Below are 57,671 nucleotides of genomic sequence, written 5' to 3'. Positions count from 1 at the left end.
GGCGTGCACGGGGGCGCCGTAGGTCTTGCCCGCGATGTCCCACAGGGCCTGGTCGATGCCGGCGACGGCGCTGGAGAGGACGGGGCCGCCGCGGTAGAAGCCGCCCTTGGTGAGCACCTGCCAGTGGTCCTCGATGCGCAGCGGGTCCTGTCCGACGAGGTGTTCGGCCAGCACGTCGACGGCGGCGCGGACCACTTCGGCCCGGCCCTCGACGACGGGTTCGCCCCAGCCGACCACGCCGTCGTCGGTCTCGATCCGGCAGAACAGCCAGCGCGGCGGGACCAGGAAGGTTTCTATGCGCGTGATCTTCACTTGCCGCCGGTGCCTTTCGGGTCGTCGGGGCTCGCGTCGTCGGGGCCGTCGATGCGGTCCAGGTCGCGGCCGGCCTGGACGAGCAGGGCTCGCATCGCCGTTTCCGCGGCCTGCGGGTCCCGGTCGCGCACGGCGTCCAGGACGGCCTGGTGGGCCGGTACGGGGTCCTCGCTGTGCGGGTGGCTGTGCACGATGCGGTCGCGGTGGGCCAGGCCCGGCTCGATGACCATCTCCATGCGTTCGAGGAGTTCGTTGTGGGTGGCGGTGAGCAGGGCGCGGTGGAAGGCGAGGTCGGCCTCCACGGCCCGCCCGGGGTCGGAGCCCGGCTCCGCCATCGACTCCAGCGCCGCTTCCAGGGCCGCGAGGTCGGCGTCGGTGCGGCGTTCGGCGGCCAGCCGCACGGCGGCGGGCTCGACGATGGCGCGCACCTCGGAGAGGTTGCGCAGCAGCGTCCGGTCGGCGTCGGTCGGCTGGCCGGCGCCCTCGAACTGCCAGCGCAGCACGTCGGCGTCGAGCAGGTTCCAGTCGGCCCTGGCTCTGACGAACGTGCCGCGTTTCTGCCGGGCGTCGACCATCCCCTTGGCGGCGAGCACCTTCAGGGACTCGCGCAGGGCGGTGAGACTGACGTCCAGCTCGCTCTGGAGCGCCACCAGGTCGAGCGTGGCGCCCTCGGGGATCCGGCCGCCCAGGATGCGGCGGGCGAGGGCCTCCACGGTCTGGCCGTGCACGCCGCGGCGGGCGTAGGGCGTCATGTCGTACAGCCTTTCTGCTGGGGAGGAGGGACGGCGGCGGTCATGCGGAGGCCTTCACGACGCTCCAGCCGCCGTCCACGACGAGGCTCGTGCCGGTGATGTAGGAGGCTTCGCCGGAGCTCAGGAAGGCGATGGCCGCGGCCACCTCCTCGGGGGTGCCGAAGCGGCCGGCCGCCGTCTCGGCGACGCTGCGCTGACGGTCCTCGGGCGGCACCCGGTCCCATGCTGCCGTCAGGATCGGGCCCGGCAGGACGGCGTTCACCCGCACCTCGGGCCCGTACTCGACGGCGAGCTGGCCGCACAGGGAGAGCAGGGCGCCCTTGGAGGCGGCGTAGGCGGGGTGCCCGGGGATGCCCATGCGCGCGTGCACGGACGAGGTCAGCACGACGGCTCCCCGGCGGGACCGCAGATCGGGCAGCGCCGCCCGGAAGCCGAGGAAGCTCGCGGTGACGTTGACCGAGAGCTGGCGCTGCCACGACTCCGGGGTCAGCTCGTGCGCGGGGGCCACGTCGACGGTGTAGGCGTTGCTGACGAGGACGTCCACGGGACCGAAGTCATGGGCGGCGGCCACGATCCGGTCCCAGTCGTCCTGCCCCGCCACGTCGGCGCGCACGAACCGGGCCCGGCCGCCGTCCTTCGCGATCCGTTCGGCCACCGCGGCGCCGCGTTCGTCGGCCACGTCGGCGAGCACGACGGCGGCTCCCTCCGCCGCCAGGCGTACGGCGGTGGCGGCGCCGATGCCGGAGGCCGCGCCGGTGACCACGGCCGTGCGTCCGGTGAAGCGGTCCATCGTGGGGTCGACTCCTTCGCGTTCTCCGGGTGCCGGGACAGGCTGTGCGGGAAACATATGCGGCTCACTCACGGGTCAGCACCACGAGGTCGGCATCATGATCGCCACTCCAGGCGAACGGCAGCCCGTAGTGCAGCAGATGCGCGCCGCTGTACGTCGTCCCGCTCGCCGTGTCCCGATAGTGCGCCGCCGGGTCCAACGCCCGCAGCCGGAGCCGGTCGGGCCGTCCCGGCACGAGCGGGGCCCCGTCGAGGCGTCCGGTGCTCAGCGCGGCGACGACCGTGCGGTCGCCGGCGTCGTACTGCACCCCGCAGGTGGAGTCCGCCGGCGAGCCGAGGAGCCGGGCCTCCCCGTGGTGGACGACCTCCCGCACCTCCTTGTAGCGGGCGATCCACCGGGCGGCCTCGGCCCGCTGCTCCGGCGTCCAGGCCCGCAGGTCGGCCCCGATGCCCAGCACGCCGCACATGGCGTTCACGAAGCGGAACGCGAGGCTGCGCGGGCGCGGGTCGAAGACACCCGGCGCGTCGGTGACCCAGGAGCTCATGACGTGCGGCGCGTGGGCGTGCAGGAAGCCGTACTGGACGGACAGCCGGTCCAGCGGGGCCGTGTTGTCGCTGGGCCAGACGACGTCGGTGCGGGCCAGCGTGGCGTGGTCGACGCGGCCGCCGCCGCCCGCGCAGCCCTCGACGGTGACGCCGGGGTGGGCGCTGCGCAGATGGTCCAGCACGCGCAGGTATCCGGCGACGTGCTCGGCGTCCAGGTCGACGGGCCCGGCGCCGGGGCGGCCGCGCTCGGTGGGCGGGCGGTTCATGTCCCACTTCAGATAGCCGATGTCGTAGGTGCCCAGGAGCCGGTCCAGCGTCCCGGTCACGAAGTCCTGGACGTCGGTGCGGCCGAGGTCGAGCAGGAGCTGGTTGCGGACCAGCCGGGTGGGCCGGCCGTCGACGCGGTAGACCCAGTCGGCGTGCTCGGCGTACAGGCGGCTGCCGGGGCTGACCGCCTCCGGTTCGACCCACAGCCCGAAGTCCAGGCCGAGGCCGCGCACGTCCTCGACGAACCGGTCGAAGCCCTGGGGGAAGGCGGCCGGGTCCGGGTACCAGTCGCCGAGTCCGCCGGTGTCGTCGCCGCGGCCGGTGAACCAGCCGTCGTCCACCACGAACAGTTCGGCGCCGATGTCCGCAGCCGCCTTCGCCAGCTCCAGCTGTCCGGCCGCCTCGACGTCGAAGCCGGTGGCCTCCCAGGAGTTGTAGAGGACCTTGCGGGTGCGCCCCAGCCGGTCGCCGGCGAGGTGGCGGTCGTAGCGGTGCCAGACCCGGGACAGTCCGTCGAGCCCGTCCGGGCTCATCGCGCAGGCCAGGCGGGGCGTTGTCAGGGTGGTGCCGGGGGCCAGGACCACCGCGCCCTCGTGCGGGACCCGCCCCGCACGCACCCGGACCGCGCCGCCGGGCTCGGCCTCGGCGGTGATGTGCCAGTTGCCGGGCCACTCCAGGGCGACCCCGTAGGCGGGGGCGTCAGGCGTCGTGGGGTCCTGTACCGCGAGCCAGGGCGCGTAGGCGTGACCGGGGGCGCCTTGGGTGCTGCCGATGGTGAACGTGCCTCTGGTGAGGTCGAGTTGGGTGCGCTGGAACTCCTGCGACCACTGGCCCGCGAGACAGGTCAGGCGGGCTCCGGCACCGACGGGGATGTTCACGGCTGCCGAGTCGAGCCGTTCCAGGCGCAGTTCTCCGGCCGAGGTGTGCTCGGTCCAGCGCAGGATGACGTCCGTGCCCGGCACGGTCTCGTAGCACAGGACCGTACGCAGTCCGAGGACGCCGTCCGTGAACGCGAGCCGGAGCGTCCCCTCGCCCTGCTCCGCGCCCTCGAAGTCCCACCAGACGCCCCGTTGGCCGTCCGCGCGCGAGGCCACGAGTTCGGCGCCGGTGAACGGCCTGAGTCCGTACGGCAGGTACTCGGCGGGTGCGGCGTCCGCCGGCGTGATGAAGTGCGTGCGGTGGGACCAGTCCAGGGCGGACGGCCCGGTCTCGACGCCGTGCGGCCCCCAGGCGTCGAGTTCCGCCCACGGGCCGTCCGGGGAGAGCCGGACGGTGTAGCTGGTGTGGTCGGTGCGCAGGGTCCAGCGCCGGTACGTCGTCACTTGACCGCTCCGAGGTTCAGTCCGGCCACGAAGTGGCGCTGGAAGCGCAGGAACACGGCGACCGTGGGGGCGGCGGCGATGACCGACCCGGCGGCGATCACGTTCCACATGGACACGTACTGCCCCTGGAGGCCGATGAGGGCCGCGGTGATCGGCATCTTGGTGTCGCTGCGCAGGACGGTGATCGCCCACAGCAGGTCGTTGAAGATCCAGGTGAAGGACAGGGCGCTGAGCGCGGCGAGGGCGGGCCGGGTCAGCGGGAGGATGATCCGCCGGAAGATCTGCCAGGGCCCGGCTCCGTCGACGACCGCCGCCTGCTGGATCTCGGCGGGGATGGACCGCATGAACCCGTGCAGGACGAAGACGTAGAAGCCGACGCCGAAGCCGATCTGCACGCCGATCAGGGCGGGCAGGGTGTCGTAGAGGCCCATCAGTTCGGTGAGCTTGGAGACGGGGATGAGCAGGATCTGCGGCGGGAGCAGGTTGCCGCCGAGCATGAGCAGCAACAGGAAGCGGCGCAGGGGAAGTTCGTAGCGGCTGAGGGCGAACGCGGCCATGGCGGCGAGGGCCAGCGTCACCAGGACGCACGGCACGGTGACGAGGAGGCTGTTGATCAGGGCGCGCTGCTGGCCGCCGTCCACCCAGGCCAGCCGGAAGTTGTCCAGGGTGAACGAGTGGGGCCAACTGCCCAGCCCGTTCGCGGCGATGTCGTCGAAGGAGCGCAGGCTGGTCACCAGGACCAGGGCGATGGGCAGCAGCCACAGCACGGCGAGGGCGCCGGCACTCAGGTGGAATCCGGCGGTCGCGGCGCGCTTGCGCCGAAGGGCGGTCGCCATCAGTCGGCCTCCCGGAAGGCGCGGACGAGGTAGGAGGCGATGACGCCGAACGCCAGCAGGAAGATGACGACGGCCAGGGCGGAGCCGTATCCGAGCCTGAGGGACTGGAAGGCGGTCGAGTACATGTAGGTGCTCAGCAGTTCGGACGAGTGGTAGGGGCCGCCGCGGGTGAGCGACCACACGACGTCGAAGGAGCGCAGCGAGTCGATGATGATGACGGACAGGACGACCGCGTTGACACCGCGCAGTTGGGGCAGGGTGACATGGCGGAACCGCTGCCAGGCGCTCGCGCCGTCGACCTTGGCGGCCTCGTACAGGGCCGGGTCGATGCCCTTGAGGCCGGCCAGGTAGAGGACCATGACGTAGCCGATCTGCCGCCACAGGGCGGGGACGATGACCGCGTACAGGGCGGTGTCCTGGTCGGCGAGCCAGGCGTGCCGGAGGCTGCCGAGGCCGACGGATTCGAGGAGTTGGTTGAGGACGCCGTCGGGCTGGTAGATGGCCTGCCAGACCAAGGCGGTGGCGACCAGGGAGAAGACGACGGGCAGGAAGAGGGCCGCGCGGTAGAAGCCGACGCCGCGCCGCTCCTGCTGGAGCAGCAGGGCGGCGGCGAGGCCGAGCAGGGCGGACAGGCCGCCGAACAGCACGAGCCACAGCACGGTGTGGCCGACGGCGCCGCGGAAGATCTCGTCGCCCGCCATCTCCCGGAAGTTGTCCAGGCCGACGAACCTCGGCGCCGACACCCCGTCCCAGCTGGTCAGGGCCAGGTAGAAGCCCTGGAGCGCGGGCCAGAACACCCACACCGCCTCGGCGAGCAGCGGGACGAGGACGAAGGCGAGCACCAGCGGTGGGGTGCGCCTCGGGCCCCGGGCCCGGCCGCCACGGGACGGTGCCGGGACCGGGAGCTTGCGGTGGGGGGCGGTCAGGACGGCCATGTCAGGCCTGCCAGATCTTCTCGGCGTCGCGCTGCCAGTCGGTGAGGATGGACCCGATCTCCTTGGGCTTGGCGAGGAACTTGGTCAGCGCGGTGTCGGCGGTGGGCTGGAGGGCGTCGCTGGAGTCGCGGTTGAAGAACTGGGTGATCTCGGCGGCCTCCTCGATGTGCCGGCGGCCCTTCTTGACCAGCGGCGTCCCGGAGTCCTTGGCGTCGGGGTGGCAGGGCAGGACGGTGCCGGACGACCCCTTGATGTAGGTCTCCTGGGCCTCGGCGGTGGCGAGGTAGCCCAGCAGGTCGAGCACGCCGTCGCGGCGTCCGGTGCGGGCGCTGGCGAAGTAGCCGTCGGTGGGGGCCTCCTCGGCGAGTGGCACCTTCGGGTCGATGACCGGGAAGCGGAAGAAGTCGATGTCGTCGAGGGCGTCCCTGGGTGCCGCGTCGGCGAAGAACGTGCCGATCAGCATCATGCCGCTGCGGCCGTTGAGCAGGGCGGTCGTGGCGTCCTGGAAGGCTCCCGCGGTGCCGTTCGGGTCGAAGTACGGCAGGACTTCCTGCCAGCGGTCGAAGACCTTGCGGACCTCGGGGTCGTCGAAGCGGTGCTTCCCGGCGAGTAGTTCACGGTGGTACTCGGCGCCGTTGACGCGGATGTCGAGGTAGTCGAACCAGGCGGAGGCCACCCAGGCGGTGTTGCCGCCGGCGCCCAGGCCGATCGGGGCGACGCCCTTGCTCTTGAGCTTGTCGCACAGGTCGAGGAAGTCGTCCCAGGTCTTCGGCTCGCTCACGCCCCACTTGGCGAAGTTGGACTTCCGGTAGAACATGCCCCACCAGTAATAGGTGGCGGGGACGAAGACCTTCTTGCCGGAGCTCGCGGTGCACAGCGTGTTCAGCGCCTTCGAGTAGCGCTTGAGGTCGGGCCCGCTCCAGAGCTCGTCGAGGTCGAGCAGCAGGTCCTTGCGGGCGTAGGCGTCCGCGACCGAGCCCGGGTACCAGGTGTACACGTCCGGCGGGTTGCCGGAGGTCAGGTAGGTGGGCAGCTGGGTGCGGAAGGTCTCGGCGGCGACGGTGTTGAGGCTGACGCCGCCCTTCTTGCCGTATGCGGCGACGACGTCCTCCATCGCCGCCTTGGCCTGCGGCGCGGACAGGTTGGACTGGAGGGTGACCGCGCCCTCGGAGGAGGCCTTCGCGGACGAGGTCGAGGTGACGCAGCCGCTGAGCAGCGCGGCCGTCCCGGCGGCGCCGAGTCCGGCGAGGAAGCGCCGGCGGCTGGGGTGTGGGTCTGTCATGGAGGGCTCCCTGTGGGTCCGCGCGGCGGATCCAGGTTCGCGTGGCGCTCACACCACGTCAAGATTAATTACTAATTTATTTGAACTGGGTCCGGTGGATCTCACCGTCGACCCCGCGGAACACGGCGTCGACCTCCCCGCCCTCCCCCGCGACCGCCCCGAGCGCACCCTCGAACGCGGCGCTGGGGAACTCCTGCCGCTTGGTCCAGCCCTGCCAGGCACCGCCCTCGTACCGCTGCTGCCAGAGCGTGTAGTCACCGGCCCGCGCGTACAGCACCACGGCCTCGCCCACGGCGACGAGCGTCGGACTGCCGCTCACGGTCCCGCCGAGCGAGGCCCACCCGGACCACTCCCCCGCCGCGTCCCGCGACCGCGTCCACACGTCGTCCGCCGACGTGCGCACGGCGACATGGACGCGCCCCTGCGCGTCGACGACGGCGGACGGCCTGCCGTACGTCGCCCGGTCACCCGGCGCGCCGAGCGACGACCACGCGGACGCCGGTCCGCGCTGCGCGATCCGCCCGTCCGCCCCGCGCGCGACGAGGGTCCAGTGCGCGGGGTCGGTGAACGCCACCGACGGCGCGTCGGTCACCCGCCCGCCCAGGTTCTGCCAGTCGCCCCAGCGCCCGCCGGTGAACACCCGCCGGTACACACGGGAGTCGGCGCCACGCACGAAGACGTCGACCCGCCCGCCGGAGGAGGCGTAGGCGGCCGGCTGCCCGAGGATCCCGCCCCGGACCGGGCCCCCGAGGTCCCTCGTACGGGCCTCGCCCACGATGTGCTGCACGAGGTTCCCGCCCGGTCCGCGGAAGAACGTGGTCAGCGTGTCGCCGGAACGCACCACGGCCGGGCTGGCACTGGCCCGCGCACCGAGGCTCACACCCGGCAGGGCGTCCTCGCCGGTGAGTCCGAGGAAGGCGGTGCCATGGGCGGGCACCTCGACGGTGTACGACCCCGTGTACGTGCCGCGGTCGGCGCGGGCGCGCAGGTCGCGCACCTTGACCGGCCCGCCGAGCGCGGCGTCGGCGAAGGTCACCGTGCGCTCGACCGGCTTCTCGGAGCGGTTGAGCAGGACGACCGCGCGCCGGCCGTGCCCCGAGAGGACCTTGCTGTAGACGTCTCCGGTGGAGTCGGTGGCCACCCGGACGCCCTGGACGGCGAGCGGGTCCTGGTTCACGGCGATGATCTCCGGGTTGCGCAGCGTCCTGATCATCGACGCGGACAGGGTGCGCGGGTCGGAGCCGAGGACGAGCGGCGAGGCCATCTCGGCCCACATCACGAACTGGGTGGTGGACTCCTCCTCGGTCAGCTCCAGCGAGCCGTCGGCCATGCGGCGCATGGGGATGAGGTAGTCGGGGTCGTTGTAGTGGCCGGGCCCCTGTGCCTCGGGGTGCCAGGCGTTGGCGTCCATGTTGCGCAGCACGTTGGGCCATTGGCCCGGACTCGGGGTGCCCCAGGCGATGTCGGTGCCGGTGCGCCAGGAGTCGGCGATCGTCGGGGCGTAGGCGTAGGTGTTGTGCGCGTCCTGCTCGGGCGTGTGCGGCAGGCCCCAGTCGTCGGTGAGCGGGTTGCACAGGTTGAGCAGCATCTTGCGCCCGGACTTGGCCACGGCGTCGCTGAACTCCTTGAACGCGGGTCCCGGATCGAGCTTCGCGCCGATGCCGCACAGGAAGTCGACCTTGATGGCGTCGACCTTCCAGTCGGCGAACTGCCGCGCGTCCTCGTCGTAGTGGCCGCGGCTGCCCAGCCCGCAGGTCTTGCCGCCGTCGTAGGCGCCGGCGTCGGTGTAGATGCCCGCCTTCAGTCCGCGTCGGTGCAGGTAGGACACGAGGGCCGGGATGCCGGAGGGGAAGCGGTCGGGATGGGCCGTCAACCGCCCCTGTGCGTCACGGGGGTTGTCGGCCTGCCAGCCGCCGTCGAGCCACACGATGTCGTAGCCGCTGTCGCGCAGCCCGCTGCTGACGAGCTTGTCGGCGACGGCCCGCACCTCCTTCTCGGTGGGCGCGCCGAGCCCGTAGTAGGTGTTCCAGCCCATGTAGGGCGTGGGCGCGAGACCGCTGTCGTAGTAGGCGGGCGCACCCTGGTCCATGGTGGTGCCCGCGGCGGCCGCGGGGACGGCGGACGCGGTCAGGACGACGGAGATCGCGGTGGTGAGGGCGAGTGAAGTCACGTGCCTCTCCCGGAGGTTGGGAAGCAGGAGGAGGTGTGACGCGGGCCGCTCGGGAAACGGGGCCGTCGGCGTCACGGCGACGACTGTGGCGCGCGGCCGGAACCCTGTCAATATTAATTACTAATTTAAAGAAAGACCGCTCGGCGTCCGTCGAGAGTCTTGACGGGCTCACGCCGACGGTGCAGGGTTCGGCAACGTTGTCAGAGGGATCAGAGGGGCCGCTTGGCAACGTTGTCAACACATGGTCCCAGGTCTCCTCGTTCACCGGACATCCCTGATCGGAGCCCTTGCCCCATGCCGGATCAGCCTTCCGCACCGTCCCGCCGCACCGTGCTCACCGCCGGGACCACCCTCCTCGCGGGTTTCGGGATCGGCATGAGCCTGCCGCCCGCCGCCGCCACGGCCGGAACCGGCCATCCGAGCCAGGCCCCGCGACAGGCTGCGCAACACGGCGAACTCGCCGCATACCGGCCGGTCTCCGTCTCCTCCACGGACTACGCCCCCACCCCCGCCGAGTTCGCGGTGGACGGCCTCGACAGCGTGGGCGTGCGCGGGACGGGATGGCGGGCCGCCGCCGGCGACCCGCAATGGATCTGCGTCGACCTTCAGGCGCCGTGCGAGGTGGCGTCCCTGCGGCTCACCTTCGAGGCGACCGCGGACGACCCGCCGTACGTCGACGCGCCCGGGGGCAATCCGCGCGACAACACCACGGGGCGGGAGATCCTCTCCAGTTGCGCGGTCGGCTTCGTGATCGAGACCTCTCGCGACCGCACGTCGTGGACGGCCGTGTACCGCACCGACTCCGGCCGGGGCGGGGTGGTGGAGATCGCGCTGCCGCGGCCGGTCACCGCCCGCTGGGTGCGCATGACCGTCCACAAGCGCTCCAACGCCAATCCGCTGGGTCTCAACGGCCTCCAGGTTTACGGGACTTGCGGTGAAGCTCGCCCGGCGGCCACCGGCTGGACCGACTGGGGCGTCCGCCATCGCACTCCCCCGGCACTGAAGGTCGCCGCCGACGGCACCGTGCCGCTGGAGTCCGGCTGGGACCTGACGATGGACGACTGGGCCGGCGGGGAGGGCGCAGAGCTGTCCGAGCCGTCGGTGGACACCAGCCGCTGGCTGCCGGCCACGGTGCCGGGCACCGTGCTGACCTCCCTGGTCGACCAAGGTCACCTGCCCGACCCGGTCGCCGGCTTCAACAACCTGCGCGTGCCGGAGGCCCTCTCCCGCCACTCCTGGTGGTACAGACGTCAGTTCCGCCTGCCGAAGGGGCTGCGCACCGGCGCCGGGCGCCACGTCTGGCTGGAGTTCGACGGCGTCAACCACCAGGCCGAGGTCTGGCTCAACGGCAGCCGCGTCGACACCCTCACCTACCCCTTCGCCCGCGCCGCATTCGACGTGAGCGAGCTGCTGACCGGCGCGGGCGAGCAGGCGCTGGCCGTGCGGATCACGCCGATGCCGTATCCGGGGAGCCCCGGCGACAAGGGCCCCGCGGGCCTGGCGTTCGTGGACGCGGGAGCGAACATGATGAACCGCAACTCGCCGACGTATCTGGCCGCTTCGGGCTGGGACTGGATGCCGGCGGTGCGCGACCGGGCGGCCGGCATCTGGAACCACGTGCGGCTGCGCTCGACGGGCGCGGCCGTCCTCGGCGACCCGCGCGTGGACACCCGGCTGCCCGACCTGCCCGACACCGGCACGGCCGAGCTGACCGTCGTGGTCCCGGTGCGCAACGCCGACCGGGCCGACCGGCGCGTCACCGTCTCCGTCGCCTTCGACGACGTCCGGCTGTCCCGGACCGTCACCGTTCCCGCCGGCGAGACCGCGGACGTCACCTTCTCCCCGGCCGACCATCCGCAACTGCGGCTGCGCGACCCGAAGTTGTGGTGGCCCAACGGCTACGGCGAGCCCGCGCTGCACCGGCTGACGCTCACCGCCTCCGTCGCGGGCGAGATCAGCGACCGGCGCACGACCCGCTTCGGCATACGCCAGTTCGGCTACGAGTACGACGTCCCGCTCACCTTCCAGTCGGGCGGCGACGCCTACGCGCAGACCGTCGGCCTCGCCCCGCAGCGGGCCCGGCACGTGCGGATCCTGTGCCGCACCCGGGCCACCGACTGGGGCGCGTCGATGTGGAGCCTCTCGGTCGTCGACAGCTCCTCCCCCGGCACCGACCTGGCCCTGCACCGGGCGGCCACGTCCTCCTCCGTCGACGACCCCGCCCACGGGCCGGGCAACGTCACCGACGGGGATCCGAAGACGCGCTGGTCGTCGGCGTTCGAGGACGACCAGTGGATCGAGGTGGACCTCGGCGCCGAGGTGTCCTTCGACCGCGTTGTCGTCATCTGGGAGCAGGCGTACGCGAAGACGTACACCGTCCAGGTCTCCGACGACGGCGACGAGTGGCGGGACGCCGCCGCCGTCGACAACACGGCGGCCCCCCTGCCGTTCCGCACCTCGGGCGCGGCGGCCCTGCAGAACGTGGAGTTCGAGGCGCGGACGGCACGCCATGTCCGGGTGCTCTGCCATCGGCGGGCGACGAGCTGGGGCGCGTCGATGTGGAGCCTGTCGGTCGTGGACAGCTCCTCCCCCGGCACCGACCTGGCGCTGCGCAAGGCGGCCACCGCGTCCTCGGAGGAGGGTCCGGACAGCAGGGCGGCCAACGCCGTGGACGGCGATCCGGGCACCCGCTGGTCGTCGGCGTACGAGGACGGGCAGTCGATCCAGGTCGACCTCGGGGAGAGGGTGAGGTTCGACCGGGTCGTCATCCTCTGGGAGCAGGCGTACGCGAGGACGTACACCATCCAGGTCTCCGACGACGGCGAGGACTGGACGGACGTGAAGTCCGTCGACAACTCCACCGTGCCGCTCAAGATCAGCGTCAACGGTGTCCGGGTGTTCTGCCGGGGCGGCAACTGGGGCTGGGACGAGCTGCTGCGGCGGATGGACGCGGAGCGGATGGACGCGGCGGTGCGCATGCACCGCGACATGAACTTCACCATGATCCGGAACTGGCTCGGGAGCAGCAACCGCGAGGAGTTCTACGCCAGTTGCGACGAACACGGCCTGCTGGTCTGGAACGACTTCCCGAACGCCTGGGCCATGGACCCGCCGGATCACGAGGCGTTCCTGAACCTCGCGCGGGACACCGTGCGCCGCTACCGCGTCCACCCCAGCATCGTCGTGTGGTGCGGCGCCAACGAGGGCAACCCGCCCGGCCCGGTCGACGACGGCATGCGGGCCGCGGTCCGGGCGCAGGCCCCCGATCTGCTGTACCAGAACAACTCCGCCGGCGGCATCGTCTCCGGCGGCGGCCCCTACGGCTGGGTCGAACCGCAGCGGTACTCGTCCGCGAACACCTACGGCAGCGGCGGCTTCGGCTTCCACACCGAGATCGGCATGCCGGTGGTGCCGACCGCGCAGACGATGCGCCGGCTCGTCGGCGACGAGCCCGAGTGGCCCGTCAAGGGCGCCTGGTACTACCACGACTGGAGCACGCGCGGGAATCAGGCGCCGCAGAACTACCGGGCGGCGATCGAGTCCCGGCTCGGCGAGGCGAAGGACCTGGACGACTTCTGCCGCAAGGCGCAGTTGGTCAACTACGAGAACTTCCGCGCCATGTTCGAGGCCTGGAACGCCCGGCTGTGGGACGACGCGAGCGGGCTGATGCTGTGGATGTCCCACCCGGCCTGGTACAGCACCGTGTGGCAGACGTACGACTACGACTTCGACGTCAACGGTGCCTACTACGGCGTCCGCAAGGCGAGCGAGGCCGTGCATGTGCAGGCCGATCCGGTGAGCGGGCAGGTGATCGCGGTCAACCACACGCCCCACCGCATCCCGGGTGCCACGCTCACCGCCCGCCGCTACGACCTCTCCGGCCGCCGGCTGGGCTCCGAGCAGCGCGCGCGAGTGGACGTCGCCGCCTCCTCGACCGCGCCGGGCTTCACCACGGGCTGGACGGACGACCTGCCCGACCTGCATCTGCTGCGGCTGCGTCTGATGGACGCGGGGGGCGAGCTGCTCGCCGAGAACACCTACTGGCGCTATCGCGAGGCCGCGGACATGCGTGCCCTGAACGAGGTCGGCCGGACCAGGGTGTCGGTGGAGATCACCGGCAGGGACGGCGCGGGCGACCGCCACGGGCTGACGGCGCGCCTGCGCAACCGTGGCACGACCGTCGCGGCCATGGTGCGCGTCTCGCTCCTCGACGCCGAGTCCGGTCACCGGGTGCTGCCCACGCTGTACGGCGACAACTACCTGTGGCTGCTCCCCGGCGAGTCGCGGACGCTCACCCTCTCCTGGCCCGCCACGTCCCTCACGTCGGGCAGGCCGGCCGTGCGGGTGGAGGGCCACAACGTGCCGACGACCACCGTGGGGCGCGGGTGAGGGCGATCGGCGTACGGCATTCAGAAACGGCATCGCTGAATGCGATGAGAAGGATGCGTTGGACGTCAGAATCAGTCAGGAGCACAGTGAGCACGTCCCTCACCAGGGACCGAACCACCCCGACTGCACCCCCGCGGAGAACACCCGATGAACCACGTCGCTGATCCCGAGCGCTACAACGGCACCATGCGGTACCGGCGCACCGGACGCTCAGGACTCGACCTGCCCGTGCTGTCCCTGGGGTACTGGCACAACTTCGGCGACGACCGGCCGTTCGAGTCCCAGCGCGAGATCGCGCTGCGCGCCTTCGACCTCGGCATCACCCACCACGACCTGGCCAACAACTACGGCCCGCCGTACGGCTCCGCCGAGATCAACTTCGGCCGGCTGATGAAGCAGGACCTCGCGCCCTACCGGGACGAGCTGGTGATCTCCACCAAGGCCGGCTGGGACATGTGGCCCGGCCCGTACGGCCAGGGCGGCGGTTCCCGCAAGTACGTGCTCGCCTCGCTGGACCAGTCGCTGCGGCGCACGGGCCTGGAGTACGTGGACATCTTCTACTCCCACCGGCTGGACGCCAGTACGCCGCTGGAGGAGACGATGGGCGCGCTCGACACGGCCGTCCGCCAGGGCAAGGCCCTGTACGTCGGCATCTCCTCCTACGACGCCGAACGCTCCCGGCAGGCGGCCGCCATCCTGCGGGAGCTCGGGACGCCGCTGCTCATCCACCAGCCGTCGTACAGCATGCTCAACCGCTGGATCGAGACCGAGGGCCTGCTGGACACCGCCGAGCAGGAGGGCTTCGGCGTCATCGGCTTCACGGCGCTCGCCCAGGGCCTGCTCACCGGGCGCTACCTCGACGGCGTGCCCGAGGGCTCGCGCGCCACCCAGGGCAAGTCGTTCGACGAGACCTGGCTGACGGACGACATGGTGGGCAGGCTGCGCGCGCTCAACGACATCGCCGCCCGGCGCGGGCAGACCCTCGCCCAGATGGCGCTCGCCTGGGCCCTGCGCGACCGGCGGGTGACCTCGCTGGTGATCGGCGCGTCCCGCACAGAACAACTCGAGCAGAACGTGGCGGCGCTGGAGAACGCCGACTTCAGCGACGAGGAGCTCGCCGAGATCGACAAGTACGCCACCGACGGCGGCGTCGACCTGTGGCGCGACGCCCGGACCGGCAACCTGGGCTGAGCACGGCCATCGAGCCGCCCTTCGAGCACTCCGGGAGCCGGTACGGCACCCGGAGTGCCGTCGTTTCGCCACTTTGGTATGGACCTGACACGTCACCCTGGCTATGCTCTGCCCGACCCTGATGAGAGCGCTCTCAGATTGCGGTTGTTCCACCCCACCTTGTTGGAACGACGAAGGGCAACTCCCTTGAGACGCAGCAGACTCAAGTACGCCGGGCTGGCGGCACTCCTCGTGTTCGGCGGCTGGACCGCCGGCGGAACCGGCCAGGCCACGGCGGACGACACCCCCACGGCCTCGGACTCCGCACCCGCCTCCGCCGGACTGCTCCAGGCGATGCAGCGCGACCTCGGCCTGTCGAAGGAGCGGGCCGAGACCCGGCTCGCGGCGGAGCGCACCGCCATGACGCTGACCCCGAAGGCGCGCAAGGCGGCGGGCTCGGCCTACGGCGGCGCGTGGTTCGACGCGGCGAGCGAACGGCTCACCGTGGCCGTCACCTCGGACGCCCCGTCCGCGACCGTACGGGAGGTCCGGGCCACCGGAGCCACCGTCCGCACCGTCACGCACAGCGCACGGCGACTCGACGCGGCCAAGGCACGCATCGACCACCTCTCCGCGCCCGCCGGGGTGAGCAGTTGGCACGTCGATCCGGCGGCCAACACGGTCGTCGTCAACGTCGTCCGGGACAAGCAAGCTGACAACGATGTCCGCCGCTTCCTCACTCAGGCCCGCGACGCCGGCCCCGTCACCGTCGCGACGGTCCCCACCGCCCCGCGCACCTTCGCGGCGGGAACGGTCGGCGGTGACCCCTACTACACGGGCAACGTCCGCTGCTCCATAGGCTTCTCGGTGCACGGCGGCTTCGTCACGGCCGGGCACTGCGGTCAGCAGGGGGCCGGCGTCCGCGGCTGGGACGGCTCGTACATCGGATCGTTCCAGGGCTCCTCGTTCCCCGACAACGACTACGCCTGGGTGAGCGTCGGCAGCGGCTGGTGGACCGTGCCGGTCGTCCTCGGCTGGGGCACGATCCCGGACCGCCTGGTCCGCGGCTCGGCGGAGGCACCCGTCGGCACCTCCGTCTGCCGGTCCGGCTCCACGACCCACTGGCACTGCGGCACCGTGCTGGCCAGGAACGAGACGGTCAACTACCAGCAGGGCGCGGTGCACCAGATGACGAAGACCAGCGTGTGCGCCGAACCCGGTGACTCGGGAGGCTCCTTCATCAGCGGCGACCAGGCGCAGGGAGTCACCTCGGGCGGCTGGGGCAACTGCTCCGGCGGCGGGGAGACCTGGTTCCAGCCGGTCAACGAGATCCTCGGCCGCTACGGGCTGACCCTGCACACGGCCTGACCCACGGGTGACAGGGGGCGGTCCGGACGAGCCCCGGCTCCCGGGCCGCTCCTCGCACGTGCCGCCGCGCGGCTGCCGGCGGCCGTGCGGCAGGATGAGCACCATGAGCGTAGTCAAGATCAATGTACTGACCGTGCCGGCCGAGCAGCGCGAGACGCTGGAGAAGCGCTTCGCCTCGCGTGCGCACGCCGTGGAGAGCTCCGACGGGTTCGAGTGGTTCGAGCTGCTGCGGCCGGTCGAGGGCACCGACACCTACCTCGTGTACACGCGGTGGCGTGACGAGGAGTCCTTCCAGGCCTGGATGGAGGGGCCCATGAAGTCGGCCCACCAGGGTGGCGGCGAGAGCGGCGGCGAGCGGCCGAAGCCGGCGGCGAGCGGGTCCACCCTGTGGTCGTTCGAGGTCGTGCAGCAGGCGGGGCCGAAGAGCGCGTAGCGGTGCGCGGCGGGGGCTGGGCCCAGTCGTTCGGATCATCCCGGCGTCCCGGGGGTCCGAACGACAAGGCCCATACCTCCGCCGCTCATCCCGGTCCCGGCGCGGCGCGACCGTGCGACGGCCACCAGCACGACGGTGACGCTGATCAGCAGGGACCAGGCGCCGAACTTCTCCACGCCCACGGGCTGCCAGCCGTCGAGCTGGTAGGGATAGCGCCAGGCGCCCACGTAGGTGGCGAGGTTCTCGGCGACCCAGAGGAAGAAGCCGATCAGGACGAACGACAGCGCGAGGGGCATGCGTCGGCGTACGCCCCGTACGGTGAAGCTCACCGAGGTCCCGGCGGTGACGGCGAGAAGCAGGACGGCCAGGAGCCACCGGGCGTCCGGAAGCCAGTGGTGGCTGAAGAAGTTGACGTAGACGGCGGCGGCGACCACGGCCGTCGAGCGCGGGCGGTAGCGGACCAGCTCCAGGTCGAACAGCCGCCAGGCGCGGCACACGTAGCTGCCCACGGCGGCGTACAGGAATCCGCCGTACAGCGGGACGCCCGCGAACTTCAGGACGGCCGGCTCCGGATAGCTCCATGAGCCGAGGGACACCTTCACCAGCTCGAAGGCTAGCCCGATGACATGGCAGACCGCGATGACGGCGACGTCCCGCCCGTCCTCCCAGCCACGCGCCCAGAACAGCAGCGTCAGCAGCACGCCGTAGACGACGAGCAGGTCGTAGCGCGCGACGGGGAGGCCGGGCACCAGGGTGGACGCCGCCACGCCGGACATCAGGGCGATGGCGAAGGCGCAGGACCTGGTCTGCAGCCACGCGAAGTCCAGCAGCTGACGCAGCGATGCCACCAGGGGGCCGGTGATCCTTGCGGTGAACATGATCCCAAGGACGAGCCGGCGGCCCGCTCGGTTGCCTCCGCGTGGATCGTGGCCCCCGGCGGCGAGTTCCGGCGGTCAGTACCAGTTCGTGTACGTCAGGACGTGACCGTCGCAGGTCAGCAGGGCACGCGAGACCCGGCCGTTGAGGTTGTTGCCGATCATCGAGTAGGCGTAGTTGATGCCCGGGTCGACGGTCTCCGAGACCCAGCCGTCGGCGCGTGCCGCCCCGGAGTTCGAGCGCTCCAGGACGGCGGCGCAGTTGGCGCGGGAGTTCTCGATGCGGGCGAAGGAGCCGCACCGGTCGGATTGAAGTGCTCTCCCGCCTGAAGGCGGGAGATTCCTGCCTACCTTGCGGTGGCGGGCTTGGCGCCTCGTGGGCGCCTGACGACTGCCCTTCCGGCAGCCGGGACGAGCGCGTGGCCCATCCGGTACAAGTGCAAGATGTTCCGGGCAGCGTTGTGGTCGGCGTTGCCCGACCATCCGCAGTCCGGGTTCTTGCATACGAACACGGCCTGGGACTGGCGGCTGCCCGGGGTGGTGAAGCCGCAGGCTGAGCAGCGCCGGGAGGTGCCGGGGGCTGGGACCTTGTGCAGACTGCCGCCGCGCTGGGCGGTCTTGTACGCCAGCATCGTCACGGCCCGACCCCATGCCTCCTGGCTGATGGAGCGGTTGAGTCCGGACTTCTGGGCGACGTTCTTCCCGGGTTCGGCGATGGTTCCCTTGGCGCTCTTGGTCATGTTCGTGATGGCCAGGTCTTCCACCACGATCACGCTGTATTTGGCGGCGATCTCGGTGGTGGTCTGGTGCTGCCAGTCCTGGTGCCTGCGCTTGGCTCTCGCGCGTAGCTGCTGGATCTGGTCATAGTCTGCCCGCAGGCGGTTCGAGGTGCGCTCTCCCCGTTTGCGGAAGCTCTTGCGGTGCGCAGCCCGCTGCTCCAGACGGAGCAGCTTGGCCTGTTCGGTGTCGGTCAGCCAGGCGTTCGGCTTGTCCTTGCCGGACTTCCACTCGTCGTGGTCGTACTTCTCGCTGTCGGAGAGGGCGAGAGGCACGGTGATTCCGGCATCGATACCGACCTGCGGGCCTGGGTGGGGCATGGAAGCCGGTTCGAGGGTCGTCGCACGGAAGGCGATGTGCCAGCCGAGCGCGTCCTTGACCAGGCGTGCCCCGGTGATCCGGTTCTCAGTGTCCGCCCTCTTGCCGACCGGAAGGCTTTTGGTCCAGCGGAAGCGGACGCGGCCGACCTTGGGGATGTTGACCATGCCCCAGCGGCGGTGAACGCGGCTGATGGCCAGGTCCCGGCCCTGGGGGATGTCCACCGACATCACCGTGCGGAAGCGGGCCTTGAAGTTGGGCTCGTCAGCCCGACCATCCCAGCAGTTCTTCCACGCCTGGAAATACGTCTTCAACACCGCCTGAGCGGCCTGAGCAGGCAGAACGGCGAGCCAATCGATCTCCTTGCGGGCCTGCCGGATCGCCGCGTCGGCGGCGGCCAGTGTGCGCTTACCCTTCGGCAGCATCGTCCACCAGTCATGCAGGCAATTCCACATGGTGCGGGCCGCGTGCGCCTGCTCATCGATGAGCCGGACCTGCGCAGGACTCAGCGCCAGTCGGGCGCGATGCCCGAACTGCCGCTTCTCCAGGCCGAGTTCCGAGGTCACGCGATCACAATATCATTTTGGTTCATGTCACCTCGATGGATTCCAAATCCCGATGTACGCACCGGCCGCCACGTCGTCTACAACCTGCATGTCCACTTGGTTTTCGTCACGAAGTACCGGCGCGAGGCCATGACGGACGCCATGCTGGCGCGCTGCGAAGAGATCATGCGGGAGGTCTGCACGGACTTCGAGGCCGAGTTGAAGCAGTTCAACGGCAAGGACGATCACGTACACCTGCTGGTGCACTACCCGCCGAAGGTCCAGCTTTCCAAACTGGTCAACAGCCTCAAGGGCGTCTCCGCCCGGCTGCTGCGCAAGGAATACGACACCCACGTCCGCCGGTACCTGTGGGGCGGCCACTTCTGGTCCGGCTCCTACTTCGCCGGGAGTTGCGGCGGGGCACCGCTGACCGTCGTTCGCCAGTACATCGAGAACCAGCAGCGTCCCATGGGCTGAGGCAAAGGGTGCCGCCCCGTGTTCACCTGCGGGTCAGAGCAGTTCTGCGATGGCCTTCACCCCCGGCGTAAATACGAACCTCTTTCGTGGGCGGTGCTGCCCTGGTGGTGGCGGCGGCGCCTGCCGTCGTCCGGCCGGGCGCCGCTGGTCGTCAGGACCGTACGGGCGGCGCCGGGCGAGCGGTACCTGACACATATCAGGGTCCCTTCGACCGCCCGCTTCCCTAGGGTTCCGGACAGCGGCCAGATGCCGCACGACCGAATTCGAAACAGGGGGATCCGTCATGCCCACTCGTACCCTCGCCCGAGCCGCGCTCGTCGGCGCCGGCGCGCTCGCCCTGCTGGGACCGCTCACGGCCGCCACCGCGGTCGCGGCCGGCGACGCGGACCACGGCGGCGCCCGCATCATGGCCGCACCGTACGCCGTCGTGCCGTACGAGACGGTCAACATCCGCTCCGGCCCGGGCCGTTCGTACGACAAGGTCGGCAGCGCCCCGGCGAACGAGCCGCGCGGCGCGTACTGCTGGGTGCGCGGCGAGCGCATCACCGACCACGGCTACACCAACGACGTGTGGGTCAAGCTCGTCGAGGGCTATGTCAGCGCCGTCTACCTCAAGGGCAACGAGTACGGCGACCTGCCCGCCTCCGCGACCTGCTGACGGCCGTCGCCCGTCGACCCGCAACACCTCTCAGTCACACAGCATCTTTCGAGCACGGGGGAACACCCTTGAAGACAGCCCTGCGCCGCTGCGCCACCGCCCTGGCGGTGGCCACGCTCACCGTCGGCACGCTCGCCGCCACGGCCGAGGCCGCGCCCACGGCCGGCCCCGCCGCCGCGGTGGCCGACAACGGCGACCCGACCCTGACCGACGTCTACATCTGGGCGACCGACGTCAATCTGCGCAGCCGGCCGACGGCCGACTCGCCGCGGCTCACGGTGCGTTCGCAGTACTGGATGGACGCGGTGTGCCAGACCCAGGGGCAGTACGTCCATGACCCGGCCGTCGGCGGGAACAGTTGGTGGACCGCGGTGCAGGAGTTCGCCGGCAGTGACATCGCCTGGGTGAGCAACCTCTACATCCGGGGCGGCGAGAAGATCGCCGGCGTGCGGGACTGCTGACCTGGGGGCCGCGGGGGGGGTGGGGCGGACGAAAATCCGTTGCGGCCGTCGCCCCCTCCCCCGGACCCTGAGCGCATGTCCTACGCCCTTCGTCCGGCCCGGCTCAGCGACGCGCCCGCCATCACAGACCTGCTCAACGACATCGACCGGATCGAGATAGGCCGGCCCGAGACCGACCTGCACACCGTCGAGGCCGATCTGTCGGGGCCCGACATCGCCCTCGACCGCGACTCGTGGCTGGTCTTCGACGGCGACCTGCTCGTGGCGTACGGCCTGCTGTGGGACGAGTCGGGGGGCGAGCGCGTCGACGTCGACCACTATGTGCTCCCCGACCACCAGCGGGCCGGGGAGCTCATTCTTGACGCGCTGGAGGCCCGTGCCCTGGAGAAGGCCCGCGCGAACGGTGCCGCCAGGGCGGTGGTGCATCTGCACCTCAACACCGAGCCCACGCTCGACACGACGCTGATCGAGAAGCGGGGCTGGCACGCCGTACGGCGCTATCACGTGCTGCGGCGCGCGCTGGACGCCGCCGCGGACCGGGTGCCGGAGCTTCCGCCGGGCGTACGGCTGCGCCCGTGCGCCGACGAGGCGGACCGTGCGCGGGTCCACGCGCTGTACCAGTCGAGCTTCGCCGAGCACTTCGACTTCCAGCCGCGCACCTACGACCAGTGGCTGCACGACGTCGACGCGGACGCCCTCGACTGGTCCCTGGTGTGGATCGTCGGCACCGACGATCTGGGGGACACCGGGTTCCTCATCTCACGCGACGACCGCGAGGCCATGGGCTGGATCCGCAGCATCGGCGTCCTGCGCGAGGCTCGGGGCGCAGGCCTCGGCGGGCTGCTGCTGAGCCACGCGTTCGCGGCGTTCGCCGCGCGCGGCCGCGACACGGTGGGGCTGGGCGTGGACACCGCCAACTCCACCGGCGCTCCGGCGCTCTATGCCCGGCACGGGATGGCCGTCCACTACGCCGTGGACACCTGGGAGACGGTCCTCACCTGACGTGTTCCGACCGGCACCTGCCGCCTGTCAGTGAGCGTTGACGCCGCGCTGGGCGCTGTTTCTTCTCGCGTTGTTGTACAGGCGGAGCAGGTGCTTGGCCACCGCGCACGGGACCGTGTCGACATGGCACTGCCGGCAGGTCCGCATGTGGTGTTCGTAGTCGGCGCGTGTCTGCTCCAGGGCGTCGCCTTGGGTCGACATGAAGGTCCTCCGGGTTGGTGGCGAAATAGTGCCGAAGCAGGGAAAGCGGGCACCTAAGTGACTGCTCGGTAACCCTGGAGGAAGTTCACCACGTTACTGGCGGTAGTCAAAAGTCGCGCCTCCCGGCCGGACCCCACTGCCCCAATGCGCCGCCCCCCGGTCGGAAAACACTTGGACTCCTCGGCCGCCGTCACGGGACACTGCGTATCCGGACCGGTACGGAACGTAGTCGCGGCGATGCCCTGGCGGGCCGCCGCACGACATCACAGGGGGGTGAGATGGGAACGCCTGAGCCTCGCAGGGTTCTGCCGGGCAAACGCTCTGTGGTCCTCGCACTTCGTTACTACGGACGGGAGTTGGCCCGGCTCCGGTGGCTGACGGTCCCGGCCATGCTGCTGTCGGCGTTGGGCAACATCGGAATCAACTACGTGGCGCCCCTGATCGTCGCCAAGCTCGTCGGCGACATCGCGGGCGACGAGGACGTCACCGTCGCCTCGACGCTGCCGTACGTCCTGGGCTTCGTCGGTGTCCTGCTGCTCGCGGAGGCGCTGTGGCGTATCGCACTGCACTGTCTCAACCGCCTCGATGCCCTCGGCGTCGAGCACCTGTGGGTGGTCGGGATGGACGAGCTCTTCGCGAAGGACGCGGCGTTCTTCCACGACAACTTCGCCGGATCGCTCACCAAGCGCGTGCTGAGCTTCGCCTCCCGCTACGAGGACTTCGTCGACACGCTGACCTTCCAGATCGTCGGCAGCTTCGTGCCGCTTGCGTTCGGTGCGGTGGTGCTGTGGCGCTACGACCCGCTGCTGGTCGTCGGGCTCCTGGCCATGGTCGCGATCACCGCGCTGTGCGTGGTGCCCCTGATCCGCCGCCGCCAGGCGCTGGTGGACCAGCGTGAGGAGGCGATCGCCCGGATGTCGGGGCATGTCGCCGACAGCCTGATGAACATGGACACGGTGCGGGCGTTCGCCGCCGAGGAGGGCGAGGCCGCCGAGCACCGCTCCCGGGTCGCGGAGTCACGGCGGCTCATGCTGCGGTCGTGGGACTACGGCAATCTGCGCATCGACACCCTGGTCGCGCCGATGTCGGTGCTCACCAGCGCGCTGGGCCTGCTGCTCGCGGTCACGCTCGGTGGCGGCGGGCACGGTGTGGAGGCGATCGTGGTCGCGTTCACCTACTACACCAACGCGACGCGGATCATGTTCGAGTTCAACCAGATCTACCGTCGGCTGGAGAGCTCCATGACGGAGGCGGCGCAGTTCACCGAACTGCTGCTGACGCCGCCGACCGTACTGGACCCGCCGTCGCCTGAGCCGCTGCTGCCCGCACCCGCCGACGTCCGCTTCGAGAAGGTGAACTTCACCCACGCCGGCGGCCGGCCGCTGTTCGAGGGCCTCGAACTGGATGTGCCGGCCGGGACGAAGGTCGGCCTCGTCGGCCGGTCCGGGGGCGGCAAGACGACGCTCACCCGGCTGCTGTTGCGGATGACCGACATCGACGCCGGCCGGATCCTGATCGGCGGTCAGGACATCAGCAGACTGCGCCAGGCCGACCTGCGGGGCCGGATCGCCTACGTGCCGCAGGACCCGGCGATGTTCCACCGGACGCTGCGCGAGAACATCGCCTTCGCCCGGCCGGACGCCGACGAGGCCGAGATCCGCCGTGCGGCCGAGGCGGCGCACGTCACGGAGTTCGCCGAGTCGCTGCCGGACGGCTTCGACACCATGGTGGGCGAACGCGGGGTCAAGCTGTCCGGCGGCCAGCGCCAGCGGGTCGCGCTCGCCCGCGCGATCCTGCGCGACGCGCCGATCCTGCTGCTCGACGAGGCGACCAGCGCCCTGGACTCGGAGAGCGAGATCCTCGTGCAGGAAGCGCTGTGGCGGCTCATGGACGGCAGGACCGCGCTGGTGGTGGCGCACCGGCTGAGCACGGTCGCCACCATGGACCGGCTCGTCGTGCTCGACCGCGGCGAGATCGTCGAGCAGGGCACCCACGACGAACTGCTGGCCGCCGAGGGCGCCTACGCGAAGCTGTGGCAGCACCAGTCGGGCGGTTTCCTCGACGACAGCGCCGTGCGGGCGCAGTTGCCGTGAGACCCGGGCGGCGGGAAGGCTCCGCCGCCCGGGTGCGTCAGCGGGCCGGCGGCGGCCACGGTGACCTGCCCGGCGACCGGAGCGGGCCGGACCGGCCGCAGGCCCGGCGCGGCGCCGGACGGAGGGGAGCTTTCCGGGTCCGTTCTCCCGTCAGTTCTCCTGGAGCACGGAGAGGACGTTCCCGGCCGGGTCGGTGAACCAGGCGATGCCCGTCGGGCCGCCCTCGCCGACCCGGACGATGCCCTTCTCGTCGTGTTCGAACCCGGAATAGCGCTCCAGGGACACACCGCGCCGCTCCAGTTCGTCGACGGCCGCCGTGATGTCGTCCACGGGGAAGTTGAGGATCGTGAAGGAGGCGGGGGTGTGCGTCGCCTTGGGGTAGACGAAGACCTGCGCCCCGCTGCCGAGCTTGAGGATCAGCACCCGCATGTCCCCCTCCCCGGTCTCCTCCACCTCCAGGCCGAGGGTCTCGCCGTAGAAGCGGCGGGCCTCGCCCAGGTCGTCGACCGAGAAGCCGCTGAACGCCTGCGATTGTCCGAACATGCCGTGTGTCTCCTTCGCGGGGGCTGTCCTGACGTACCAGGGCACACCACCCACGCCGAGGCCGGACGCGCGCCACGCGTCCGGCATCCGGATGGTCCTGCGCCCTTCACCCGCAGGGTGCGGCGCCCTCGCCGGCGTCAGGCGCAGCAGCCGTCCCCGGCCGCGGCCCCGGCGGCGGTGTCGAGCCGGCAGAAGCAGGAGGCGTCGATCGGTACGTCCGCCAGAGCGGTGGCGAGTCGCAATTGCTGGGCCACCATCTGTGCCTCGCCGGTCCGGCCCAGCCGGGTCAGGCACTCGTGCAGGCCGTGCAGGGACCACACGTTGCCGGGGTGCTGCAGGGCGCGCGGGAGGGTGCCGTCGAGGCCGAGGTCGGCGCGGTAGACCGCCTCGGCCTCCTCGACGCGGCCCTGTTCGAGGAGGAGGGCGCCGTAGGCGTGCCGGGCGGGCTGCATCCAGCCCCAGGGTTCGTCGTAAGGGAGGTTGTCGTCCAGTTCGATGGAGCGGCGCAGGGCGGCGAAGGCGGCCTCGTGGTCGCCCTTGCGGTACTCGAGCTCGCCGTCGAGCATCTCCGAGGCGATCGCGAGGATGTCGGCGCACGTGTTGTTGAACAGCATGCGGGTCTCGGGGACACGGGGTACCGCCGCGCGGAAGAGCAGGCGTTCGGCTTCCGCCTCCGGGACGCGGCCGGTGGCGGAGAGCGCGACGCCGCGGGCGTAGTGGAGCATCGCGGTCGTCATGCAGTACAGCTCGGGGTCGGTGGGCAGCGGCAGGCCGAGGATGTCGTCCCAGCGGCCGAAGCGGATCAGCACATGGACGCGCATGGCGAGGAAGGCCTCCAGCCAGTCGGCCATGGGCGGGCTCGGCACCCGCAGCAGGTCCTCGGGGATGGACGCCTCCAGCTCGGCCGCCGTCCTGAGGGCGACCTCGGACTGGCCGAGGAACATCGCGCCGTAGATCTTGAAGTGGTAGTTGTGCGAGCGGTACAGGGTGTAGAAGTTCATCGCCCCGGCTCGGGCGTGGTACTTCTCGTCGGCCTCGATCGCCGCCGCGTTGTCGGAGACGACCCGCCGGTAGTCGCCGCAGAGCACCTCCAGGTGGGAGGGCATGTGCAGGAGGTGCCCGGCGTCCGGCACCAGGCTGCGCAGCCGGTCAGCGACGGGCAGGGCCGCCTCGGGGGTCGGGGACATCTCCATCAGGTGGATGTACATGTGGACCAGGCCCGGGTGGTCGCGTCCGGCGTCGGTGGCCAGGGCCCGGTCGAGGACGTCCTTGGCCTCCAGGGTGCGTGCGCCTTCGGCGGGTTCGCCGGTCCTGAGGTCCCACAGCTGCCAGGGCGTGAGGTTCATCAGGGCGTCGGCGTACAGGGTGGCCACGTCCAGGTCGTCGGGGGCGAGATCGTGGACCGCGCGCATGCTGTCGGCGTAGGGAGCGTTCCAGACCGAGCAGTCCGCCACGGCCTTGGCCTGCGGATAGCGGGCGCGCAGGGCGCCGATCAGAGCCTGTTCGACGGGGGTGGCGTTGGCCGCCTTGTCGTGGGCCAGCTCCACGGCGGCGTGGGTCCGGTCCACGGTGCGCGCGAGGTCGGCCTCGTCGAAGAACTCCCAGGGTTTGTTGTAGTTCGGGCCGAGGGCGTAGGCGATGCCCCAGTGGGCCATGGCGCAGTCGGGGTCGGCCTCGGCCGCGGCCTCGAAGCAGGCGACGGCCTCCTCGTGGTGAAAGGCGTACGTCCACGCGAGCCCGCGGTCGAACCACAGCTGGGCCTGGGCGGAGGACGTGGTGACGGGGCGGGTGTGGGTGCCGAGGTCGTAGTACTCCATGCGTCTGCTCTCCTGCCTGAGCCGTGCCCGCCGGATCGGTCCCGAGTGCTTCTGCCAGCATCCGCCCTGCCGACCGCTGTGGTGCCGTTTCGCTGACGGATGTCGGGAACGGTCCGGGTCGGTGGTGTTCTCGTTCCGCGCGTTCCGCACGTTCCGCACGTTCCGCACGTTCCGCACCCACAACGGGGAAGGGGGCCGTGCGGTTGCGGGTTCTCGTGTCCGCGGCCGCGACGACCCGGTGCCCGTACCGCCCGGTCGGCGGCTCTCCGACCCCCGTCGCCGTCCGCCGAGGACATCTGTTTTGCGCCGCCCAGGTGCGGGCGGGGCACGTCGTGGCGCATTCTTGCTGTGTCGCGCGCGTGACGGCATACGGACGAGGTAGGGCCGATGACTGGGAGCGCCGAGGGCGAAGAGCGCACGCCCGGTGGGCTGGCGGCGCTGCTGATCGATGCCTCGGCGGAGGCGATCAGCGCGGCCGGTGGCCACGCGGGAGGGGTCTATCTGCGCTCAGGCACGCCCGGACTGCTCCGGCTGGCGGTGCTGGAGGGGCTGCCGGGGCCGCTGTTCCGGCCGTGGTGGCGGCTGCACGCGGACCGGCCGTTCCCCGTCGCCGACGCCTTCCGGCTCGGCGTCGAGGTGGTGCTGCCGAACGCGACGGAGACGATGCGGCGCTATCCCCAGTTCGCGGCGGGGCTGCCGTTCCAGTTCGGCTCCCTGCACGTCCCCGTCACCGGCGGGTCGACCGTCTTCGGAGTGCTGACCGTGCTGCGGCCCTCGGCGCAGGACGCCACGGAGCTGCTGCCGGTGCGCGAACGCATGGCCCAGTTGGCCAAGGAGCTGGGATCTGCGCTGCGCACGCTGGAGAAAGGGGACCCCGCCGCGGTGTCCTGGGACGGCGGGCCCCTGTGCGTGCGGCCACCGGCCCGGCGCCGGCCCTCCGGGTACCTGGGCCGGTTCGCCTGGGATCCGGTGACGGGTGTGGTGAGCGCGGAGGAGCGCCTGAACGTCGTGCTGGGCTCCGCTCCGGGAGACGCCCATGCCACCGTCGAGGACTTCGCGGCGGCCGTCGCCCCGGGCGACACGGACCGGATCCTCGCGGCGCTGCGGGAGGCGGCCGGCGGCCGGCCACCGGCGTTGCCGCTGTACGTGCGCGCCGCGAACGGCGCGCTGCGGCTGGTCGAGGTCTGGGGGCCGTACGAGGACGCGACGCCGTTCGGGCCGGTGGCGCCCGTGCGCGGTGTCGTCCTCGATCCGGGGGAGAGCGCGGTGGCGGACGTGGCGGCCGACCTGCTGCCGGACGGGGTGTTCTGCCTGGACCGGCTGGGGACGGTCGTCTACGCGAATCCGCACGCGGCACGGCTGCTGCGCCGCTCGCGCACCGAACTGCTCGGCCGGCCCCTGTGGGAGAGCGTGCCCTGGCTGAACCAGCCCGCCGTCGAGGACCATCTGCGGGTGGCCCTGCTGTCTCCGGACCCGGTGCACTTCCACGTCCGCAGACCGTCCGCCCAGGAGCGTGATCCCGACGCCAGCCCGTTCGGCGGCGACTGGCTCGCGCTGTCCGTCTACTCCGGTCCCGACCTGCTGACCTGCACCATCCGCCCGGGGCACGGGGTGGCCGACAGCCCGTCCGACCTCCCGGAGACCCATGCCGCGCCCGAGCCGGTCGGCGCGACCTCGCTCGCCCCGCTGTACCGCCCCATCGTCCTCGCCATCGCCCTCACCGAGGCGGTCACCCCCCGGCAGGTGTCCGCCGTCGTCATGCGGGAGCTGCTGCCCGCGTTCGGCGGCCGACGGCTGGCGATCTACCTGCTCCAGGAGCGGCATCTGTACATGGCCTGGGAGACGGGCTTCCCGCAGGGGTTCCTCGCCCCGTTCGACGGGGTGGCGCTGGACGAGCGCCTGCCCGGCGTGGAGACGCTCACCAACGGGCGCCCGCTGTTCTTCGACTCGATGCAGCAGCTCGCCGACGCCTATCCGGGCATCGCCCTCGACGCGACCGAGGGCGCCCGCGCCTTCCTGCCGCTGATCGCCTCCGGGCGGCCGGTCGGCTCCTGCATCCTCGGCTTCGACCGGCCGCGCAGCTTCAGCTCCGAGGAGCGCGCGGTGCTCACCGCGATGGCCGGGCTCATCGCGCACGCCATGGAGAAGGCGCAGCGCTACGAGAGCGAGGCCGCACTGGCCCGTGGGCTCCAGCAGGCGCTGCTCCCCCGCCGGCTGTCCGAGCACCCCCTGCTGGAGACGGCCGGGCGCTATCTGCCGGGCACCCAGGGCATGGAGGTGGGCGGTGACTGGTACGACGTCGTGCCCTCCGGGGACGGGCTGGCCCTGGTGATCGGTGACGTCCAGGGGCACGGTGTGCAGGCGGCGGCCACCATGGGCCAGCTGCGCAGCGCCGTCCGGGCCTTCGCGCTCGGCGACCGTCGGCCCGACGAGGTCATGAGCGGCACCAACCACCTGCTCATCGACCTCGACACGGGCCTGTTCGCGAGCTGCTGCTACATCCGCCTGGATCCCGCGACCGGTCTCGCCCAGGCGGCGGTGGCCGGGCATCCGCGCCCGCTGCTGCGCCGCCCCGACGGCCGTACGCATCTGGTGGACCTGCCCGGCGGGGTGGTGCTCGGCGTGGACCAGCAGGCCCAGTACCCGGTGTCGGAGCTGCGGATGGAGCCCGGCGCCGTGCTGGCGCTGTACACGGACGGGCTGGTCGAGCGGCCCGGCGTCGACATCGACGAGGGCATCAGCGCGCTGCGGGTGGCGCTGGCCAGGGCCGGGGCGCCCGGGGCCCGGCCGGGTGGCCGTTCGCTGGCGGGCATGGCGGACCGGCTCACCGCGACGGCCCGGCACATTCCGGACCGACCGGACGACATCGCGCTGCTGCTCGCCACCCGGCGGGCCACGCCGCTGCGCCGGAAATGAGCGTGCCCTGCGCGGGCGTACCCCCGTCGCGGGGGCGGGAGTTGCCCGGAGTCCACCGATCACGCCGGTGATCGAAGTGTGAGAGTGGAAACAGCTTCTGTCACGGTGTGTGACGTCTCTCGCCTCCGGAGGCGCGGCAGTGTAGACATGGGCACATGGTCCGACTATCGGGTCGATCCGGGGCCCGGTCGGCCCGTCGTCCCAGCGGTCCGCGCACCGGGCGTGCGCCGGACCGCGGCACCGTCGTGCCCGAGCGGGGCGTGCCGCGCGATCCGCGGCGCCGGGGCCCGCTGGCCCGGCTGCGTTCGACGGTCGGCGGGCGCAGCGTCGCCGGGCAGGTGTTCCTGCTGCAAGTGGTGATCGTGCTGCTGCTGGTGGTCGCGGCGGTGGTGGCGCTGGTGCTTCAGGTGCGCTACGACTCCACGCAGGAGGCGCGCAACCGCTCCGTGGCGGTGGCCGAGTCGTTCGCGAACGCGCCGGGCACCCGGGAGGCGCTGGAGAGCCCCGATCCGACGGCCCTGCTCCAGCCGCGGGCGGAGGCGGCGCGCAAGGCGACCGGCGTCGACTTCATCGTCGTGATGAACACCGAGGGCATCCGCTACACCCACCCCAAGCCGGACCGCATCGGCAAGCACTTCGTCGGGAACCTCCAGCCGGCCCTGGAGGGCCGCGTGGTGACCGAGCAGATCACCGGCACGATCGGCCCGCTCGTCCAGGCCGTGGTCCCCGTCAAGGACGACGACGGCAAGGTCGTCGGCCTGGTGTCGGCCGGGATCACGACCGCCACCGTGGGCGGCACCGCGGACCGTCAGCTGCCCCTCGTCCTGACCGCCGCGGCCGTGGCGCTCGCCCTGTCCACGGCGGGCACCGCGCTGGTCAGCAGGCGGCTGCTGCGGCAGACGCACGGGCTCGGGCCGGACGAGATGACCCGGATGTACGAGCACCACGACGCCGTTCTGCACGCCGTGCGCGAGGGCGTGATCATCGTCGGCGCCGAGGGCCGACTGCTGCTCGCCAACGACGAGGCGCACCGCCTGCTCGACCTGCCCGAGGACGCCGAGGGACGCAAGGTGCTCGAACTCGGCCTCGCCCCCGACACCGCCGAACTGCTGGACTCCGGCCGGATGGCCACGGACGAGGTGCACCTGGTCAAGGACCGGCTGCTGGCGGTCAACCAGCGCCCCACCCACCTCAGGGGCCGCCCCTCCGGCAGTGTCGCCACGCTGCGCGACTCGACGGAGCTGCGCGCCCTGTCCGGCCGCGCCGAGGAGGCCCGCGAGCGGCTGAACATGCTCTACGACGCCGGCGTGGGCATCGGCACCAGCCTGGACGTGACCCGTACGGCCGAGGAACTGGCGGAGCTCGCGGTGCCCAGGTTCGCGGACTACGCCACCGTCGACCTGTTCGACGCGGTACTCGACGGCGGGCAGCCGGAGGCGGTCACCCGGCTGCGGCGCACGGCGTCCGGCGGCATCCGCAAGGACGCTCCGCTGTACCCGGTCGGCGAGCAGATCCGGTTCGTCGACTCCTCGCCACAGGCCCGGGCGCTCAAGGACGGGCACGCCGTCGTCGAGCCGCGGCTGGAGAAGGCGCCCGGCTGGCGGGCCCAGGACCTGGAGCGGTCGGCGCAGGTGGTGGAGTTCGGCATCCACTCGCTGATCGCGGTGCCGCTCAGGGCGGGATCCCTGGTGCTGGGCGTGGTGAGTTTCTGGCGGGCCCGCAAGGCGGGGCCGTTCGACGCCGACGAGCTGGCGCTGGCGGAGGAGCTGGTGGCGCGGGCGGCGGTGTCCATCGACAACGCCCGCCGGTACACGCGTGAGCACAGCATGGCGGTGACGCTCCAGCGCAGCCTGCTGCCGCGCAGCCTGCCCGAGCAGAACGCCCTGGACATCGCCTACCGGTATCTGCCGGCGCAGGCCGGGGTGGGCGGGGACTGGTTCGACGTGCTGCCGTTGTCCGGCGCCCGGGTCGCGCTGGTGGTGGGCGACGTCGTCGGTCACGGGCTGCACGCGGCGGCCACGATGGGGCGGCTGCGTACGGCCGTGCACAACTTCTCCGCGCTGGACCTGCCGCCCGACGAACTGCTCGCGCTGCTGGACGAGCTGGTCGCCCGCATCGACCAGGACGAGGCGCAGGAGAGCGACAGCGCCGCGGTGACCGGCGCGACCTGTCTGTACGCGGTCTACGACCCGGTGTCCCGGATGTGCACGGTCGCCCGCGCCGGCCATCCGCCGCCGGCCGTGGTGCGGCCGGACGGCACCGTGGAGTTCCCCGATGTGCCCGCCGGTCCCCCGCTGGGCCTGGGCGGGCTGCCGTTCGAGACGGCCGAGCTGGAGCTGGCGGAGGACAGCCGGCTGGTGCTCTACACGGACGGTCTGGTGGAGGACCGGGAACGGGACATCGACGAGGGTCTGGAGCTGCTGCGGGACGCGCTGGCCGGGGCCGGCCGGACGCCGGAGGAGACCTGTCAGGCGGTGCTGGAGGCCCGGCTGCCGGCCCGGCCGAGCGACGACATCGCGCTGCTCGTGGCGCGGACCCGGGCGCTCGGGCCCGGCCGGGTCGCCGAGTGGGAGGTGCCCTCCGATCCGGCGGCCGTGGCCCAGGTGCGTTCCGACGTGACGCGGACGCTGGAGAGCTGGGGCCTGGAGGAGCTGTCGTTCGCCACGGAGCTGATGCTGAGCGAGCTGGTGACCAACGCGATCCGGTACGGCGGTGAACCGATCCGCGTGCGCATGCTGCGGGACCGGTCGCTGATCTGCGAGGTCTTCGACAGCAGCAGCACCTCGCCGCATCTGCGGTACGCGGCCATGACGGACGAGGGCGGGCGCGGCCTGTTCCTGGTCGCGCAGCTGGCCGAGCGCTGGGGCACGCGGTATCTGCCGGCCGGCAAGGTGATCTGGGCGGAGCAACCGCTGCCGTAGCCGGCGGCCCCTCGGGGCCCGTGGGCCACCCCTTGTAGATAGGTACGAACCTTTGACGCGACCGGTGCGCATCGCGTCCGGCATCTGATAGGAAACCTTCCTATCAGTGCACGTACGGCCAACTCCCCACCCCCCACCACTCATTGGAGCCGCCGTGAAGCACCACCCCCCGCACACGTCACGCCGCACCCTCCTCGCCCTGATCGGCGCGTCCGCGGCGTCCGTCCCGCTCCTCACCCCCTCCACCGCCTCGGCGCACCGCGCCGCGGCGGGCCTCGACGACCCGGCGAAGAAGGAGATCGCCATGAAGCTGGTGTCGAGCGCGGAGAACTCCTCGCTCGACTGGAAGGCGCAGTACAAGTACATCGAGGACATCGGTGACGGCCGCGGCTACACCGCCGGCATCATCGGCTTCTGCTCCGGCACGGGCGACATGCTGGACCTCGTCGAGCTGTACGCCGACCGCCGCCCCGGCAACGTCCTCGCCCCGTACCTGCCGGCGCTGCGCCGGGTCGACGGCACCGACTCGCACGACGGGCTCGACCCGCACTACCCCCGCGACTGGGGCCGCGCCGCGCAGGACCAGGCGTTCAAGCAGGCGCAGAACGACGAGCGCGACCGGGTGTACTTCAACCCGGCCGTACGGCAGGGCAAGAGCGACGGGCTGCGCGTGCTCGGCCAGTTCGCCTACTACGACGCCATCGTCATGCACGGCGACGGCACCGACCCCACCAGCTTCCGCAGCATCCGCAGGCGCGCCCTGGACCGGGCCCGGCCACCGGCGCAGGGCGGTGACGAGGTCACGTACCTCAACGCCTTCCTGGACGCCCGGGTATGGGCCATGAAGCAGGAGGAGGCCCACAGCGACACCAGCCGGGTCGACACCGCCCAGCGGGTCTTCCTGCGCAAGGGCAACCTCGACCTCGACACACCGCTCGACTGGAAGGTCTACGGGGACAGCTTCCACATCGACTGACGTGGACGGACGCGGGTCGCCGTACTGCCGGGCGGTACGGCGACCCTGCGTTCGGACTCCCCGCCCTCTGCCCATAGAATTGATTTATGAGCTCATAGGCCGGACCCGTGTACCGACTTAGGCTTGCCTTAGTTTAGGCTTCCCGTTCGAGTCGATCTATCGCCTCTCGAAGGGAACCTGATCATGCCCCGCCCCCTGCGGGTAGCCATTGTCGGAGCCGGCCCCGCCGGGATCTACGCCGCCGACGCGTTGCTCAAGTCCGACGTGGCCGCCGAACCCGGTGTGTCCATCGACCTGTTCGAGCGGATGCCCGCGCCGTTCGGACTGATCCGGTACGGCGTCGCCCCCGACCACCCCCGCATCAAGGGCATCATCACGGCCCTCCACCAGGTGCTGGACAAGCCGCAGATCCGTCTCTTCGGCAACGTCGACTACCCGAACGACATCAGCCTGGACGATCTGCGCGCGTTCTACGACGCCGTGATCTTCTCCACCGGCGCGACGGCCGACCGCGAGCTGCGCATACCCGGCATCGAGCTCGACGGCTCCTACGGCGCGGCCGACTTCGTCTCCTGGTACGACGGCCACCCGGACGTGCCGCGCACCTGGCCGCTGGAGGCGGAGAAGGTCGCCGTCCTCGGCGTCGGCAACGTCGCCCTCGACGTGGCCCGCATCCTGGCCAAGACGGCGGACGAGCTCCTGCCGACGGAGATCCCGCCGAACGTGTACGAGGGCCTGAAGGCCAACAAGGCGCTGGAGATCCACGTCTTCGGCCGCCGCGGACCGGCGCAGGCGAAGTTCTCCCCGATGGAGCTGCGGGAGCTGGACCACTCCCCCAACATCGAGGTCATCGTCGACCCCGAGGACATCGACTACGACGCGGGCTCGATCGAGACCCGGCGCGGCAACAAGCAGGCCGACATGGTCGCCAAGACCCTGGAGAACTGGGCGATCCGCGACGTGGGTGACCGCCCGCACAAGCTGTTCCTGCACTTCTTCGAGTCGCCGGCCGAGATCCTCGGCGAGGACGGCAAGGTCGTCGGCCTGCGCACCGAGCGCACCGCCCTCGACGGCACCGGCAACGTCAAGGGCACCGGCGAGTTCAAGGACTGGGACGTCAGCGCGATCTACCGCGCGGTCGGCTACCTCTCCGACAAACTCCCCAAGCTTCCCTGGGACATCGACTCGGGCACCGTTCCGGACGAGGGCGGCCGGGTCGTCCAGGAGTCCGGCGAGCACCTGCAGTCGACGTACGTCACCGGCTGGATCCGGCGCGGTCCAGTGGGCCTCATCGGCCACACCAAGGGCGACGCCAACGAGACGGTGTCGAACCTGCTGGACGACTTCGCGAACGGCCGTCTGCAGACGCCCGGTTCGCCCGAGCCGGAGGCCGTGGAGGCGTTCCTCGCCGAGCGCGAGATCCGGTTCACCACGTGGGAGGGCTGGTACAAGCTCGACGCCGCCGAGAAGGCGCTGGGCGAGCCGCAGGGCCGTGAGCGCGTGAAGCTCGTCGAACGCGAGGACATGCTCCGGGAGAGCGGCGCGTAAGCAGCCGACGCCGACACAGACCGAGAGGGCCGGGGGTCAACCCCCGGCCCTCTCGGTCTGCTCGCGTTCGGGTGAAGTCGGCACAGCGACCGTCATCACTGGATACACTCCTGATCTTCACAGAAGCTCCACACAGGGGGTATTTCTCCATGCGTATACGCATCGTCGCCATCACCACCGTCGCGGCCGGCACCCTCGCCGCACTCTCCGCCGCTCCGGCGCAGGCCACCGAGTACTCGTCGGCGCTGAAGATCCGCGGCATCCAGTACGACGCGCCCGGCCGTGACTCGAACAACTGCCGGACCGGCAACACCGACGAGGAATACCTGACGATCAAGAACTATTCGTCCGGTACGACGGTCAACCTCAAGGGCTACGTCGTGAAGGACAAGGCCGGCAACCGCTTCACGTTCACCGCCAACCACACCCTGCAGCCCGGTGACTACGTGAGGCTCCGGGGCGGCAACGGCACCGACTCCGACCAGAACAACGTCGTCTACCGCGACAACTGCAACTTCATGTGGAACAACGACGCGGACACGATCTACCTCTACAAGCCCTCGGGCGCCGGGGCGGACTCGCACGCCTACACCAAGAGCGGCAACGACCCGGACGGCAACGGCTACATCGGGTACCACAACTGAGCGAGCGCCGGAGGATGAGCAGGACCCGCCCCAATGCGGATGGTGGGCGGGTCCTGCTCACCGGGTCATTCTCCTGACGGGCGAGGGCGCGGACCACGAGTGAGCGGCGCCCGGCCGGTGCGGACGGCGCACACCCCGTGTGCGCACCCCCCGCCCCGTCGGCTTCCGTCCGCGGCGACGATACTGGTACGCGTACGTGCCCCCGCCCACAGATGGACTCATGCCCAGCTCCTCCAGCACCCGCCCCACGACGCCCCCCACGGTGTGGTCGGCCCGCGGCCGCCATGCCGGGCGCGACGCGCAGGACGTACTCCGGCTCAGTCTGCGGCAGCTCAAGGACAGCCGGACCATCGACGACTTCCTGGAGGTGCCCGCGGCCGAGGGCGCCCCGGAGTCGGTCTTCGAGGCCCGATGGCGGGTAGCCGGGTCGGTCACCGTACGCGCCCGGCTAACCGTCCGGCACGACGCCGCCGACGGACAGGAGTGGACGCTCCTCGCGGAGGCCGAGGCCCCGTGGGACCCGCGATGGCCGTCGCCGGCCGCGATGTTCTGGCCGCAGGAGCCGGACGCGGCCTGGGACCACGACGCCGCCACCGGCCTGCGGCTGCGCGACATCAACCCGCTCCCCGCGGACGACAAAGCGGTACGGCGAGTGCTGCGGGACGCCGCGGGTGACGGCTGGAGCATCCATGTCGTCGTCCACGAGGCGATGACCACCGACCAGCGCGGCCGCACGCCCCTCGCCGGGATGCTGCCGCCGAGTCTGCGGCACCGGCTGGTCGAGCACCGCGCGGCACCCAGCCAGCTGCGGGTCGTGAACTGGGCCCTGCGCGAGCATGACCTGGAGGTGCCGCGGGGCGGCGCCGTGGTGTTGCCCGGCACTCCGGCCCCCGCCGGGTACGAGGCCGACGACTTCGCCGTGCGCAGTGTCTTCCTCGACGGCTCGGAGCCGGCCGAACTCATCCACGCCGTGACCCGCTTCGCGGCCCTCTCGCGCCCGCTGCCGGACGGCGGCGAGGAGGCCCTCACCGCCCTGCGCGAGGACTGGCGGCTGCTGACCGTCGAGGAGGAACTCGAGCGCGAGCGCGGGCTCGTGGCGATGTACGCCGAGGCGCTGGAGGCGATGACGAAGTCCCGCGACCTGTACCGCGAGGCCGCCGAGCAGGCGCACGCCGCGCTCGCCGCCTACCGGGAGTCCGCCGAGGCCCTGCCCGAACCCCGACCCGAGGCGCCGGCCACCACCGCTCCGGCGTCCCCCCTCCAGCAGCTGACCCGCACCTTCGAACGCCTCAAGGGCACCGCCCGGACACGCAAGACGGCGGAGGAGCAGCCCGAGACCTCCGACCGCCGCTAGGCAGAAGCGAGCGAAAAGTACGGGAAACGACCGACCCGTGAACCCCGGGGGCGTATCGCGGCTGCGGCGGATTCGTGCGGTGGGGGTACTGCGTCGGGCGGGTGCACATCAGTGCGTGCATCTTTCCCTCTCCATGCCGGTCAGGCAGGTGACCGGGCCGTTTGTGCGTCTTCCGTCCTGACGGGTGACGTGATGCGGCCAGGTGACCGCCGTCATGCAATGCACTCGGCGCATGCGGGCATCCGACTAGCAGCGCGTGTGATGCGCGACACCGGCAGGAGGAGGGTCCGTGGAGTCGACCACCACCGTGATCGTCGTCGCCGTCGCCCTCGCGGCCGTCGTCCTCGCCGTGGCCGTCGGGGTGCTGGTGCGGCTCGTGCGGACCCGACGGCTGCTGCGCCGCTCCGGGCTGCCGACCGGGCCGCGCTGGGTGTTCTGGGGTGCCGTCCTGTACTTCGTACTGCCCGCCGATCTGGTGCCCGATCCGGTGTATCTGGACGACATCGGCGTGCTCTTGCTGGCACTGCGTACCCTGCGCCGCTCTCCCGAAGCGGAACCGCCGGACGCCGTTGATTACGGAAAGTAAGGAAACCAACCACTCGTTCGATTCGTTTAAGTAAGTGGTAACCAAAGGGCGTCGGTGGACCGAGGGCCGCCGCCGGGTGACCGGGCTCGCTCGGAGCAGCACCTTGAGGGAGAGACGATGCAACCGTTCGCGCTCAACTACGCACGGCCGGCAGTGGAGTTGGAGGTCACCGCTCCGTACGTCTACGACTCCGGCATGCAGTTGAACGTGCTCCGTGACGGCCGTATAGCCGCCTGTGATCACGCCTTGTTGAGGGAGTTGGCGACCACGACGTCCACAGCGGGCTCCAAGACTCACTTCGACGACTGAACGCAGGCCGGCGACGATGACCGTCTTGATTCTTACCAACGAAGAGGACGTGACCGCGGACATGGTGGTCGTGCACCTGAACGCCTTCGGTGTTCCGGTGTTCCGGCTCGACCCCGCCGACCTGACCGGCGGGGTCGCCCTGTCCGGTGAGTTCGTGCACGGCGCCTTCCGCGGCCATCTCTCGGCCGCGGGGCGCCTCGTGAGCATCGGAGGGCTGCGTTCGGTGTGGCTGCGCCGGCCGGGGGCGGCTGCGCAGCGCGCGTCCAGCCCGTCGACCTGGCTGACGGAGGAGGCGGGGCAGGCGCTGTACGGGATGCTGCGCGGCAGCGACGCCCGCTGGATGAACCATCCCGACGCGGCTCGCCGGGCCCGTCACAAGCCCTGGCAGCTGCGGCTGGCCCAGCAGTGCGGTCTGCCGGTGCCGGCCACGCTGATCACGACGTTCCCACAGGCCGCCCGGGAGTTCGCCGAGCGCTATCCGGATCTGGTGGTCAAACCGGTCTCCGGCGCCCATCCGCAGGACCCGCCGCGTGCGGTGCCGACCAGCAGGGTGGCGCCGGACACGGACTTCTCCGCCGTCGCGTTCGGGCCCACCCTGCTGCAGCGCCGTGTCGCCAAGGTGGCCGACATCCGGCTCACCGCGGTGGGCGACCGGCTGTTGGCCGCCCGCAAGGCGACCGGCGGCGAGGCCGAGGTGGACGTCCGCTTCGCCTCGTCGAAGGAGCCGTGGCGTCCCGTGGAGGTCGCGCCGCGCATCGCGGAGGCCGTCCTCGCCTATCTGCGGGATGCCGAACTGTCCTACGGCGCCTTCGACTTCGTCGAGGACGCCGACGGGACGTGGTGGTTCCTGGAGTGCAACCAGTCGGGACAGTTCGGCTTCGTCGAGGTGGACACCGGTCAGCCGATAGCCCTCAGCATTGCCGAGTGGCTCGCCCGCCCGGTCGGCGGGCAGCAGTCGCACGTCAACGGGGCGAGCGCGAGGGTTGTTTCGTGACCGGGCTCACCCGGGCTGGCCGGGCGGCAGCGCGCTGCGCTGCCAGGCTGGGGCCGGGGGCGTCGGAAGTACCGGAGCCGGTGCGTGGCCGAGCGGCGGCCCCGGCTGCATGACGAACGCCATTTCCCGGCTGACGCGTTCGGCCTCCCTGCGCACCTGGGTGGGGATGTCGCCGCGCTCCGCGATGAGCCGGTCGTAGATGGGGGAATCCTGGAACACCCGTCAACGCGCCTTTCCTGTCGTGGCCCCTGTGTGCATATGGGCACGGCTGTCGAGTCTAGGCGCCGACGCACACTGAAGTACGAATTCTGCCAGAGCGCTTGACGGCGGACGAATCGGCACTGCGGCGGCCCACGGCCCGGTGCCGTGGGCCGCCCCGGCCGACGGTCAGGCGCCCGTGGTCGAGCCAGGCCGGACGATCATCAAAATGGTCACGGTCGCCCACAGGAGGTTGAAGATCCCGGTGACCATGGCGAGTTGGACCGTGGCCGAGCGTTCGGCGGTCTGCTGGGCGGTCAGTTGCTCCAGGAGTTCCTCCTGGCGGGGCAGGACGAAGGCGATCAGCAGGCCGGCGGCAGCGGCGGTCAGGGCGATGGACGTGATGAGCCATCCGCTGCCCAGGACCCCCATCGCCAGTGCGGTGGCCAGGCCGAGGACGGGCACCGACACCCCGATGGCCGCGTAGACGCGGCAGATGCGGTGCAGCAGCTGGACGGTGCCCACCGCCACGGCCCCGTCCGCGGCCTCCGGGACTCGGCGCGCGGCCGGCGGGAACATGCTGGCGGCGACGGTGACGGGGCCGACGGCGACGATGGCGGCGAGGACGTGCAGGATGAGCAGGATCTTGGTCACGCCGCCGACCCTAGAGATCTTCCGAGTGACCGCACAGGGGCTGAAATGACAGCTTCCAACGGATTCTCGCCACCCGTGTGCCCCGCACCTCGTCAGCGCCCTGATCCATGACCTGGGCTTATGCCGATGGCGGGAAGCTGCCTAGGGTGGCGTCCATGCACACCGTGGCGATCCTGGTTCTCGACAACGTGGTGCCGTTCGACATGGCGACGCCCTTCCAGATGTTCGGCTGGACGCGGCTGCCGGACGGCCGGCGGCCCTACCGGGTCCGGCTGTGCGCCGAGTCGCCGGAGGTGCCCACCGAGGGCTTCGCGCTGCGTGTCGAGCGGGGGCTGGACGGGCTGGCGGACGCGGACACGATCGTCGTGCCGGGCCGCGACACGACCGAGCCGCCCTCCGCCGAGGTCCTGGCGGCGCTGCGGGAGGCGGCGCGGGCCGGCACCCGCATCGCGTCCGTGTGCGTCGGCGCGTTCGTCCTGGCCGAGGCCGGGCTGCTGGACGGGCTGCGTGCCACCACCCACTGGATGGCCACCGGCGAGTTGGCCCGCCGCTTTCCCGGCGTCCATGTGGAGCCGGACGTGCTGTATGTCGACAACGGGCAGATCCTCACCTCGGCCGGAGCCGCCGCGGGACTGGACATGTGCCTGCACATGATCCGGCGGGACCTCGGCTCGGCCGTGGCCGCCCACACGGCCCGCATGTCCGTCGTACCGCTGGAACGGGAGGGCGGGCAGGCTCAGTTCATCGTGCACGAGCACCCTCCGGTGCCGCGCGGCTCGGCGCTCGAACCCCTGCTGGAGTGGATCGAGGACAACCTGGCCGGGGAGATCACCCTGGGGGCGATGGCGGAGCGCTCGGGGATGAGCGAGCGCACCTTCAGCCGGCGGTTCCGCGAGCAGACCGGCACCACTCCCGTGCAGTGGCTGCTGCGGGCGCGGGTGCGGCGGGCCCAGTATCTGCTGGAGAACAGCGACCACCCGATCGAGCGGATCGCACGGCAGGCGGGGTTCGGCTCGCCGACGGCGTTCCGCGAGCGGTTCCGCCGGGTGGTCGGCACCACTCCGCACTCCTATCGCGCCGCGTTCCAGGGAAAGGCAGCGGTCGGCGAGGCAAAGGCGGCGGTCGGCGTCTAGGGCCGGCCCGGCGAATCCGGCCCTAGTCATTCCCGGCGGTACGGGCCTGGTCGGTCACGGTGGGAAAAATCACCCGAATCCGAGAGGGCCGTGAGTAGTTGGACAGAGGGAATCGATCCGCCTCAAGGACGGTGTACGCCCATGAACTGCTCCAGCCGCCTGCTGTGTGTCCTCTACATCGCCACGAGCGCGGGGCTCGCCTGGACCTCGATCCTCGAAGTCCTGTACGGCCCGGCGTGGGCCGCCTGTCTGTTCGCGGCGGCCAGCCTGGTGCCGGTCATCGCCGTCGTCCGGGAGACGGTGATCGGCGAACAGCGGCGGATCCTGCTCGATCTGATCGCGCGGGCCTCGCGCGGCGGCGGTGACGCGGCCGAGGCGATCGTCCGGGCGGAGCTGGACTCGGCGTGCTGCGAGCGCTGGTGGACGAGCCTGGGCTCCGAGCACGAGGTGACGTGCCGGCACTGGATGCCGAAGAGCAGCAGCGCGGCATGAGCGGCGGCGTCCGCCGTCCCGTGGCGGCCCGAAGCGGGCCCGTCGCGGGTCGGCGGACGCCGCCGGTGTTCAGCGCCCCGGCGCCCGGTCGGTCTCCGCACGCAGCAGGGCGACGTAGTCGCGGGCCCAGCCCTCGATGGTGGTGCGGTCCCACAGGTCGGACGAGTACTCCACGAAGCCCTTCAGCTCGTCCCCGGCTGGCACGAGCCCTACGGTCAGCTCCGTCCGGGCCGCGGCGGGCGCGAGGTCCTCGACGGCCGTGGTGAGGCCGGGCAGTTCGACCTCCGCCTCAAGCGAACTCTGGTAGGCGAAGCCCACGTCCAGCCGGTCCGGCACCTGGACGCCCGTGCGCTCCCGCAGCGCCGGGGCGATCCGGCGTACCGGCATGGCCCGGTCCATGCACTCCACCGCGGTGCGGGCGACCTGGTCCGTCAGATCGGCGAAGGAATTAGCGGCGCCGTCCCGCACCGGCAGCGCGAAGCCGGTGACCGTGCAGGCCAGCATGGACTCGAACTCACGGCGCTCACGGTTGGCGTAGGAGACGTTGAAGACGACGTCCGCCTGCCCGGCCTTCTGTGCGAGCAGTCGCCCCAGCGCGGCCGCCGTGACCACGAAGGGCGTTGTCCCCCGCTGCCTGGCCAGCCGCTCGACGGCGGTCCGGGTCTCGGCCGGCACCGTGAACATCACGGCGCCGCCGCGTCCGCTCGCGCTCGTCGGCCGGGGCCGGTCCAGCGGCAGGCCGACGGTGAACGGCAGGCCGTCGAGCTCGCGCAGCCAGAACTCCAGCTTCCGCGCGTCCGCGGCCTCGTCGGTCTGCTCCCGCTGCCACTGGGCGTACGTCACGGGCTGGCACGGCACCGGCGGGAGGGTGTCGGGTTCGCCCTTCGCGGCGGAGCCGTACAGCGCGGCGAGTTCCTTCAGCAGCAGGCTGACGGACCAGCCGTCGCAGGCCGAGTGGTGCAGGACGAGCAGCAGCACCCAGGTGCTGGCGCCGGTGCGCAGCAGGCGCTGCGCCATCGGGGTGCCGTCGGTGGGATGCAGCGGTGTTTCGGCCGCCTCGGCACTGGCCCGTTCCACGGCGGCCCGGAGTTTCTCGGCCGGATGCCCGGTCAGGTCCTGGACGGGCAGTTCCACCGGGCGGTGCCGCAGCACCTGCTGCTCCCAGCCGTCCCCGCGGCGGGCCAGACGGGTCCGCAGGCCCTCGTGCCGCTCTACGAGCCGGGTCAGGGCGGTCCGCAGAGCCGCCACGTCCAGCTCGCCGGTGAAGGTGATCCGCAGAGCGACGTTGAACACCTGCGGGAGGAGGTGGTCGGCGTGGACCGTGGCGAAACGGGACTGCTGCGCGGTGGCGGGCGCGCTGCGTTCCACCTCGGGATCCTTCGGCTGATCCGACGTCACATTGCCCGCTGACGCGCCCAGTTGGGCCGTCATGGCCCGCAGGGTCGGCTCCTGGTAGAAGCTCAGCATCGGGTACTCGGTGGCGAACTCCTCGCGGACGCGGTTGACCAGCCGCATCGCCGTGATCGAGTGACCGCCCAGATCGAAGAACGAGGCGTCGCCCGCGATGCCGTCGGCGTCGATGCCGAACTCCTCCGCCCACAGCTGCCGTACCCGTCGCTCGATGTCCGCCCGCTTCCCGGCGCCGCCCGGCCTGCGGGCCGCCGGCACCGCGGTGACGAGGTCGGGGGCGGGCAGCGCCGAGCGGTCGAGCTTGCCGTTTCCCGTCACGGGCAGGGCGGGCAGGACGCGCCAGGCACGCGGCACGAGGTACTCGGGCAGCCGGGCCGCCAGTTCCTCGGCCAGCAGATCGGCGCAGGCCTGGCGGTCGTCGGCCGTGCCGACGGGGTCCGCGGGGACGGCGTAGGCCGCGAGGTACGCCTCGCCCCGGTCGTTGCGCCGGGCCAGTACGGCCGCCTCGCGTACGCCGTCGAGGGCGTTGAGCACCCGGGAGACCTCCTCCGGCTCCACCCGGAAGCCCCGGATCTTCACCTGGTCGTCGGCCCGGCCGCAGAACTCCAGCTTCCCGTCTGCGGTCCAGCGGACCAGATCGCCGGTGCGGTAGCGGCGCGCGTCGGGACCCGCACCCGGGTCGGGCAGGAACCGCTCCGCGGTGAGGTCGGGGCGGTGCAGATAGCCGAGGCCCACACCGGGACCGCCGACGTACAACTCCCCCACCGTGCCCACGGGGACGGCGCCGCCCGACTCGTCGAGCACGGTCAGCCGTACGTTGTCGACCGGGCGTCCGACGGCGATGGGACGCGCGGGGTCGTGACCCTGCGGGGTGACGTTTTCCGTGGTGCACAGGACCGTGGTCTCGGTGGGGCCGTACACGTTCACCGTCTCGTACGGCGCCTCGGGGCGCGGCCGGGTGCGCAGCACGTCGCCGCCCAGCAGCAGCTGACGCAGCGGGGGCTGGGCGCGCGGTGGCAGCCGCAGCACCTGTTCGCCCAGGGCGGTGGGCAGGATGGTGAAGGTGACGCCCTGCTCGGTGTACCACCGGGCGAGGGCGAGCGGATCCCTGCGGACGTCCTCGTCGGCGATCGTGACCGAGGCCCCCGCGGTCAGGGCGGGCCAGATCTCCAGGAGCGAGGCGTCGAAGCTCTGGCTGCACACGACGGCACTGCGGTCGGCCGAGGTGAAGGCGAACCGCCGGTGGTGCCACTCGCACAGGTCGACGACACTGCGGTGGGGCACGACGACGCCCTTGGGGGTGCCGGTGCTGCCCGAGGTGTAGAGGACGCAGCTCGGCGCGTCGCCGCCGGTGCGGGACGTGGGCGACGCCGGTTGTTGCGTGGTCGCATCGGGCGGTACGACGGTCACGTGCGCGGTCGCGTCGGGCGGTACGACGGTCACGTGGGCGGGCAGCTTCAGGGCGGCGGCCTCGTCGCGCGTCGACACCACGACCCTGGCCCCGCACTCGGCGATGACCTGCTCGGCCCGCACCCGGCCGAGGGACGGGTCCAGCGGCACGTAGGCGCGGCCCGCCTTCAGCACGGCGAGCATGGCGACGACGAGGTCGGCGGAGCGGGGCAGCCACAGGGCGACCTCACCGTCGCCCGCCGGGTGCCGTTCGCGGAGGGCTTCGGCCAACCGGTCGGAGCGATCGTCGAGTTGACGATACGTCAGTCGGGCGTCGCCGCTGATCACAGCCGTTTCGTCCGGTCGCGCGGCGGCCTGCCGGGCGACGAGTTCGTGGACGGTGGTGTCGGTGAGCGGGCGGGACGGGCCGTGTCGCCATGCCGGTGGCACGGGGTCGCCGTCGGCGGCTGCCGGGGCGAGCCGGGACAGGGGCGCGTCCGGTGTTTCGACCGCCGCGGCGAGCAGGTCCCGCAGGACGGCGAAGAACCCGTCGACCGTGTGCGGGTCGAACAGGTCGGTGTTGTACTCCAGATGGCAGCGCACGCCCTGCGGCTGGTCCGTGAAGTAGACGGTCAGGTCGGTCAGCGACTTGTCCGGTCCGGCGTCCAGGGGTGTGGCCTCGACGCCAGGCAGCTCGAAGCGGAACGGCTCGGCGCGCTGGAACTCGGCGAACGCCTGGAACACCGGCGTCCGGTCGACCGCCCTCGGTGGGTCGAGTTCGCGCACCACCCGCTCGAAGGGTACCCGGGCGTGGTCGTAGGCGTCGAGGGCGACCGCGCGCACCCGGTCCAGCAGGGTGCCGAACGCGGGGTCGCCGGACAGGTCGAGGCGCAGCGCGAGGGTGTTCACGAAGAACCCGAGCACCTGCTCGGCCCGCTCGGGCCGGTCCGAGATCGGGGTGCCGACGACGAGGTCGGTCTGTCCGGTGACCCGGTGCAGCATCGCCGCGTACCCGGCGAGCAGGGTCATGAACAGGGTGCTGCGCCGGGTCCGGCTCAACTCGCGCAGCTTTTCGGAGAGTTCGGGGTCGAGGGTGTGGAAGACCGCCCGGCCGTTGGAGGTCATCGTCGCGGGGCGGGGCCGGTCGGCGGGCAGGGCGAGGACGGGCAGGTCGCCACCGAGGACGCGGCGCCAGTGGGCGAGGTCCTCGTCGGCCTCGGGGCTGTGCACCGCCGCCGCCTGTGCCCTCGCGTGCTCCGCGTAGGTCCAGCCGAGAGCGGGGAGTTCGGGGACGGTGCCCTCGCGTGCGGCCCGGTAGAGCGCGGAGAGGTCGCGGGCGAGGACGGTGGCGGAGGCCGCATCGACGACGATGTGGTGCAGGGACAGCACGAGGACGTGCTCGGTCTCGGCGAGCCGGACCAGCCGGGTCACGAAGAGCGGGCCGGCCGCCAGGTCGAAGCGACGGGCGCTCTCGGCCGCCAGGACGTCCTGGACCGTGGTGCTTCCGGCCGCGTGCACGACCTCGAAGTCCGGGTCGGTGGACGGCAGCACCACCTGCCTCGGCTCGCCCCCGATCTCCCGGAAGACCGTGCGCAGACCCTCGTGCCGGGCGACGAGGCCGCGCAGGGCCGTGCGCAGGGCGGGCACGTCGAGCGGGCCGTCCAGGCGGATCGCCTTGACCTCGTTGTAGGCGGTGCGGCCCGGCAGCAGGCGCTCCAGGAACCAGATCCGCTCCTGGCCGGGCGACAACGGCGCGTCGGCAGGGGTGGGGATCGTGACGGCGGCGGGCTCGGGCGGGCGTGCCTCGGTCCGCCGAGGATGCCTGCGGCGCAGGGCGTCCAGGTGCGGCAGGCCCCCTAGCAGCGCGTCCCGCGCCACGCCGAAGTCGACGAGCGCGACGATCTCGTCCGCGCCCGCGGCCGTCACCGACTCCACCACCGGCCGCACACTGTCGACCGTGCCGATCAGGGCGCGCTGGTCGCAGTACCGGCCGTAGGCGCGGCGGAAGACGGCGTCCAGGTCGTCCTCGCTCAGCTCGGACAGGTCGATGCTGTGTCCGAGGCTGTTGGTGACGCCGCTGAACACGGACAGGGACGCGCGCATGTAGCGGGACAGCGGCTCGTACGCCTCGGTCCGCGCCGTGTCGTGGTCGTCCGCGAGGTAGGTGTGCAGCAGGACGGCGACCCGTCCGGCGTCCGGGTCCAGGCCGTGGGCGGCCCGGGTGCGCCGGTACAGGGCGATGTTGTCCCGGAGCTGTTCGACGCTCTGCGTCATCAGGTTGGTGACGATGCCGAGGTCGTGGCGTGCGGCCAGTTCGTACGAGGCCGGGTTGCCGACCACCGCGGTGTGCAGCGGCGGGGCGTCCTGCACCGGCCGTGGGAAGAGCCGTACCTCGGCCTCGCCGTCACCGCCGGCCCGGCGCAGGGCGTCCCCGCGCCAGAACTTCCGTACCTCTTCGAGCTGTTCGTACATCAGCTGCTTGTGCCGGCCGAAACGGTCCGGGAAGAACACGAAGTCGTTGGCGCTCCAGCCGCTGGCGACGCCGATGCCCACGCGTCCGCCGGAGAGGTTGTCGACCATGGACCACTCCTCGGCGACCCGGATGGGGTCGTGCAGCGGCAGGACGACGGAGCCCGCGTTGAGCCGGATGCGGTCGGTCTCGCGGGACAGCGCGGCGGCGAGCACGGCCGGGTTGGGGAAGAGGCCGCCGAAGGAGTGGAAGTGGCGCTCGGGCATCCACAGCGCGTGAAAGCCGTGCCGGTCGGCGAACCGGGCGACGTCCATGAGGAGTTCGTACTGGCCGTGCCGGGGCGCCGCCGCGGTGTCCTGCGGGTAGTCGCCGAAGAAGTAGACGCTGAAGTCGGTGGTGCGCGCGGCGGGTTCGCTCGCGGGCGGCGCCTCGTGGGCCTCGGTGACGGCCGCGGCGTTCCAGGCCATCGAGGCCACGGGGGCCGGAGCGGGCATGGACGGAGCCGGAGCTGCCGCCTCGGCTTTCGCGGGCTCGGCCTTCGGCGCCACCGGCCGGCCGCCCGGGAAGAAACCCGCCGATCGCAGCTCGCGCAGGGAATCCCGTACGGCGTCCGCGACGAACTCGATGTCGCCGTCGGTGTGGGCGGTGGACAGGAAGAAGTTGCGCCACTCCCACACGTGCACGCCGCGCAGCATGAGGTGGTGGTAGAGGAGCTCCATGTCGGCACGGTGCTCGAAGCGGAACTGGGAGCCGAAGTGGCTCATCCGCAGCGGGAACTCCTCCGCCTCGAAGAAGCCGTTCAGTGTCGCGGCCAGTTCGGCGGTGCGCGCGTTGAGACGCTCCTGCAGGCGCGGGCTGTGCTCCCTGAGGTGGGTCAGCACGGCCCGGGCGGCGACCATCGACACCGGGTGCTGGATGTACGTACCGCCGAAGAAGGTGGTGTCGGCGGGCGGGTAGCTGTCGTCGCCGTACGACCAGTGGCCGCCGTCGACGCCGTCCATGATGTCCGCGCGGCCCGCGATGGCGCCGATGGGGAAGCCGCCGCCGAGGAGCTTGCCGTAGGTGGCGAGGTCCGGTGTGACGCCGTACAGCTCCTGTGCGCCGCGGGGAGCCGGGCGGAAGCCGGTCAGCATCTCGTCGAAGAGCAGCACGATGCCGTGGCGGCGGGTCAGCTCCCGCAGCTTGCGTACGAACTCGACGGGCCGCAGCGCGGGGTGCCGGCTCTGCACCGGTTCCACGACGACGGCCGCGATCTCGCCGGCCTGCCGCTCGATGGCCTCCAGGGCGGCGTCGCTGCCGTAGTCGAGCACCAGGAGATCGGAGACGGCGGACCTCGGGATGCCCCGGGAGACCGGCACGGTCAGCGGGTCGTCGCCGGCGCCGGTGCCGGAGGGGCGGCCGAGGACGTTGTCGGCGTGGCCGTGATACGCGCCCAGGAAGGTGACGATCTTGTCGCGGCCGGTGGCGGCACGGGCGAGCCGGATCGCGGCCGAATTGGCCTCGGTGCCGGAGTTGGCGAACGCCACCCGTTCCAGGCCGGTGAGTTCGGCGAGGAGTTCCGCGGCCTCGCCGGTCTCGACGTTGCGCGGGCCGAGCTGGATGCCGCGCGAGAGGTGCTCGCGGACGGCCTCGGTGACGAAGTCCGGCTCGTGGCCGAAGAGCAGGACGCCGAACCCCATGGTGATGTCGACGTACTCGTTGCCGTCCACGTCCTCCAGCCGCGCGCCGCTCGCCCTGCGGCCGGCGAGGGGGTACAGCATCTCCTTCGTGCCGCTGCGGAAGCCGACGACGGCACGGCTGTCGGCGAGGACGCGTCGGTAGCGCTGGGCGATCCGCTTGGAGGTCGGCGTCCGCGCGGTGTAGCGGCGTACGAGATCGGCGAGATGCGCCTGCTGGGTCTGCGGGGAGGCGTCCCGCACCATGCCGGAGGCCCGGGCGACGGTGACGCGGGGGCCGTGGACGCGGGGCGGCTCCGGGGTGGGGGCGTCGACGTGAGGCGGCTCCGCCGTAGGGGCGTCGACGAGGGGCGGCTCCGCGGCAGGGGCGTCAACGCCCATCTGTTCGGCGATGCGTTGCGAGAGCTCGTTCATCACGGCCAGGTCGCGGTCGAGTGCGGCGGATATGCCGTGGAGGCCGCTCACCGGTCCGCCTTGCCGTTGAGCCGGTCGGTCGCGGCGGCGGTCTGGAGAGCGAGCAGTTGGGAGAGCTGGGACATCATCTGCAGCTGTATCTGGGATATCTGCTGGACCTTGCGGGCGAGGTCCTCCAGTTCCTCGCGGGTGACATGCTCGGGGGCCGAGGCGGGGGCGGGCACGGGCTCAGGCGCGGGCTCCGGTTCCGGCTCGCGCGCGACCGGTGGCAGCGGTGATTCCTGCGCGGCCGGCCCCGGTATCCGCGCGGTGATGAACTCCGCGAGCCGCCCCGGGGTGCCCGTCTCCTCGAACAGCTGGCGCATCGTCACCTTGACCTGGTGCTCCTGCTCCAGCTCGCGCAGCACGCTGATCATCTGGAGCGAGTCGGCGCCGAGGTCGAAGAAGGACGCGTCGGCGACGATCGCCGACGGATCCTCGCCGAGGTGCCGGGCGGTCGTCCGGACGATACTGCGCAGTACGTGTGCGACCGCTGCCTCTTGCTGAACCACTTCGGCTCCCTTTCTCGCTGCTGTTCCCGTGCTCGGGGCCGTCAACCGAGGCCCCGTCCAGTGGTCCCTGTGCTGGAACCGGTATCCGGGCAGGGGGATGCGTCGTCCCCCGTCACCGGCCAGGAGGACCCGCCAGTCGAGGTCCGCGCCCGCGCGGTGCAGCCCCGCGGCGGCGTCCCAGAGGGCGTCGAGCCCGCTGTCGCGCCGCAGTGAGGGCAGTGACCGCACGTCGGGAAGTGCCCGACGGGACAGGCCGCTGAGGGTGGTGTGCGGCCCTATCTCCAGGAGTAGGTGGGGTTGTTGTGCCCCGATGGCGTGCAGCGCCCGGTCGAAGCGGACAGGCTCGCGGGTGTGCCGTACGAAGTGGTCGGCGTCCGGGATCCAGCCGGGCGGGCGCATCTGGCCGTCCAGGGCGCTGACGAACGGGATGCGCACCGGTCGCAGGGACACGTCGGTGAGGACCTTGCGGAACTCCTCGAGCATCGGCTCCATCAGGGCGGTGTGGAAGGCGCGGGTCACCGGCAGGCGCCGGCCGGGTGTGCCGCGGTCCTCCAGCAGGGCGCACGCGCGGTCCACGGCCTCGACCGGTCCGGCGAGCACCTGGGCGCGCGGCCCGTTGGTGACGGCGAGTTCCAGGCCGGGTACCTCGGCGGCGAGGGCGAGGGCGGCCGTCCGGTCGAGCGGCACGGCCACCATCGCGCCGGGGGCGCAGCGTTGCCGCATCAGCCGGCCGCGCTCGGTGGTCAGGCGCAGACCGTCGTCGAGCGAGAGGGCGCCGGCCGCGTACAGGGCGGCGTACTCGCCGACGCTGTGTCCGGTGACGGCGTGGGGTTCGACGCCGGTCCCCTGCCACAGCCGGACCAGGGCGCACTGGAGCGCGAACAGCGCGGGTTGCGCGGTGTCCGTGTCCTGCGTTGCCGCGGTGTTCTGCGTGAGCAGCGCGTCCCCGGTGAGGTCGCGGTGCTGCCGCTCGCACGCGTCGAGCACCTCGCGTACGACGGGGAAGCGCTCGCGCAGGGCTGTGGCCATTCCGGGGTACTGGCTGCCCTGCCCGGTGAACTGGAACGCCACGCGTACGTCCCCGTCGGGCGGCGCGGTGCCCACGGTGCCGCGCGGCCGGTCCTGGAGGGCGTCGGCGAGGGCGGCCGGCGTGGCGCCCCGGACGGCGAGACGGTGGCGGCCGTGGGTCCGGCCGAGGGCGGCGGTGGTGACGAGGTCCGCCAGGTGCGGTGCGGGCGACTGCCGTAACCGCTCGCTGAGCGCACGGGCGTTGGCCGCGAGGGCGTCCTCGCTGGTCGCGGAGACCAGCAGCACGTCGGCGGGCGCGGCGGCGGCCGGCGGCCGGGGCGCGGGTGCGGGGGCCTGCTCCAGGACGAGATGGACGTTGGTGCCGCCGACGCCGAGCGAGGTGAGGCCGGCGCGGCGGGGGACCTCGCCGTCGGGCCAGGGCCGGGCGGTGCGGGGGATGTAGAAGGGGCTGCCGTCGAGGTCGAGGGCGGGGTTGGGCTCGCTGAAGTTGGCCATGGGCGGGATGACGCCGTGCTGGAGCACCAGCAGGGTCTTGACGAGCCCGGCCAGCCCGGAGGCCGCGTCGAGGTGGCCGATGTTGGCCTTGGTGGAGCCGAGCGCGCAGTAGCCGGTGCGGTCGGTGTCCTCGCGATAGGCGCGGGTGGCGCCGTCGAACTCGATGGGGTCGCCCTTGAGGGTGCCGGTGCCGTGGGTCTCCAGGTAGCCGATGGTGCCCGCGTCGACGCCGGCGCGCCGCAGGGCCCGGCGTACGGCGGCGCGCTGGCCCTGTGCGCTGGGGGCGGTGAAGGCCTTCTTGTCGGCCCCGTCGTTGCTGATGCCCCAGCCGCGGACGACGCCGTGGATCGTGTCACCGTCGGCGACGGCCCGCTCCAGGCGTTTCAGTACGACGGCCAGGACGCCCGTGCCTCCCACGGTGCCGTCGGCGCCGGCGTCGAAGGCCCGCAGGCGGCCGGACTTGGAGAGGATCGAGCCCTTGACGTAGCGGTAGCCGAGGATCTGCGGCACATGGACGGCGGTGGCGCCGACGAGGGCGATGTCGCAGTCGCCGAGGAGCAGCGACTGTGCGGCGGACTGCACGGCGACCAGTGAACTGGAGCAGCCGGTCTGGACGTTGACGGCGGGCCCGGTCAGGCCCAGCCGGTAGGCGACGCGGGTGGCCGTGAAGTCGGCGTAGTTGCCGACCGTGATCTGGATGCCGGCCATCCAGTCGGTGACGGGCTCGCTGGGCAGGACGTTGTTCAGGAGGTAGTTCTGCAGCGTGTACAGGTGGTAGCCGGTGCTGGCGTAGACGCCGATGCGTGAGCCGTCGCGCTCGTCCGGATAGCCGGCGTTCTCCAGGGCGTGCTGGGCGCACTCCAGGAACATGCGGTGCTGGGGGTCGGTGAGCCGGGCCTCGCGGGCGGTCATGCCGAAGTGCGGGGCGTCGAAGCCCGCGATGTCGTCCAGCACCCCGGAGGCGCCGACGAAGTCCGGTGCCCGGCGCTCCTCTTCGGGGACGCCGGCGGCGGCCAGTTCCTCCTGAGTGAACCGGGTGATCCGGTCCTCGCCGTCGCGGACGATGCGCCAGAGCTCCTCCGGCGTGTCGGCGCCGGGCAGCCGGAAGGCCATACCGATGACGGCCATGCGCGGGTCGGGGTCGCTCGTGGCCATCAGGCTCGCCCCTCCGCCACCTTCGACGCGTCCCGGGCGGCCGTCTCCTGTCCGCCGGGGTCGTCGCCGCCCCTTCTGAGCAGCAACAGCAGCAGCCCCAGGCAGAGGACGATGGCCAGACCGTGGAAGGCGGCCACCACGCGCAGCGGCGAGAACGTCTCCAGCAGGGCGCCGCTCACCAGCATCCCGAGGCCGAAGCCGGTGTTCTCGGCCGAGGCGGAGAGCCCGAAGAGGCGGCCGCGCTGCTCGTCCGGGGCGGCCTGGAGCCTCGACACGTAGACGATCTCGGTGAATCCGTCGGCGGCTCCGGCGATCAGCGCGGCGAGGACGGCGGGCACCGTCGGCAGCCCGCAGAACACCACGATGAACCCGGCCGACATCACGCAGGCGCCGAGCGCGAAGGCCCGCTCCCCCGGGGTCCGGCCGGTCCGCTTGGTGACGCGTCCGATCACCTGCTGGGCGACGATGTTGCCGATGGCCCACGTGGCCCAGAACTGGCTGATGAACGTGGCCGGATGGTCGGGGTCGAGACCGCTGGAGTAGATCGGCAGGGCGACGTTGTGGGACGAGGACCCCAGCCCGTCCACCGCCCGGACGGCGATCATCGCCATCAGCACCGGCGCCGTGCCGAGCAGCATCCGGGTGGTCCAGCGGGCGGCGTCCGAGGATTCCCCGGAGCCGGTGCCGGCCGGGGCCGCCTTGGTCCGCACCGGCAGCAGGAACAGCACCGTCGCGGAGACCAGGAAGGTCGCGGCGTCCAGCGCGAACGCGGCGGAGTACCCGACCTGGGCCACCACCACGCCCGACGAGGCGAAGCCGGCGATCATGGCGAGCGAACGGCCGGTCACCAGCAGCCCGTTGGCGCGCACCCGGTGCTCCGCCCCGACGATCTCCGGGATGCTGCTGCGCAAGGCCACCTGGGACAGCGTCGAGCAGCCGCCGGTGACCACGGCGAGGGCGTAGAGCAGGCCCACGCGCAGGCCGTCGGGGGCGAGCAGCAGCGTGAGCAGCGCCAGGGCCTGGCACAGGTCGGCGCCGACCATCAGCCGTTTGCGGTCGTACGCCGAGACCAGGCGCCCGCTCACCCAGCCGGACACCACACTGGTGGCGAGGCGTACGGCCATGAAGAGGCCGGCGGCCAGCGCGCTGCCCGTCGCGTCGTAGACGAAGACGTTCAGCGCCACCATGTTCAGGTAACTGCCGTACGCCGAGATGCCGTTGCCCAGGACGAGCAGACGGAAATACCTCATGCACCTTCCCCTGGTCTGCATGAAGGGTGTGAGTGATGTGCGTCCGGGATGCCCGGCCCGCCCGGTCAGTGGCGGGTCGGGGGCCACTCGGACGACGGGCTCCGATACGTCGGTGCGCACCGCTGTCGCACGGCGTGTTCGTTCCCCCGCTGCCGGCCCGGCACAGAAACCATTCCCCCTATACGCCACCGGTCGGTGGCATCGGTCCGCAACCCAAGCAGACCAGGACAGGCGGGTTCAAGGCTCCAGGAAGGTCTAGACGACTTCCGGCCCGCATTTGGCGATTTCGGAGCGCTCCACACCGCCGGGCGCACCTGCCGGCCGTCACGGTTCTCGCAGGTGACGGACGCAAACCCGGCTCGTCGCACCGGCATCGATTTGCGCCATGCGAAGGCCGCTCATGCTGTAGGGGATACTCCAATTAGAGTGGACGGTACAGAAAGCGTTCGTCCGCCGTACGACCCGAGAGGCACCCCATGAGCAGCCCGCAGCCGACGCGCCGGAAGCGCGCGAACGGGGTGGAGTCGCGCCAGCGCATCCTCGACGCCGCCGTCGAGATCGCCGGTGAGCGCGGCTACGACGGCACCTCCATCGCGGCCGTCAGCGCCAAGTGCGGGCTGCCCGCCAGCTCCATCTACTGGCACTTCAAGGACAAGGACGACCTGATCGCCGCCGTCATCGAGCGCAGCTTCGAGGCGTGGCTCAGGGCCGTGGAGCTGCCGGGCGAGGAGACGGGTACGTCGCGGGAGCGGGTCACCGTCATGGCCGCCAACGTGGCGAAGTCGCTCGTCGACGCCCCCGACTTCCTGCGACTCGGGCTGATGCTCGCCCTGGAACGCCGGCCCACCGAGCCCCGGGGCCGCACGGTGTTCCTCCAGGTCCGGCACATCACCCACCAGAAGATCGCCGAGGTCGCCGCCACCCTGTTCCCCGGCCTCGACGAGCAGGCCGTGGACACGCTCACCACCTACGCGATCGCCGGCGCCGACGGCCTGTTCGTGCAGCACGAGATCAACGGCGACTCCGTCGACCTCGTTGCGTTGTTCGAGCTGCACGCCCAGGTCGTCCATGACGTGGCGGCGCGGCTGGCCGCGAGCCGGTAGGTCCGAGCAGGTCAGGCTCTGTCCGCGAGGACGGAGAGGTCGTTGTCGACCGTGAAGTACGGGCGCACGACGGCACCACCGACCTCGGCGGCCGGGAACACGAAGATCTCCTTCCGGTCGGCCACGTCGTCGAGAAGGCGACCTATCCGTATCCGGCCCTCCGCTCCGCCGGATCCGGCATGGAGGTACAGGTCCCAGACCCGGGACCCGGCGTCGTCCTCGTCCACCAGTTCCTCGTACGGCACGGTGAAGGACAAGCCCCGACCGTCGTGCTCGGCCTGCGGCACGAGCGTCCGCACGGTGCCCTCGCCCCGCAGCCGCAGGCGAACGGCGGCTCCCTCTCCGAGCGTGGCGCCGTGCAGCCGGGCCCTGACGGTCATCGACCGGTCGGTGACGTCGATGCCCTGGACCTCCGCGTGGGCGGTGCGCAGCCAGGCCCGCACCGCGAGATGGCCGTCCTTGGTGACGTACGGGATCCGCACGGCGACCGGCGAGGGCCGGTCGCGAAGCCGGCCGTCGACGAGGGACCGCAGGTCACGCAGGCCGGGCCGCAGGCGCTGCCGGGCGGCACCGGGTGCGGGGACCAGGTAGGCGTCCCAGCGGCCCTCGGCGAGTGCCTGTCCCGGTTCCAGTACGGCGCGCAGGCGGCCGTCGGGCGCGGGTTCCAGGTCGAGGGCGTGCACGGTCTTCTCGGGCTGGCCCTTCTTGGGGCGAAGGCGCAGCAGCAGGACGGCGGCGTCGGTCGAGGGTGCCCGGAGGCCGAAGGTGATCCGGCCGTCCGCGTCGGCCGTGCAGTCCGCACGCAGGTCCGTGCCGGTCATCGTGCTTGTTTCCGCGCTCATCGGCGTCCCCTCCGTACCGTGTGCAGCGCGCCCGAGGCCATGGCGTACGCGACGTCGCGCGCGGCGAAGCCCTGGCTGACCAGGGCGTGTTGTATTCGTCCGCCCTCCGGTGCGGCCCGGCGCCCGGTGCCGCGCGCGGCCAGCGCGTCCTCGATGAGGCGCTCGGCCCGTTCCACCACCGGCACGGGAGCGAACCGGCGGGCGTTCTCGATCGCCGTACGTCCCATCAGCCGGCGCCGCTCGTCGTCGCGGACGAGGTCCAGCAGTGCGGCGCTGAGCGCCTCGCGGTCGCCGACCGGGACGAGCCGGCCGTCGACGCCGTCCTTGATGATCTCGCCGGGCCCGTACGGGCAGTCGGTGCTGACGACGGGCAGCCCGCAGCGCATCGCCTCGACGATGGTCATGCCGAAGGGCTCGAAGTTGGCCGCGGTCGCCCCGATCGAGCCCTTGACCCACTCCCCTTCCATGGGGGCCGCCGCGCCCATCAGGAAGGCGTTGTTCCACAGGCCGAGGCGGTCGATGAGCTGCCGGAGCCGGGCGTGTTCCTCGCCCTTGCCGTAGATGCGCAGCTGCCAGTCCGGGTGTGCGGCGGCGACCGGCGCGAAGGCCTCGATGAGCAGGTCGTAACGCTTCACGGGGACGAGCCGGCCGGCCGCGACGACGACTTTCGCGCTGCCGTCGGCCGGCGGGAGCACGGGGTCGGGGACGCTGTTCGGGAGCGCCGCCACCCGGACCTTCGGCAGGCGCATCTTGCGCCGGTAGGCGGCGGCGTCGGCCTCCGTGACCGTGGTGAGGACGTCCAGCCCTCGGTAGGCCCGGCGCAGCGCGGTACGCAGCCGCGGCGGGTGGTTGTCGAGGGTGAGGTGCTCCTGGCCGATGCGGACGACGCGGTCGGGCGCCTGGAGGGCGAGGTGCACGTTGAGCCCGGGCCGGGTGCCGATGACGACGTCGGCGTCGGTCTGCGCCAGGCACTCCCCGATCCGCTGGTCCGTCAACTCGCTGTACTGCCCGTAGCGGTACTCGGCGGAGGGGAACACGCGCGCCGGTCTGAGATGCCGGGGATGTTCCTTCTCGTGGCGCAGATCGACCAGTGGCCTTAAGGCAACTCTCGGGTCCAGGGTGAAGTTCGGGCGTTCCCGGTGCCGCAGGACCGAGACGATCTCCACCTCGTGTCGCTCGGCGAGAGCCTGGGCCAGGTTGAACGTGGTGGTGATCGTGCCTCCGATTCCGTAGGCGTTGTGCAGCAGGAAAGAGATCTTCATGGCGGACTAGACCTCGCCGGATCCCTTTCAGTTGCCTTCCGTTATCTGTCTGTTTTCTTTCGGGTCACAGGTGCGCGGTGAGCCTGACCAGCAGCCCGTCCCGTCCCACACCACCGAAGCACCCTGCGCGGAGGGGTGGAGGCTCACCGCGTGGACCTCGCGACCCGCCAAGTGACCTACGGGGAGCCGCAGTTCAGGCTTCCGCTCTCGGCGCCGGACGGACACGTAGGTGGTGCGGTCGTCGGGCGTCCGCATAGCAGGCGCAGGGTTCCGTCGGGAGCGGTGGCGAACTCGGTCTCCGGGCCGGCGTGACCCCAACGGAGCGTGTCCGGCGCAAGGTTGACGGCACGTTCGGTCTCTCACCGGTCTCTTGACGGCCTCAGTCCGCGCCAACATCCCCAACGTCGGCGGTTGCGCCGGCGACTGCGACGTCGTGGTCCGCGACGTCCCCCGGCCCGTCTTCGGTACGGCGGTCACCGCGACCGTCGCCGAGGCCACCTGGTCCGGCTACGAGGGACGGCATCCCGCGCCCCGGGTCCTCAACCGTGCCCAGGTGCCGGTGGCCGAGGACGGTTCGGTGACGGTGCCCCTGCGGGGGATGCACAGGATGTCCGCCTACCGGATCGTCCTCACCCCCGCCGGCTCCGGCACCCCGGCCGCGCCCACCGTCCCCTGGTCGGCCTCGTACGAGGCCGAGGACGCAACCGTCACCGACGGAACGGTCCGCACCCACGGCACTGTCGAGGACGCCAACGGCTACGCCGCCTCCGGAACGAAGGATGTCAGCGCTCTCGACCGGCCCACCAGCAGGGTCGACTTCACGGTCTCGGTCCCCCGTGACGGCACGTACGAACTGGCGATCCTCTACGGCAACCAGTCCGGCGCCCCGGCCACCCAGCGCCTCTCGGTCGACGGCGGCGACCCGGTCACCGTCACCTACCCCTCCACCCAGAACTGGGCCTACCGCGCCCGCGAGGAGCTGCCGGTCCGCCTGTCGGCGGGCACCCACGTGCTGACCCTGGCCAAGGGCGCCGCCGAGGTCGCGCTCGACCGCATCGACCTGACCGCCCACACCGGCGAGTTGTCCACCGCCTACGAGGCCACGCCGGCGGACGTCAGCGGCAGTCCGTCGTACGACTACTCCTCGTCGGACGGTGTCGGCACGGGCGCCCTCGTCTGCGTGCCGGGGACAAGGCCGTCTTCGACGTGTACGCCCCGCGCGACGGCTACTACACGGTCGTGCCACAGGACTTGGCGCCGGTCCGGCTCGCCCTGCACGGTGAGACGGTGACGGCAGCGCCCGGCCTCCCCCTGCGTCTGTACCTGGTGGCGGGCAACAACCGCGTCGCGCTGACCTCGGAGCACGCCGCGGTCCGGTCCCTCGACGTCTCGGGCGACGGCTCGACGGCCGGCACGCTCACCTACGAGGCGGCCTCGGCGAGGCTCACGGGCGGAGCCGAGCTCGTCGACTCCGACCACGCCCCCAGCGGGGCCCGCATCGGCCGGCTCGGCAACAGCCCGTCGAGCACGGCCGAGTTCACGGTGCGGGCGCCCCGCTCCGG

At 71.8% G+C, this 57,671-nt stretch carries 42 protein-coding genes and 1 pseudogene (2 of these 43 running past the window's edge); 23 read left to right on the top strand and 20 right to left on the bottom strand.

Features of this window, described 5'->3' with window-relative positions:
- From dgoD to ACIRD7_RS08240, 8 genes are all read right to left on the bottom strand, one after another.
- A protein-coding gene (dgoD, locus tag ACIRD7_RS08275) for a galactonate dehydratase (RefSeq protein WP_403451246.1) crosses the window boundary here: on the bottom strand, positions 1 to 312 show its 5' end (the start). It extends 834 nt beyond the left edge of the window; 312 of the gene's 1,146 nt are visible here — the first part of the coding sequence; its start codon is at positions 310 to 312; its stop codon lies beyond the left edge, outside the window.
- Entirely contained in the window at positions 309 to 1,064 is a 756-nt protein-coding gene (locus ACIRD7_RS08270; RefSeq protein WP_403451244.1) for a FadR/GntR family transcriptional regulator, read from the bottom strand. The genes dgoD and ACIRD7_RS08270 overlap by 4 nt, the downstream gene beginning before the upstream one ends.
- A 40-nt stretch (positions 1,065 to 1,104) precedes the next feature.
- Positions 1,105 to 1,854 (bottom strand): SDR family NAD(P)-dependent oxidoreductase, encoded by a 750-nt coding sequence (locus ACIRD7_RS08265; protein WP_403451243.1) that lies wholly within the window; start codon positions 1,852 to 1,854, stop codon positions 1,105 to 1,107.
- 64 nt (positions 1,855 to 1,918) lie between these two features.
- A complete protein-coding gene (locus ACIRD7_RS08260) occupies positions 1,919 to 3,988 on the bottom strand; it encodes an alpha-galactosidase (RefSeq protein WP_403451241.1) in 2,070 nt (689 codons plus the stop codon).
- On the bottom strand, positions 3,985 to 4,824 hold the full coding sequence (locus tag ACIRD7_RS08255; protein ID WP_403451239.1) for a carbohydrate ABC transporter permease: 840 nt from the start codon (positions 4,822 to 4,824) through the stop codon (positions 3,985 to 3,987). The genes ACIRD7_RS08260 and ACIRD7_RS08255 overlap by 4 nt, the downstream gene beginning before the upstream one ends.
- On the bottom strand, positions 4,824 to 5,759 hold the full coding sequence (locus ACIRD7_RS08250; RefSeq protein ID WP_403451237.1) for a carbohydrate ABC transporter permease: 936 nt from the start codon (positions 5,757 to 5,759) through the stop codon (positions 4,824 to 4,826). The genes ACIRD7_RS08255 and ACIRD7_RS08250 overlap by 1 nt, the downstream gene beginning before the upstream one ends.
- A gap of 1 nt (position 5,760) precedes the next feature.
- Positions 5,761 to 7,041, bottom strand: coding sequence for an ABC transporter substrate-binding protein (locus ACIRD7_RS08245; RefSeq protein WP_403451235.1), 1,281 nt, complete (start codon positions 7,039 to 7,041; stop codon positions 5,761 to 5,763).
- 76 nt (positions 7,042 to 7,117) lie between these two features.
- A complete protein-coding gene (locus ACIRD7_RS08240; RefSeq protein WP_403451724.1) occupies positions 7,118 to 9,130 on the bottom strand; it encodes a glycoside hydrolase family 27 protein in 2,013 nt (670 codons plus the stop codon).
- Between the two features lie 375 nt (positions 9,131 to 9,505).
- Between ACIRD7_RS08240 and ACIRD7_RS08235 the strand changes: the two genes are divergently transcribed.
- From ACIRD7_RS08235 to ACIRD7_RS08220, 4 genes are all read left to right on the top strand, one after another.
- Positions 9,506 to 13,600 carry a discoidin domain-containing protein gene (locus ACIRD7_RS08235; protein WP_403451233.1) on the top strand — a complete coding sequence of 1,365 codons (4,095 nt, stop codon included), beginning with the start codon at positions 9,506 to 9,508 and terminating at the stop codon, positions 13,598 to 13,600.
- Between the two features lie 147 nt (positions 13,601 to 13,747).
- On the top strand, positions 13,748 to 14,791 hold the full coding sequence (gene mgrA, locus ACIRD7_RS08230) for an L-glyceraldehyde 3-phosphate reductase (RefSeq protein WP_403451231.1): 1,044 nt from the start codon (positions 13,748 to 13,750) through the stop codon (positions 14,789 to 14,791).
- 186 nt (positions 14,792 to 14,977) lie between these two features.
- Positions 14,978 to 16,138: a S1 family peptidase gene (locus tag ACIRD7_RS08225; protein WP_403451229.1), complete on the top strand. Its 1,161-nt coding sequence runs from the start codon at positions 14,978 to 14,980 to the stop codon at positions 16,136 to 16,138.
- Between the two features lie 103 nt (positions 16,139 to 16,241).
- Positions 16,242 to 16,571: an antibiotic biosynthesis monooxygenase family protein gene (locus tag ACIRD7_RS08220; RefSeq protein WP_403451227.1), complete on the top strand. Its 330-nt coding sequence runs from the start codon at positions 16,242 to 16,244 to the stop codon at positions 16,569 to 16,571.
- Between the two features lie 35 nt (positions 16,572 to 16,606).
- On the opposite strand, the gene ACIRD7_RS08215 is transcribed toward ACIRD7_RS08220, so the two are convergent.
- Entirely contained in the window at positions 16,607 to 17,449 is an 843-nt protein-coding gene (locus ACIRD7_RS08215) for a DUF817 domain-containing protein (protein ID WP_403451226.1), read from the bottom strand.
- Positions 17,450 to 17,627: 178 nt separating this feature from the next.
- Here ACIRD7_RS08215 and ACIRD7_RS08210 point away from each other — a divergent pair, with 178 nt between their 5' ends.
- Entirely contained in the window at positions 17,628 to 17,759 is a 132-nt protein-coding gene (locus ACIRD7_RS08210; RefSeq protein ID WP_403451225.1) for a hypothetical protein, read from the top strand.
- Positions 17,760 to 17,793: 34 nt separating this feature from the next.
- On the opposite strand, the gene ACIRD7_RS08205 is transcribed toward ACIRD7_RS08210, so the two are convergent.
- Positions 17,794 to 19,056 carry an RNA-guided endonuclease InsQ/TnpB family protein gene (locus ACIRD7_RS08205; protein WP_403451722.1) on the bottom strand — a complete coding sequence of 421 codons (1,263 nt, stop codon included), beginning with the start codon at positions 19,054 to 19,056 and terminating at the stop codon, positions 17,794 to 17,796.
- Positions 19,057 to 19,131: 75 nt separating this feature from the next.
- Between ACIRD7_RS08205 and tnpA the strand changes: the two genes are divergently transcribed.
- From tnpA to ACIRD7_RS08185, 4 genes are all read left to right on the top strand, one after another.
- Positions 19,132 to 19,563 (top strand): IS200/IS605 family transposase, encoded by a 432-nt coding sequence (tnpA, locus tag ACIRD7_RS08200; RefSeq protein ID WP_403451223.1) that lies wholly within the window; start codon positions 19,132 to 19,134, stop codon positions 19,561 to 19,563.
- Positions 19,564 to 19,846: 283 nt separating this feature from the next.
- A complete protein-coding gene (locus ACIRD7_RS08195) occupies positions 19,847 to 20,221 on the top strand; it encodes an SH3 domain-containing protein (protein ID WP_403451221.1) in 375 nt (124 codons plus the stop codon).
- 68 nt (positions 20,222 to 20,289) lie between these two features.
- Positions 20,290 to 20,682 (top strand): peptidase M23, encoded by a 393-nt coding sequence (locus ACIRD7_RS08190; RefSeq protein ID WP_403451219.1) that lies wholly within the window; start codon positions 20,290 to 20,292, stop codon positions 20,680 to 20,682.
- 75 nt (positions 20,683 to 20,757) lie between these two features.
- Positions 20,758 to 21,684, top strand: coding sequence for a GNAT family N-acetyltransferase (locus tag ACIRD7_RS08185; RefSeq protein ID WP_403451217.1), 927 nt, complete (start codon positions 20,758 to 20,760; stop codon positions 21,682 to 21,684).
- A gap of 27 nt (positions 21,685 to 21,711) precedes the next feature.
- On the opposite strand, the gene ACIRD7_RS08180 is transcribed toward ACIRD7_RS08185, so the two are convergent.
- Complete coding sequence (locus ACIRD7_RS08180; RefSeq protein WP_403451215.1) at positions 21,712 to 21,885, bottom strand: hypothetical protein; 174 nt, start codon at positions 21,883 to 21,885, stop codon at positions 21,712 to 21,714.
- Between the two features lie 278 nt (positions 21,886 to 22,163).
- On the opposite strand from ACIRD7_RS08180, the gene ACIRD7_RS08175 reads away from it, so the two are divergent.
- Complete coding sequence (locus tag ACIRD7_RS08175) at positions 22,164 to 23,978, top strand: ABC transporter ATP-binding protein (protein ID WP_403451213.1); 1,815 nt, start codon at positions 22,164 to 22,166, stop codon at positions 23,976 to 23,978.
- A gap of 150 nt (positions 23,979 to 24,128) precedes the next feature.
- Here the strand turns inward: ACIRD7_RS08175 and ACIRD7_RS08170 are convergent, their stop codons facing one another.
- Positions 24,129 to 24,521, bottom strand: a complete 393-nt coding sequence (locus ACIRD7_RS08170) for a VOC family protein (protein WP_403451211.1) — start codon at positions 24,519 to 24,521, stop codon at positions 24,129 to 24,131.
- Positions 24,522 to 24,658: 137 nt separating this feature from the next.
- A complete protein-coding gene (locus ACIRD7_RS08165; protein ID WP_403451209.1) occupies positions 24,659 to 26,338 on the bottom strand; it encodes a hypothetical protein in 1,680 nt (559 codons plus the stop codon).
- 387 nt (positions 26,339 to 26,725) lie between these two features.
- On the opposite strand from ACIRD7_RS08165, the gene ACIRD7_RS08160 reads away from it, so the two are divergent.
- The 9 genes from ACIRD7_RS08160 (at position 26,726) to tgmB (ending at position 38,586) form a co-directional block, all read left to right on the top strand.
- A complete protein-coding gene (locus tag ACIRD7_RS08160; RefSeq protein WP_403451208.1) occupies positions 26,726 to 29,254 on the top strand; it encodes a SpoIIE family protein phosphatase in 2,529 nt (842 codons plus the stop codon).
- 155 nt (positions 29,255 to 29,409) lie between these two features.
- Positions 29,410 to 32,175: a SpoIIE family protein phosphatase gene (locus tag ACIRD7_RS08155; RefSeq protein ID WP_403451206.1), complete on the top strand. Its 2,766-nt coding sequence runs from the start codon at positions 29,410 to 29,412 to the stop codon at positions 32,173 to 32,175.
- Between the two features lie 154 nt (positions 32,176 to 32,329).
- Complete coding sequence (locus tag ACIRD7_RS08150) at positions 32,330 to 33,151, top strand: chitosanase (RefSeq protein ID WP_403451204.1); 822 nt, start codon at positions 32,330 to 32,332, stop codon at positions 33,149 to 33,151.
- 183 nt (positions 33,152 to 33,334) lie between these two features.
- Positions 33,335 to 34,699 carry an FAD-dependent oxidoreductase gene (locus tag ACIRD7_RS08145; protein WP_403451202.1) on the top strand — a complete coding sequence of 455 codons (1,365 nt, stop codon included), beginning with the start codon at positions 33,335 to 33,337 and terminating at the stop codon, positions 34,697 to 34,699.
- A gap of 149 nt (positions 34,700 to 34,848) precedes the next feature.
- Positions 34,849 to 35,343, top strand: coding sequence for a lamin tail domain-containing protein (locus tag ACIRD7_RS08140; protein ID WP_403451200.1), 495 nt, complete (start codon positions 34,849 to 34,851; stop codon positions 35,341 to 35,343).
- A gap of 220 nt (positions 35,344 to 35,563) precedes the next feature.
- Positions 35,564 to 36,697, top strand: a complete 1,134-nt coding sequence (locus ACIRD7_RS08135) for a hypothetical protein (protein WP_403451198.1) — start codon at positions 35,564 to 35,566, stop codon at positions 36,695 to 36,697.
- A gap of 289 nt (positions 36,698 to 36,986) precedes the next feature.
- The gene (locus ACIRD7_RS08130) at positions 36,987 to 37,283 is read left to right on the top strand and encodes a DUF1232 domain-containing protein (protein WP_403451196.1); all 297 of its coding nucleotides are present in this window, start codon (positions 36,987 to 36,989) and stop codon (positions 37,281 to 37,283) included.
- Positions 37,284 to 37,400: 117 nt separating this feature from the next.
- Complete coding sequence (gene tgmA / locus ACIRD7_RS08125; RefSeq protein WP_403451195.1) at positions 37,401 to 37,592, top strand: putative ATP-grasp-modified RiPP; 192 nt, start codon at positions 37,401 to 37,403, stop codon at positions 37,590 to 37,592.
- Positions 37,593 to 37,608: 16 nt separating this feature from the next.
- Entirely contained in the window at positions 37,609 to 38,586 is a 978-nt protein-coding gene (gene tgmB, locus ACIRD7_RS08120; RefSeq protein ID WP_403451193.1) for an ATP-grasp ribosomal peptide maturase, read from the top strand.
- 6 nt (positions 38,587 to 38,592) lie between these two features.
- On the opposite strand, the gene ACIRD7_RS08115 is transcribed toward tgmB, so the two are convergent.
- Together ACIRD7_RS08115 and ACIRD7_RS08110 are read right to left on the bottom strand one after the other, a co-directional pair.
- Complete coding sequence (locus ACIRD7_RS08115; protein WP_403451192.1) at positions 38,593 to 38,805, bottom strand: hypothetical protein; 213 nt, start codon at positions 38,803 to 38,805, stop codon at positions 38,593 to 38,595.
- 168 nt (positions 38,806 to 38,973) lie between these two features.
- Positions 38,974 to 39,438: a DUF2269 family protein gene (locus ACIRD7_RS08110; protein WP_403451190.1), complete on the bottom strand. Its 465-nt coding sequence runs from the start codon at positions 39,436 to 39,438 to the stop codon at positions 38,974 to 38,976.
- 155 nt (positions 39,439 to 39,593) lie between these two features.
- Here ACIRD7_RS08110 and ACIRD7_RS08105 point away from each other — a divergent pair, with 155 nt between their 5' ends.
- Together ACIRD7_RS08105 and ACIRD7_RS08100 are read left to right on the top strand one after the other, a co-directional pair.
- A complete protein-coding gene (locus ACIRD7_RS08105) occupies positions 39,594 to 40,571 on the top strand; it encodes a GlxA family transcriptional regulator (protein ID WP_403451188.1) in 978 nt (325 codons plus the stop codon).
- A 141-nt stretch (positions 40,572 to 40,712) separates the two neighbouring features.
- Positions 40,713 to 41,063 carry a hypothetical protein gene (locus ACIRD7_RS08100; protein ID WP_403451186.1) on the top strand — a complete coding sequence of 117 codons (351 nt, stop codon included), beginning with the start codon at positions 40,713 to 40,715 and terminating at the stop codon, positions 41,061 to 41,063.
- Between the two features lie 69 nt (positions 41,064 to 41,132).
- Here ACIRD7_RS08100 and ACIRD7_RS08095 read toward each other — a convergent pair whose 3' ends face one another.
- From ACIRD7_RS08095 to ACIRD7_RS08085, 3 genes are read right to left on the bottom strand one after another with little or no spacing between them, the layout of a single operon-like run.
- A complete protein-coding gene (locus tag ACIRD7_RS08095) occupies positions 41,133 to 48,473 on the bottom strand; it encodes a MupA/Atu3671 family FMN-dependent luciferase-like monooxygenase (RefSeq protein ID WP_403451185.1) in 7,341 nt (2,446 codons plus the stop codon).
- A complete protein-coding gene (locus tag ACIRD7_RS08090) occupies positions 48,470 to 51,652 on the bottom strand; it encodes a type I polyketide synthase (protein ID WP_403451183.1) in 3,183 nt (1,060 codons plus the stop codon). Before ACIRD7_RS08090 ends, ACIRD7_RS08095 begins: the two co-directional genes overlap by 4 nt.
- The gene (locus ACIRD7_RS08085) at positions 51,652 to 52,902 is read right to left on the bottom strand and encodes an MFS transporter (RefSeq protein WP_403451182.1); all 1,251 of its coding nucleotides are present in this window, start codon (positions 52,900 to 52,902) and stop codon (positions 51,652 to 51,654) included. Before ACIRD7_RS08085 ends, ACIRD7_RS08090 begins: the two co-directional genes overlap by 1 nt.
- 476 nt (positions 52,903 to 53,378) lie before the next feature.
- Here ACIRD7_RS08085 and ACIRD7_RS08080 point away from each other — a divergent pair, with 476 nt between their 5' ends.
- Positions 53,379 to 54,005 (top strand): TetR/AcrR family transcriptional regulator, encoded by a 627-nt coding sequence (locus ACIRD7_RS08080; protein ID WP_403451180.1) that lies wholly within the window; start codon positions 53,379 to 53,381, stop codon positions 54,003 to 54,005.
- An 11-nt stretch (positions 54,006 to 54,016) separates the two neighbouring features.
- Here ACIRD7_RS08080 and ACIRD7_RS08075 read toward each other — a convergent pair whose 3' ends face one another.
- Together ACIRD7_RS08075 and ACIRD7_RS08070 are read right to left on the bottom strand one after the other, a co-directional pair.
- Complete coding sequence (locus ACIRD7_RS08075) at positions 54,017 to 54,847, bottom strand: transferase (protein ID WP_403451178.1); 831 nt, start codon at positions 54,845 to 54,847, stop codon at positions 54,017 to 54,019.
- Positions 54,844 to 56,109, bottom strand: coding sequence for a glycosyltransferase family 4 protein (locus ACIRD7_RS08070; RefSeq protein ID WP_403451176.1), 1,266 nt, complete (start codon positions 56,107 to 56,109; stop codon positions 54,844 to 54,846). Before ACIRD7_RS08070 ends, ACIRD7_RS08075 begins: the two co-directional genes overlap by 4 nt.
- Before the next feature lie 406 nt (positions 56,110 to 56,515).
- Between ACIRD7_RS08070 and ACIRD7_RS08065 the strand changes: the two are divergent.
- Positions 56,516 to 57,671: pseudogene (locus tag ACIRD7_RS08065) on the top strand (cellulosome protein) (its annotated part continues 268 nt past the right edge of the window); the annotation flags it as partial.

The organism is Streptomyces sp. NPDC093568 (assembly GCF_044764945.1).
Taxonomy (GTDB): domain Bacteria; phylum Actinomycetota; class Actinomycetes; order Streptomycetales; family Streptomycetaceae; genus Streptomyces.
Note: the sequence above shows the minus strand (reverse complement) of the source record. Positions and strands in the feature narration are given on the sequence as shown.

Coding starts and splice junctions, on each gene's coding strand:
- ACIRD7_RS08085 (WP_403451182.1), bottom strand. CDS start 52,902: ATGAGGTATTTCCGTCTGCTCGTCCTGGGCAACGGCATCTCGGCGTAC.
- ACIRD7_RS08075 (WP_403451178.1), bottom strand. CDS start 54,847: ATGAGCGCGGAAACAAGCACGATGACCGGCACGGACCTGCGTGCGGAC.
- ACIRD7_RS08090 (WP_403451183.1), bottom strand. CDS start 51,652: ATGGCCACGAGCGACCCCGACCCGCGCATGGCCGTCATCGGTATGGCC.
- ACIRD7_RS08175 (WP_403451213.1), top strand. CDS start 22,164: ATGGGAACGCCTGAGCCTCGCAGGGTTCTGCCGGGCAAACGCTCTGTG.
- ACIRD7_RS08140 (WP_403451200.1), top strand. CDS start 34,849: ATGCGTATACGCATCGTCGCCATCACCACCGTCGCGGCCGGCACCCTC.
- ACIRD7_RS08155 (WP_403451206.1), top strand. CDS start 29,410: ATGGTCCGACTATCGGGTCGATCCGGGGCCCGGTCGGCCCGTCGTCCC.
- ACIRD7_RS08185 (WP_403451217.1), top strand. CDS start 20,758: ATGTCCTACGCCCTTCGTCCGGCCCGGCTCAGCGACGCGCCCGCCATC.
- mgrA (WP_403451231.1), top strand. CDS start 13,748: ATGAACCACGTCGCTGATCCCGAGCGCTACAACGGCACCATGCGGTAC.
- ACIRD7_RS08270 (WP_403451244.1), bottom strand. CDS start 1,064: ATGACGCCCTACGCCCGCCGCGGCGTGCACGGCCAGACCGTGGAGGCC.
- ACIRD7_RS08160 (WP_403451208.1), top strand. CDS start 26,726: ATGACTGGGAGCGCCGAGGGCGAAGAGCGCACGCCCGGTGGGCTGGCG.
- ACIRD7_RS08070 (WP_403451176.1), bottom strand. CDS start 56,109: ATGAAGATCTCTTTCCTGCTGCACAACGCCTACGGAATCGGAGGCACG.
- ACIRD7_RS08215 (WP_403451226.1), bottom strand. CDS start 17,449: ATGTTCACCGCAAGGATCACCGGCCCCCTGGTGGCATCGCTGCGTCAG.
- ACIRD7_RS08105 (WP_403451188.1), top strand. CDS start 39,594: ATGCACACCGTGGCGATCCTGGTTCTCGACAACGTGGTGCCGTTCGAC.
- tnpA (WP_403451223.1), top strand. CDS start 19,132: ATGTCACCTCGATGGATTCCAAATCCCGATGTACGCACCGGCCGCCAC.
- ACIRD7_RS08080 (WP_403451180.1), top strand. CDS start 53,379: ATGAGCAGCCCGCAGCCGACGCGCCGGAAGCGCGCGAACGGGGTGGAG.
- ACIRD7_RS08165 (WP_403451209.1), bottom strand. CDS start 26,338: ATGGAGTACTACGACCTCGGCACCCACACCCGCCCCGTCACCACGTCC.
- ACIRD7_RS08235 (WP_403451233.1), top strand. CDS start 9,506: ATGCCGGATCAGCCTTCCGCACCGTCCCGCCGCACCGTGCTCACCGCC.
- ACIRD7_RS08195 (WP_403451221.1), top strand. CDS start 19,847: ATGCCCACTCGTACCCTCGCCCGAGCCGCGCTCGTCGGCGCCGGCGCG.
- ACIRD7_RS08145 (WP_403451202.1), top strand. CDS start 33,335: ATGCCCCGCCCCCTGCGGGTAGCCATTGTCGGAGCCGGCCCCGCCGGG.
- ACIRD7_RS08100 (WP_403451186.1), top strand. CDS start 40,713: ATGAACTGCTCCAGCCGCCTGCTGTGTGTCCTCTACATCGCCACGAGC.
- ACIRD7_RS08245 (WP_403451235.1), bottom strand. CDS start 7,041: ATGACAGACCCACACCCCAGCCGCCGGCGCTTCCTCGCCGGACTCGGC.
- ACIRD7_RS08240 (WP_403451724.1), bottom strand. CDS start 9,130: ATGGACCAGGGTGCGCCCGCCTACTACGACAGCGGTCTCGCGCCCACG.
- tgmA (WP_403451195.1), top strand. CDS start 37,401: ATGCAACCGTTCGCGCTCAACTACGCACGGCCGGCAGTGGAGTTGGAG.
- ACIRD7_RS08170 (WP_403451211.1), bottom strand. CDS start 24,521: ATGTTCGGACAATCGCAGGCGTTCAGCGGCTTCTCGGTCGACGACCTG.
- ACIRD7_RS08210 (WP_403451225.1), top strand. CDS start 17,628: ATGCCCGGGTCGACGGTCTCCGAGACCCAGCCGTCGGCGCGTGCCGCC.
- ACIRD7_RS08220 (WP_403451227.1), top strand. CDS start 16,242: ATGAGCGTAGTCAAGATCAATGTACTGACCGTGCCGGCCGAGCAGCGC.
- tgmB (WP_403451193.1), top strand. CDS start 37,609: ATGACCGTCTTGATTCTTACCAACGAAGAGGACGTGACCGCGGACATG.
- ACIRD7_RS08255 (WP_403451239.1), bottom strand. CDS start 4,824: ATGGCGACCGCCCTTCGGCGCAAGCGCGCCGCGACCGCCGGATTCCAC.
- ACIRD7_RS08250 (WP_403451237.1), bottom strand. CDS start 5,759: ATGGCCGTCCTGACCGCCCCCCACCGCAAGCTCCCGGTCCCGGCACCG.
- ACIRD7_RS08265 (WP_403451243.1), bottom strand. CDS start 1,854: ATGGACCGCTTCACCGGACGCACGGCCGTGGTCACCGGCGCGGCCTCC.
- ACIRD7_RS08135 (WP_403451198.1), top strand. CDS start 35,564: ATGCCCAGCTCCTCCAGCACCCGCCCCACGACGCCCCCCACGGTGTGG.
- ACIRD7_RS08180 (WP_403451215.1), bottom strand. CDS start 21,885: ATGTCGACCCAAGGCGACGCCCTGGAGCAGACACGCGCCGACTACGAA.